The organism is Vagococcus acidifermentans (assembly GCF_003987655.1).
GTDB lineage: Bacteria > Bacillota > Bacilli > Lactobacillales > Vagococcaceae > Vagococcus_B > Vagococcus_B acidifermentans.
This window is the reverse complement of sequence record NZ_NGKC01000001.1, coordinates 55,965-113,635: the sequence shown is the minus strand read 5'-3', so window position 1 is coordinate 113,635 and position 57,671 is coordinate 55,965. Positions and strand designations below refer to the sequence as shown.

The following is a 57,671-nucleotide window of genomic DNA, read 5'->3' as shown; positions in this document are numbered from 1 at the left end:
CATATCCCAGATAACGTTATTATGTAACAGCCAATTAAGCGTTTCGAGCGACAAGGGGCAGGCACCCTAATACATTTCAGCAAAGGAGGTACTTCATTGAAACAAGAAATGCAGCAGCTTGAACAGCTGGCAAAAAAAGCCGACGACAACCAGCTTGAACTCAAGGAAAAAGAAAAACAGCTGATTCGTGATGCGAAACAGCAAGCCCACAAAGCTGTGCAGAAGATGAACCAGACAGTTGATTCAGAAGAGAAAATCTGGCAAGCACAAATGGAAGAAGAAATCAACGCCTACCGGACTTCCATGGCGGAACAAGTTGAAAAAGAAATCGCATTTTATCAGCGCTACTACGATGAAAATAAAGATTTTGCACGCAAACAATTGATAAAGGAGATATTTGGTTATGGCAATCGTAAAAATGAGTGAATTCCAGCTCATCCTGCTAAATGAACACGTTGAGCCGTTACTTGAAAAAATGCAGTTTTACGGAAATATTTCCTTTAAAGATATTTCCGGTGAAGCCACCACTTTTTTTCAAAAAGAAAAAAGCGACTATAATTTTGAAAGAAACCGGTTCATGCGTGAACATTTAAAAGATATTTTAGCTTCAATTAAACTCATTGAGAAGAAGCAGAAAAAAAGACGGAAACAGCCGCTGCTTTCCATTTCATTCAGCGAGCTGGTCAGACGCTGCCAGCACATCGACATTGAACTGCTGCTGGACACGTATGACAAATACTATGATGTTTCCAAAGGCATGATAGAGGGATATGACAGCTATCGTCCCTGGACAGAAAATGTCCGCATGCGCAGTGCCGATATTGTCGCTTTAAGCAAAGAAAAAGCGATTATCGGAACCATCGAATCAGCAGATGGCAAAAAATTTGCCGCTGAACTGCAAAAAGTTGGCGACACGTTCTTCATGACAAAACCTTCGTCGGCCCAGACGCACATTGTCGTCATTCTTCCGGGCACTCGCAAACGCACTCAAATCGACATCATTCTTGACAAATACCATTTTCAACGACGCAGCAGCAAGTCGCTGCAAATCAGTGACGATATCAAAGAGCTGCACGACCAATTGAACCAGCTGATTGAAAAACGGAAAAACATCGAAGAAACACTGGGCAACATTGGCAATTACCGTGAAGAACTGCAGTTGTACTATGAATATTTGAACAACGAGATGCTTCGCTATGAAACAAGTGAAAAATTTTTGAAATCGGCGGACACAACCCGTATCGACGGCTGGATTTTCACATCAGAAACAGAAAAATTCATCCAACTGCTGGAAGACATCACTGACAATCACTTTGTCGTGGACATCACCGAAACACCCAGCGACTCTGAAGATGTGCCGATCAAACTAAAAAACAACCGGTTGGTCCAGGCATTTGAAGGCATCACCAATATGTATTCTCTGCCAAAATACAATGAAGTGGACCCGACCCCGCTGTTTACCCCTTTCTACGCCATCTTTTTCGGCATGATGCTGGGGGATGTCGGCTACGGCCTGCTGATGGGACTTGTCACCTTCCTTGTGTTGAAATTCGGCACATTTAAAGAAGGCACAGCCAATTTCATCCGCTTTTTAATGTACCTGAGTGTCCCGACGACGCTGATCGGCTGGGCGTACGGTTCCTTTTTCGGCGGAGTCGTGCCCATCAAAGGTATTCTGGACATCAACAAAGATTTTATGACGGTGCTGGTGTTTTCCATCTGCTTCGGTCTGTTCCACCTGTTTTTCGGACTGGCCGTCAAAGGCTATCTCTTTTTCAAATGGAAGCATCCCTGGTACATTTTATTTGATGTCATTTTCTGGTACATGGCCTTGGGCGGTGCGATTATTCTCGTGTCGCAAATGTTTACACCGCTTTTGGCACCTTACACGCAAGTCGGCTGGATTATCCTGATTGTCGGCATGGTCGGCATCGTCCTGACAAATGGGCGCGACGCCAAAACGCCGTTCGGCAAACTCGCCAGCGGCCTGTACAGCCTGTACGGCATCACCGGCTATATCGGGGACGTCCTGTCTTATTCGCGTCTCATGGCGCTCGGTCTCGCCGGCGCCTCCATCGGCTTTGCGTTTAACTTAATCGTCGAAATGCTCAGCGGATTCGGCATTATCGGCATGCTGGCAGGCGCAATCGTCTTTGTCGGCGGACACGCATTCAACATGGGCATCAGCGGACTTAGTTCTTACGTCCATTCTGCCCGTCTGACCTATGTCGAGTTTTTCGACAAGTTTTACACCGGCGGCGGAAAAAGATTCCATGAATTTAGAAGTCCAAACACATACATCAATATTACTCGGGAGGAAGACTAATGAATTTTTCACAGTTTTTAATTGAATACGGCGGCATCGTCATGGCCGTTTTAGGAATGGCTCTGGTTATCATCATACCGGGTGTCGGCAGTGCCAAGGGCGTCGGCATGGTGGGAGATGCCGCGTCGGGGCTAATGGCGGAGGAGCCGGAAAAATTCGGTAAAACGCTGATCATCCAGCTCCTGCCCGCGTCCCAAGGGCTTTACGGTTTCGTTATTGCCATCATGAGTTTGGCCCGGCTCTCTGCCACAATGACCCTGCAGGAAGGCCTGTTCATCTTAGTTGCCTGTCTGCCGATGGCCATCGTCGGCTACCCAAGTGCTCTGGCACAAGGTCGGATTTCAGTCAACGGGATTGCGCTGTTAGCCCGTGATGAAGAGCAGATGACCAAAACCATCATTTACACCATCATGGTGGAGACGTATGCCCTGCTGGCATTCGTCAGTTCCCTGATTATTCTCAATACGGTGAGTTTCTAATGCGCTACGGAAGCTTTGAAACACTCACTGCTGTTTTAGAAGAAAGAGAAACGGAAAAAAACACCGCCTTTCTTGTTTCTGCTCAACAGAAGGCGGACGAAGCCTACCAGACGATCGTGAAAGAAGGAGCTGCCCGTCTGGAACAGCGCAAGGCCCGTTTCCGTAAGCAGCTGAACGCCCGTAAAAAACAGGAAATGATTCGTATCTCCATGTCCGAACAACTGCGGGTCAATGCGTTCAAACAATCGCTCATCGATCAGGAACTGGAAAAATGTGTCCAATACTTTCATGATTTGCCAGACGATACCTTTTTTGACTGGATGGACCACTTCATCAGCCACTATGAGGAGCAGCCGGTCATCTATATCGGACCAGCGCGTTTTGAAAGTGCCAAAAGCCGCTACGGACATGCCTTTCAAGTCAAGCTCAAGGAAGACTTGGAAATCGGTTTTTTACTGGCTTATGACAACTTTGATGTCAATCAGGACATGAAACAGGTCATGCACTATAAAAAGCAGGAAATGACTAACCGGATGATGGGCTACCTGTTCGAGGATGACGCATGATGAAAAAGCAAAAACAAACAGACAATTTTCTGATGGCTAATATCCAAGTCGTCTACATGCAAAAGCGCCTCCTGAAAAAAGAGGACTTTGACGAGCTGATCTACATGAATGACTGGTACGACATCCGCCAATTTCTCAGCCGGTTCGGCTACCGTCTGGCGGAAGAGGTGACTGTCGGAGCTGTGGATAATTTGTATCAAAGTCAGCTGGAAAAACTGGAAAAAGACATGTACCAGCTGAATTTCCCGGATGACTATTTAAAGGTGCTGTTCGTGAAGCGGGATACCTTCCAGCAAATCAAGGATACTGCTTATCAGAACCTTGATGAAAAAGTGTTGGAAGAGTACGGCAAATACGCCAACAGCAGTTTGCATCCTTTGATCGCCGAGTATGCAAAATACCGCATTGATGAATATTTTTTAAACGGCTATTTCCGCAACAGCACACACACGATTTCATTGAAACGGTTGGCGCGCGGGAACTTCTCCAGCGATGAGCTGACGGAGCTGGAAAAACTGCCGGTAAAAAACGGCATCGAATGGCTGCAGCACACAGCTTACCGCGATGTGTTCGCCAGCCCCTTTGAAACCATCACCTTTGAAAAAAGGTTCGATGACTGGCTGATCAAACACTATCATCAGTACCGGTATCAGACCATCGGGCTCGAAGGTATCTTTACCTATATTTTGGAAAAAATATTTGAGCTGTTCAACTTGCGCCTTGTCTTGAAGAGCAAGATTTACAGACTGTCAACTGAAGAAATGAGAGAAAGGATGCGAGTCGTCTATGGCTAAAGTCGTTTATCTCAGTTATGAAAAAAGCGAAGGACTGATGAACAGTCTGGGACTGGAAGTCGTCACGCTGACACCGCAGACTGATTTTCAGGGGATTATCCGCCAGCTGCGGCAGGCAGATGTTGCTGTCATCTTTACAAGCGAAGAAGTGTTCAGCGACCATCAGGAAATAATCGAAACGTATAATAAAGAATTCGAGGTCACCATCAGCATTCTGCCGAACCGGCTGAATCACCATCATTTGGCGCAGAAACGCTTGAAACAGATGACCGAAGAAGTGTTGGGTGTCAATATTAGTTAGGAGGATGCTACTTGCAACATGGAAAAATAATCAAAGTATCCGGACCGTTAGTTGTTGCCAAGGGAATTGAAAATGCCCGGCTGTTTGATACCGTGCTGGTTTCCGACTTGGAACTTTTGGGGGAAATCATTGAAGTCACTGATGATGAAGCTGCCATCCAAGTTTACGAGGAAACCTCGGGTATCAAGCTGGGAGAAAAAGTCGTCTCACAATACCGGCCGTTAAGTATTGAACTGGGACCGGGCATTTTATCCAGCATGCTGGACGGCATTGGCCGCGACTTGCAGGAATTTGCGCTGCAGGAAGGATACTATCTGACACGGGGAGCAAAAATCACGACTCTGTCAACGACCCAGTCATGGTATTTTCACCCCATTGCCAAAATCGGGCAGCACGTAGTTGCCGGCGATTACCTCGGCTATGTCATGGAAAATAAATTCAAACATTACATAATGGTTCCGGAAGGGATAACAGGCACTGTCAACTGGATTGCAGATGGCGACTACACCATTACGGAAAAAATTGCCACTGTTTTGGACGACACAGAACAAGAACAACCGGTCACGATGCGCCAGTATTGGCCCATCCGCAAACAGCGGCCCTATAAACGGAAAGGACTGCCTGAAGCGCCGCTTGTCACCGGTCAGCGGGTCATCGATACTTTCTTCCCGGTGGCCAAAGGCGGAACAGCTTGTATCCCGGGGCCTTTCGGTTCAGGAAAGACCGTCGTACAACATCAGCTGGCCAAATGGTCCAACTCCGACGTCGTTGTTTACATCGGCTGCGGCGAACGCGGGAACGAGATGACCGATGTCCTTTACGAATTTCCGGAGCTTATCGACCCGAAAACAAAAGAACCGCTGATGAATAAAACAGTGCTGATTGCCAACACGTCCAACATGCCGGTGGCTGCGCGCGAAGCATCGATTTATACCGGGATGTCCATCGCGGAATATTTCAGAGATATGGGCTATGATGTCTCCTTAATGGCCGACTCCACCTCGCGCTGGGCCGAAGCACTGCGCGAGATGAGCGGACGGCTGGAGGAGATGCCCGGAGACGAGGGCTACCCCGCCTATCTCGCATCACGTTTGGCGCAAGTTTACGAGCGGGCCGGCATCGTTTACTGTCAGGGCTCTGACACAAGAGAAGGCTCGGTCACGATGATCGGCGCTGTGTCACCGGCAGGAGGCGACCTGTCGGAGCCGGTCACACAAGCGACCTTGCGCGTAGCCAAAGTCTTTTGGGCGCTGGACTCGAGTTTGGCGTACAGCCGCCACTTCCCTGCCATCAACTGGCTTGAGAGCTACTCGCTCTATCAAGAAAAAATCGACAACTACATGCGCAAGCACATCAACCGGAACTTTGCCAAATACCGCAAGCGGGCTATGGCCTTATTGAAGGAAGAACAGCAGCTTCAGGAAATCGTGCAGCTGATCGGAAAAGACGGACTCTCCGACTTTGAAATACTCAAACTGGAAATCGCCCGGATGCTGAGAGAAGATTTTCTTCAGCAAAATGCTTTTGTCGAGGAAGACACGTTCACGTCTCACACCAAACAGTTGCTGATGCTTTCCTGTATCATGGAATTTTTTGCCGAAGCACGGGATGCGCTGATGCACGACCATGTCTACATCGCCGATATTCTTAATGCGGAAAGCATTCAGCGCATCGCACAGATGAAGTTTGTGGATGAAAATGAGCTGGATACCATCCGCCGGATTATCGCTGACAATAAAGAAGAATTAGAACAAATTGCAGAAAGCCTGAAGGAGGACCAGATTATTGAAGGAATTTAAAAATATTCAAAAAATTGCCGGTCCCTTGTTGATTGTTGAAGGCGTCTCCGATATTGCGTATGACGAAGAAGTGGAAATTTACCAGAACGACCAGGATATCAGGGTCGGGAAAGTGCTGGAAATCGAAGGCGACCACGCTGTCATCCAGCTGTACGACTCCAACATCGGACTGAATCCCGACGAAGCCAAGCTGCGTTTCAAAGGCCGCCCCGTCAGCTTGAATGTCTCAAGAGAAATGATGGGCCGCATCTTTGACGGGCAAGGCCGGCTGATTGACAACGGTCCGGAGCTGTTGACTTATGAAAAACGGGACATCAACGGCAGTGTCATGAATCCCGTCCTGCGCCAGTATCCAAATCAGTTCATTCAAACAGGCATCAGCGCCATTGACGGCCTGAACACACTGGTTGTCGGCCAAAAACTGCCGATTTTTTCCGGCTCAGGCCTGCCGCATAATGAACTTGCCGCACAAATCGCACGACAAGCAAAAGTGCTGGACGACACAATCGACTTCGCTGTCGTCTTCTGCGCCATGGGTATTTCCTTTGAAGAGTCCCGCTTTTTCATTGATGAGTTCACCCGCACCGGCGCTATCGAACGCTCCGTGCTGTTCATGAATTTGGCGGACGACCCGGCGATTGAACGACTGTCTGCCCCGCGAATGGCGCTATCGGCAGCCGAATATCTGGCATTTGATTTGGACATGCACGTGCTCGTCATCATGACCGACATGAGCAATTACTGCGAAGCGCTGCGTGAAGTTTCGGCTTCCCGGAAAGAAGTCCCGTCGCGGCGCGGCTACCCCGGTTACATGTATACTGACTTGGCCAGCTTGTACGAGCGCGCCGGCAGACTGCAAAACAAAGTCGGGTCAATTACCATGATGCCGATTCTTTCCATGCCGGAAGATGACAAGACGCACCCGATTCCCGATTTGACCGGCTACATCACGGAAGGACAAATCATTTTGTCGCGGGATTTAAACAAAATCGAATACCGCCCGCCGATAAACGTTCTGCCCAGCTTGTCGCGGCTGAAAGACAAAGGCATCGGGAAAGACAAAACACGCGAGGACCATGCCGATACCATGAACCAGCTGTTTGCTTTCTACGCCAAAGGAAAAGAAACTATCGAACTCGCCAGCATCCTTGGAGACAGCGCCTTAACAGAGCTGGACCACAAGTATGCGGCTTTTGCCAGGGCATTTGAAAAAGAATACGTCAATCAAGGCTTCTATGAAAACCGCTCCATCGAAGAAACATTGGACTTAGGCTGGAAACTCTTGAAAATTTTGCCTAAAAACCAGCTGAAACGTATCCGCAGCAAATATCTGGAACAGTACTACTAAGGGGGAATGCGACTATGGCACGATTAAACGTGAATCCCACAAGAGCGGAATTGCGTGAATTGACTCAACGGCTGCATATCGCCACCCGCGGACACACTCTGTTAAAGGAAAAACAAGATTCTCTTGTCCAAAGTTTCCGCAAAATGACAGAGGATGCCAATGTGCAAAGACGGATTGTCGATGAACAGCTGGGGGCACTGTTCAAAAATTATCAGTATGCCAGCATCGAGACCGACGACCAGATTTTGCAGTACAGCCTGAACACAGCCCAAACGAAAATCGACGTCGAAACGACATTGCATCATGTCCTTGGCATTCGTGTGCCGAGCTACCGGCTGATGGCATCATCCGTCAACCAGCAGGACATCGCAAAAAATTCCAGTGCTTACTACACGCCGATCGTCATCAAGGAACTGGATATCAACCAAGCAGAGCTGGCTCGTGACCTCATCAAACTGGCTGAACTGGAAAAGAAATGTTTCCTGATAGGCGAAGAAATCATCGCTACCAGACGGCGCGTCAACTCACTTGAGTACCGGACGATTCCTGACTTGACCGAGACTATCGCTTATATCAAGATGAAAATCGAAGACGCCGAACGCAGTCAGATTGCCAAACTGCTGAAGTTATAGCAATTTGGCATAAAAAATCACCTCATTGGAATGATTTCATGAGGTGATTTTTTTTGATATGATGTCTTGTTGGGCCGGACATTTTTATTTACTTGCCGCCCAACATCCTGCTATGATAATGACACATTCTTAACAAACAGGAGGATTTATCATGGCTATACACTTGGACGTGTGTATCACCGATACAGACACCCGCATTCAATTAGCCGATTCACAAGGCACCATCATGATTACCGACTCGCAAACCGGCAAAAACAATGCCACTCGCCAAGCGATTTGCTTTTTACTGAAAAAGCAACAGCTTGTCGCTATCGGGCCGCCAGACGACACCCTGACATTCGATCAAATCATCACACTATGTCCGCCAGAAACCATTGACCGCGACAAACTGGCACAGTTATTCCAAATGGATGCTAACAATAAGACTGAGCCTCTTACTGATATTGAAGTAAACGTGGCTGCTTACCACCAACAAGTCAAACGCATCTTAGAAACTTTCGGCTACCCGCTTTTTCAAAAAAAAGCGCGGTCCGGAAAAGTCCAGCACCGCTGGCGGAAGGACATCAGCCAACTGCCCTTTTATGTGGACTACCAGGAAAGCAAAGCAACTATCATTTGGGAAAAACGTACGGTCATGCGCATCAAGGCCGGCGCCACACTCAAAGCCGAACCAGCCTTAAACAAAGACGGCTCGCTGGGGCTGTCAGCACGCATGGGCGAACAGCTGCGGACCGAGCACAAACACAAAATCAGCGGCTTGACCACTACAGAAGATATTTTGCTGAAAAGCGTGAATGAAGTCGGCCTATTTTTATACTACGCCGGCACAAACAGCTGGCTCGTGCTGAAAGACACAGACGGCAAAACAATTGATGAATGGACACGAGTCGACTCATAAAAAAGCATGGCAGTGAACTGGCTACCTTTCACTGCCATGCTTTTTTTCAGATTATTGCCGCTGCTTGTCCATCTCCCGAAACTGCCACAGAGATTTACCCATAGCCATGATGATGGAATACGTGGGCAGCACCACAATCATACCTAATAAACCGAATAAGTTTCCGCCGATCAACAGCAAGAAAATAACCAGTATTGGATGAATATGAAGCGTGCTCTTCATGACTTGCGGCGACACAAGATAGGATTCGCCTAATTGCACAATCGTGATACAGATAATCAGCCAAACAGCTGTGCGGGGATTGCTCCCCAATGCAACGAACAGTGCCGGTACAGCACCGATGAACGGCCCGAAGTAAGGCACAATATCCAGCAGACCGCAAACCGCCCCCAGCAGCAGTGCATTCGGCAAACCCAGCGCTAAAAAGATGAAGTAACTGGAAACTGCTACATACAAACATACCAGCAGCTTGCCGCTGATGTAGGCTGCGGATGTCTCATGAAAATCCCGGCAAAGATTGCCGACTAACGGTTGAAAGCGTTCCGGACTCTTGCGTTTTAAAAAAAGCGGAAACTGATGCCCTTCTTTAAACATATAAAAGACAAGCACCGGAATAGTGAACAACACGATGACCGACTTAGAAGCAATCCGCACCAGACTTGATAAACCGACCGTTGCCCCGGTAATCAGCTGGACAAAGGCCGTCACGATTTTATTAGTGTCAATCGTTTTAACAAAAGGTGCCACCCATTGCTCAAACACTGAATGGTCCAGCCAATCTTCGGCAGCACGCATCATCTGCGGCGCCTGGCTGACAAATTTAGCCGTTTCTGTAATTAATTGCGGGACTATTTGACTGACAATGAGATAGCAGACCAGCAGAATCAAAGAGAATGTGATGTACAAAGAGACCCTCTTTTTTCCGGTCCGCTTCAGCAGCAGCTGATACACGGGCAAAAACAAGTAATAGATAAAAATCGAAATCAACACTGGCACAAACGTCGTCGCCACAACCGCTTCAAGCGGCCTGAACACAAACGTTATTTGGGAATACGTCAAAATACATAAGCCGACCAACCATACCAACACAACCGCCCCGAACAATCTGGATGTTTTTAAATAATTCATGAGTCGCTCCTTGCGTTCGGATTTTTACACCATATCATACCACAGCCGGCCGTCAAATGACTGGCGAATCAAAAATTTTACAATTCCTCACGTTTTTTATGACAGTCATTACGAAAAAAACGGCCAGTAAAAACCGCATAAACGATTCTTACTGACCGGTCTTTGTCAGGCTGATTTATTGCCCTTATTCCGTTTATACGCATGAATGATTTTCAATGCCCGCTTACGCGTTTTGATGTTCGGGCTTTTCATACGTCGATACGCGCTTGAAAGGTCCTGCTTTTCCATAACATCCTCTTTTCTTTTTTTATCTAACCTCGCTGTTATGTGTCTACTTCACACGGTCTTTACCAGCTGGCTTTTTTCACTCCGGGAATCAACCCTTTCAATGCCAGCTCCCTGAAGCGGATGCGTGACATACCAAACTTACGCATGTAACCGCGTGGACGTCCGTCTATCTTGTCCCGCCGTTTCAGGCGGTTGGGATGGGCGTCTACCGGTAATTTGGCCAGTGCCTGATAATCCTTTGCCTCTTTTAATTCTTTGCGCAGCACTGCATATTGAGCAATCAGCTGCTGCTGTCTGGCCGCCTTTGCAATTTTTGACTTTTTAGCCAATATGATCCCCCTCTTATAATCAATAAACTTTTTGTAAATCGTAACTATTACGATTTAATAAATATATCAGCCGTTCAAACATTTGTCAATATCTTATTCATTTGCGGCAGTATATGTTTAAAGTTGCTTACCAACAGAAAATTAAGGATAATAGAGAAAGAAGAAAGAGACGGATAAAGAGGGAATTCTATGAAAAAAAATGTGACGATTTTAGATGTAGCAAAACAGGCGGGCGTTTCCAAAACAACGGTATCAAGATACTTGAACGGACACTTCGGCAACATGTCAAGCGAAACCAAAGAGCGCATCAGACAGGTGATTGCCGAGCTGAATTACCGGCCGAATAAGCAGGCACAGGCATTGAAATCAAAGAGAAGCTACCTCATCGGTGTAGTCGTCTCTGATATTTCAAATATGTATTCATCATTGTTATTGAAAGGCATCGGCGAAGTGTTGGGGGAAGCCGGCTACCAGATGATTATTATGGATGCTGCCAGTTCTCTGGAACAAGAACATGATCTGTTAAATAAATTAACTGACCAAAGTGTTGAAGGCATTATCTTACAGGCATCATCCCGCGATGCCAGTCATTATAGCCATTTAAAACAGGCAAACATGCCGCTGATTCTTGTAGACAGGGATGTTGAACCGTCCCTTTTCCCGCTGGTGACCAGCGACAACATTCCATCCACTCAAAAAATAATCGAGGTCATCCTTCAAAAAAACTATGAACAAGTCGTAGTAGTCAGTGAACCGCTCAAAGATATCGTGACAAGAGAATTGCGTTATGCGGCAGCTGAGGAACTGGTAGTCGCAGCCGGCCGTAAAATCAAGTTAATCGAGAAAACACCTGAAATGGACTTGACTGAACCTGTTGTCCGGCTGGCGGCTTCTCCTTTAAAAACGGCGCTATTCGCCTCCAACGGCCGCATGTTGATGGAATTGCTGACCATACTAGTGAATGAGAAAATTCGTATTCCAGAAGACATCGGCATCACCGGTTTTGATGACTGGAATTTATCCGCCTTGGTCGGACCGGGCATCACAAGTATCGAACAACAATCCAAACAAATTGGCGAAGAAGCTGCAAAAATGATGCTGGATTACATACAGTACGGCTCCTGTCCGGTAGAAACCAAAATCATTCCGACCAACATCCAATTACGGCACTCATTGTGATGTTTTATTTCCCATATCTTGAATAGTACGACAAATGCACTCAGGTCAATCAATTCGACCTGAGTGTTTTTTAGCGATTACTTTTGATTCGTGTTTTCTCAATAGAAAGCGCTTGACATTTTTTGGAAACCGGTTTACTATTTGTTTATGGAAACCGGTTTACTAATTAGGAGGTAACGAACATGTCAACGCAATTGGTATTAAATCTCTTAGTATTCGACGAGAAAAAACAGCAAGGTGTGCTGCAACATGACTTGATTCAACACGGGATAAATCTAGGTTTTCGTGCATTCGAAGTTCGCAGAGAATATTTTGAAGACATCAAAAAGGAAATCCCCGCCATCAGACAGCTGGCAGATGAGTTTGAGTTGACACTGTTTTACAGTGTGCCGGATGAGGTATTTGTCAATGGCCAGATTAATTGGAAACTGGAAGCGTATTTAATCGAAGCAAGGCAAATGGGAGCCACACAAATCAAATGGAATATTGGTGATTTTGCCAACTTCACAGGCGACTTGGATGACTTGCGGGACTTAACGCAGCAAGGCATAGCCGTCACTGTGGAAAATGACCAGACTCAAGTTTCCGGACGTGTTGCTGCCATTGACACATTTATGTCATCAATCACACAACACGGACTTACCGTCGGATATGTGTATGACCTCGGTAATTGGCGCTTTGTCGGCGAAAACGAGCTGCAAGCTGCAGAAGCTTTGGCAAAGTACGTCACTTATATTCATGTCAAAGACGTCAAAGAAATTGCAGGAAAACCGGCTGCAACAGGACTTGGAACTGGCGATATTGACTGGCGGCAGGCGCTTGATTTACTACCTCAAGATGTCCCCGTCGCAATTGAATACCCAACACTGTCGGATGAAGAGATACTTGCCGCCAAACAGCTTTTAGAAGAGGAGAAATAAGATCATGGCAGAAAAACAAACTAAAATCGACCCGGAAACATTTGCCTATCATTTTATGGATACAATCGCGCACTCAGCAGCCAGTGCTGACGAAGACATGGAAAAAGCTGCTAAAGAATCACTGGCAGCCTACTTGACAGCTTATTATATCGCGCAACGTTTCAATCATCTGGAAAATGCGTTTTTTGAAGAAACACACCATCATAGTGTGTCGACATATCAGAAAATCTTAAGTGAACTGAATCAATATTAGAAGGGGGTGTCCGTTATGGCAAACATATTGACTGGCATATTACTGATTGTCACATTCATGCTTTTTATCGGCTATGCGATGAGAGGCGGCAACTTGACCGTCGGCTTTTTCGTGATGGCCGTACTCTGGACAATCATCGGCAGAGTGCCATTTAATCAGGCAATTACAGAAATTTTTACGGAACCCGTTCTAAATTACGGGAAAACCGCTGCCTATATTATTTTCGGGTCATGGTTCGGAAGAGTGCTCGTCGATACGGGCATTGCCGGCAGCATCAGCCGGAAAACTGAAAAAGTCGGAAAGAAGCGGCCGGTGTTGGCAACTGTATTGATTGCATTGGTCATCGCCTTGATTTTCACGAGTTCTTATGGGGTCGGCTCAGCCATTGCGGTCGGTGTCATCCTGTTTCCAATCATGTTTTCGATCGGTGTCCCTAAACATATTGCCGTTACGGTCTTCACGATGGCCATCGGCGCAGCGATGTATGTCAATAACGTTTTGTTCGTGCAATTCCAAGTCTTTTTCCCGGAAGTCAAATGGGGCAGCCATTATCAGCGGTTCGGTTTTGTAGCGATGGGGGTACAGATGCTGATTGTCATCCTCTTTATCCTCTTTCATGCCAAAAAAATCAGAACCGGCACACCGGTGATTATCGAAAGTGACGAAAGTACCGTCGCAAAAGATGTGCCAAGCGTGACATACGTACTGCCGGTGTTGCCGGTACTGCTCAGTATTTTTGCCAAATGGGACGCGGTGCCTGCTCTCCTGCTTTCAATCATATTAGCCTTTTTGGCAACAGGCAACATGAAGCGCTACACTAAATTCGTCACCATGATGAATGAAACCGCTAAACACGCGATTAGCGACATTGCAGGATTGCTCATCATGCTGTTCGTTTTGACCATGTTTCAAGCAGCTGCCATCCATGCCATGTCCAGCTTTACATCAGTGTTCCAGAGCATTTTGCCGAGCAACAAACTGATACTGGTCATCATCATCGCAATTGCCGCACCGCTGTCTTATTTCAGAGGACCATTGATGCTTTACGGAGCTGGTGCAGCGACTGCCGCAATTTTGATTGGGACAGGCATGTTTGATCAGTACTTCTTATACGGACTGCTGGTTGTCCCTTCGATGATGGGCGTGTCAGCCTGTATCACACAGTCATGGAATTTATGGGCCGTGCAGTATGCCGAATTAGACACTAAAACATTTCTACTGACCGGCTTGCCTTGGGCGTGGGCAGCCACGGTCATCAACCTTTTCGCCGCTTATATCTTATTATAAAACTTATTGGAGGAAGACATCATGAGTGAATTTTTAACAATTGGTGAACCAATCGCACTGTTTGGTTCAGAAGAAGTCGACAAAAGTTTGAAGGATGCAAAGTTCTTTCAGAAATTCCTGGCGGGTGCGGAAGTCAATGTGGCAGTCGGGGTGTCTAGATACGGGCACAGCACACAGTATATTACAGCTTTGGGGAAAGATCCGTTTGGCGAATTTATTATCGACCAATTGAATGAGAACAACATCGGTACCGACTATATCACTCAGACGAGTGACTACTGGACTGCTTTCCAGTTGAAAGAACGAGTCAGCGAGGGCGATCCGAATATTTATTATTTTAGAAAAGGTTCAGCAGCGGCACACTTTGACCCGGCGATTTTAGACAAGGTCGACTTTTCTGAAGTCAAATTCGCCCATTTGTCCGGCATCTTCCCGGCGATTTCAAAACAGGCTCTGACAAGTTTCCGCTACTTTATCCGTTTGCTGGAAAAACATGATATCCGCACGACATTCGACCCTAATCTCAGACCGCAACTGTGGGAAAGCCGCGAAGTGATGGTCGAAACGATTAACGAACTGGCTTCACACGCCGAGATTGTCCTGCCGGGAATAAATGAGGGAGAAATTCTAATGGGCAGCCGCAATCCGGAGGCTATCGCTGATTTTTATTTGGCCAACGGGGATAAGACACAGGTCGTTATTGTCAAGTTGGGCGCAGACGGGGCATTTGTCAAGGAACGAAGCGGCGAGAGCTATACGGTCAGAGGGTTCACTGTTGATAAGGTCGTTGACACGGTCGGTGCCGGAGACGGCTTTGCAGCCGGGCTGATCAGCGCGTTAATGGAAGGCAAAACACTGAAAGAAGCAGTCATCCGCGCCAATGCCACAGGTGCGCTGGCCGTCCAGTCGCCTGGCGACAATGACGGGTACCCGACACCGGAACAGCTGGCTGTTTTCTTAAAGGAGCATCAGAAATAATGACCAAACTTCAAATAGCAATTGACCGTGTGCCTTTGGCAGAAGCGGTTGCCTTAGCAGAAACATTCAACGGCGTCGCCGATATCGTGGAGATGGGAACTTCTTTGGTCAAAGATTATGGCAACTTGGCTATCAAGGAGCTTCGTCAAGTATTGACACAAAGCGAGCTTTTGGTCGACATCAAAACAATGGATGAAGGTGCGTATGAATTTAATCAGGGCTATCGTTATGGCGGTGACATCCTAACTGTTATGGGTGCCGCTTCGCTGGACACGATTGCCGCATGCTACAAAGTCAGTCAGGCACAACATAAACAAATGATGATTGACTTGCTGGAGGTATCTGATGAAAAAATTAGTCAATTGAAACAGTTTAAAGATGCTATTTTTTGTCTGCATCACTCTGTCGACCGTAAAGACAAGTGGGATGCCGCTGACAGTGTGTTAAAATTCAACGCGGATTTCCCCGGCATAACCTCTCTGGCGATTGCCGGCGGACTTGATTTGGCACAGACACGCAAATTAGCAGAAAAACAGCTGGTTGATATTGTCATTGTCGGCTCTCATATTACTAAAGCTGAGAACCCACTGATATCTGCCACACGCTTTAAGGAGGCGGTCAGCTAATGGAAACCATCACATTAATCATGAAAGAAATCAATGACGTCATGTCTTTAGTCAAAGAAGAGGAATTGGACAAGGCGCTGCCGTATTTTAAACAGGACAAGCGCATTTTCATATCGGGTGCTGGGCGCAGCGGTTTTCAGGCAAAAGGATTTGCAATGCGCCTGATGCATATCGGCTATACGGACTTTGTCATGGGCGAAACTATCACACCGTCCATTCAAAAAGGCGACACATGGGTGGCCATCTCAGGTTCTGGCACCACCAGAAACATTGTAGCAGACACCAAAGCTGCCAAAACACTCGGGCTGGACATCGTCGCCCTGACAAGCGATGCCGCATCCCCGTTAGCCCAGCTGGCTGACCATGTCATCATTGTGCCGGGGGCGACCAAGACCGGGGCAGGCATCAAGTCTGTCCAGCTGCTGTCTTCATTGTTTGACCAAACTGTCCACATCACGCTGGATGCACTGGCGTTGAAATTGGCACAGCGGGATAAAACGTCGAATGAAGAGGCGTTGGCTAGTCATGTGAATGTGGAGTAGGTGGCGCTGGCGATTGATTTACATCAAGTTTATGTGAACAGCCCCTCTTTTATCTGATTGTTTTGGATAAAAAGAGGGGCGTTTGCATACATGATGGTGTTGTTGTACTGTCTTATTTTCTTTTGTACAATGGCCGGTCGGGAGGGAATCCGTGTTTTTACAATTTTACCACTTCACTTGCATATCTGATCTATTTACAAAATCGAAAGTAATTGGCCTGATTAAACCCGTCACCTTTAAATAGGAATCTTCCGTCAATTATTGGTTCTCAGCTTTTAAATAAATCAGTCGACTGTTAAAATCGCCTTTCATGTCCCTTTGCCAGTACTCGGTTTCTCTGCCAATATAGTTCTCACCAAATAGTAACCCTATAGACATCAACTCATCGCCACAATGTACTCCTTGTCCTGATACAGTATACTGATAATTTTCATTTAATCCCGCAAGCTTCAAACGATAGTACTTCGGGTTGGGACGGGCAAGAATTTGGTAATAACCGACCAGTGCTTCCTGTTGATTATGAGAAACCACCATCCATGCTACTTCGTTTGATCCGAACGGACTCAACAAGCGATAAAATTTGCCCGAATGAATAAGTTTTTGGTGTTTTTTAAACTGTTGTATCTGTTGGGAGATCGTGCTTTTTTCCTCAACAGTACATTGAGTAATATCCAATTCATACCCAAATGTTCCAAAATATGCGACATCGCCGCGCATCTTCAAGGAAGTTAACCGTGCCACCTGATGGTTGGGGACCGCCGAAACATGAGAGCCAATTGATGACAGGGGGTATACCATTGAAGCGCCATATTGAATATGTAACCTTTCTACCGCGTCTGTATCATCACTCGCCCATGTTTGCGGTGCATAATATAACAATGCCGGATCAAAACGACCGCCGCCTCCTGCACAGGACTCAATTAAAAGATCAGGATATTTTGCTAACAAGCGCTCGTATAAATCATATACGCCTAAAATATAGCGGTGGCAAACTTCACCTTGTCTATCACTTTCCCAAATAGTTGAGAAAGCCTCTGAGATATAACGGTTCATGTCCCACTTTAAGTAATCTATCTGACACGAAGAAAGAATTGCATCCATCTGTTGAAAAATAGTTTCAACAACAATTGAATTACTAAAATCCAACACATATTGGTTGCGCCCGTGTGAAATATTTTTCTCAGGATGGCCCAAAATCCAGTCAGAATGGTGAGCATATAGGAGTGTGTCTTTAGACACCATCTCAGGCTCAAACCAAAGCCCAAAAAGTAAACCCAGCTCGTGAATGCTATTGCTTAAACGATTCAAACCGCTTGGCAACTTCAGTTGATCCACCGTCCAATCGCCTAAAGAACCGTTGTCACTATTGCGTCTGCCAAACCAACCGTCATCTAACACCAGAAGGTCAGCACCGACCAGCTTAGCTTCTTTTGCAATCTCCAAAATTTTATCCTCATTGAAATCAAAATAGGTTGCTTCCCAGTTGTTAATGAGCACTGGACGCGGCTGTTCACACCAACGCGTATTCATTAAGTGCCGGCGATAGAACTCGTGAAAGGATTGGCTCATTCCATTTAACCCATCTTCCGAATAAGTCATTACCGCTTCCGGACTTGTAAATGTTTCGCCTTGGCTCAATTTCCACGAAAATTGAAATGGATTGATGCCTAATGTAATCCGGGCGACATCATAACTATCCAGCTCCACTTGTGCTAAAAAATTACCACTGTAGACTAAACTGAATCCATAAACATTTCCCTGTTTCTCTGTAGTTTCCGGCGTGCAGAGCGCCAGAAACGGATTATGGACATGACTGCTGGCACCTCTAGTACTGGAAACTGACTGAACCCCTCGATAAATTTTCCGTCTGCTGACATGCGTCTCTCTCGCCCAAGCACCATCTAGTGTCAACATTTCAAATTGCTCATTTGGCAAATCGAGAGACATGCTTAAAAAGCGTTTCAACTGAACTGAAATTTGACCAGTATTTTTTATTTTTGCCCACCTTGTAATAACCGGCAGTTTTTTATAGATAGCATATGCTAAATACAACTCGATATCAGAATATCTATCCTTTAAACGAATTTGCAGCAATTCTACATCGTCTGTGTCGCCAAAACTGGCAGGCTGGCCTGTCACTTTCTTTTTACCGCAGCTGATTACATGATCTTGATAATCAAAAGCCGAGATACTGTCTCCATCAGCATATAGCAATTCAACAGCTGGATAACGGAAATCAGTAGTCCCAAATAGCGGGTACTCCTGCTTTATGTGTTCCAAAGAGCTGGTCTGAGTGCCTTCTGTCAGATTATTTGATGGCCTGATTTCTCTTTCAATTAAGTGAAAAAAATCTTTGCGATGTTTGATTGCTTTACCAAAATAAAGTTGTTCCAGACACTGAGTCTGACTGTCTATCCTGAATATATAGCTAATCAAACCATTAGACAAATGAAATTCGCCAGCATCAGTAAATTCTATCATGAAACCACCTCAGAAATAATAACTGTCTCATAAGGTTTCACAACCGTGGCGTCTGTTAATTTTTGACCGGTTAACAAGTTTTCACTGCCCACAAAATCTTTGGGTATGACTTGTTCTTCATTTCCAAAGTTCATGATAAAAATAAACCGCTGATATTCGTTTTCTCTGATAGACACCTCCAGCTCGGTTGGCTCTGACACTGCCGAAGACAAGTTGCATTCTGCAGTAATTTCCTGCAACGTTTTGTAGAGTGTTTTTGGTTCCAGTTGTGCACCGATATACCACGCATTTCCTTTACCAAACCTATTTCTAGTTATTACCGGCATTTCTTTATAAAAATTGCTTGAATAAACAGCCAAGCTTTCTGCTCCTTCAAGATGCATTAAATCGCATAACAGAGCACATGTACCTGTCTGACCATCATTAAATTTCAGACTGTTAGTTTGTTCCGGCGCAAGAGCGTCTATTTCCTCCACCCAGATGCCGGCTAACTGTCTGAGCGGTCCCGGGTAGCCGCCAAGATGTACATTGTCACTCTCATTTACAATACCGCTCATATAGGTAGTGATAAAATTTCCTCCCGCAGAAACATAGTTTTCCAGTTTTTCTTTCAAACCTTCCTTGACTAAATATAATACGGGGGCTACTACCAAATCATATTTTGAAAAGTCGCTGTCAGGTGAAATCATGTCAACCGATATGTTTTTATCATAAAAGAATTGATAATATTGGTGGATTTGGTCCACATATTTCAAGTTTTTGTTTGGACCGATGGTAAACTCCAGTGCCCAATAATTATCCCAGTCAAACACAATCGCAACCTTGCTCTTTTTCTCCATCCCTAAAATCGGCTGAAGTTTGCGTAGTTGAGAGCCCAAAGAGGCAACTTCCTGAAACACACGCGTATGCTCATGACCCGCGTGTTCAATCACTGCACCATGAAACTTTTCGCAGGCACCTACAGAACGCCTTAGTTGGAAAAATTGAATCGTATCAGCTCCATGTGCAATTGTTTGATAGCTTTGGGTGGACATCTGTCCCGGCTTTTTAAGCGAATTATATGGTTGCCAATTCTGTTGTGAAGGCGTCTGCTCCATCAGCATAAACGGTTGCCCGTCTTTTAAGCCCCTCATCAGGTCGTGGCTCATCGCCACAAAGCTCCATGGTGTATTATAACTTGGGTAATTATCCCAAGAAATAATATCCATTTCTTTAGCCCATTTGAAATAATCCAGTCCTTTAAAAGTGCCCATCAAATTTGTTGTACACGGGGTATCGGGGTCATATCGCTTGATAATATCTCTTTCCATTTTATAATTGTCTAAGAGACTATCTGACATGAACCGACAATAATCTAAAGAAATACCTGTAAAAGAAGCTGCCTCCGAATGAATGCCGTCCCCTAAAAGGTTAGGCACAACAATTTCATCGAAACTATACAGTTTGTGTCCCCAAAACTCCATATTCCAAGCTTTATTTACGGCCTCAACAGTCCCGTATTTTTCTTTCACCCAAACACGAAAAGCCTTTTGACAGTTTTCACAGTAACATTCGCCGCCATACTCATTATTGATATGCCAGCACACGATATTGTCATGATCTTGATAACGTTGTGCTAGTTGTTCCACCATGTTTTTAGCATACTTTTGATAAACTAGACTATTTGGACAGGCATTGTGCCGGTGGCTGAATGTGTGTCGGCGTCCTTCAAAGTCCACCCTGCCAACTTCTGGATAGCGCATGAACATCCACGCCGGCAGCGCAGCCGTGGATGTACCGAGCACGATCTGTGAATTTTCTTGTGATAGCCGCTCGATGATTTCATCCAGCTGACTAAAATCATACTCATTCTCTGAAGGTTGATTTTGTGCCCATGAAAAGACATTAATAGTTGTTGAATTAATATTCGCCAGTCGAAACATGCGCATATCTTCTTCCCATATTTCTTTTGGCCACTGATTCGGATTATAATCCCTGCCATACAAAAATTCATTAAACATTTTCTTCATTAATTGTCTTCCTTTCCTTATGTCATCACCTTGATTTTAAATGTAATCGGCATATTCGGATATTTCCTTTTTCGCTTGAAATTAATATGTATGATTAACCCGTTGTCCTCTTGTGAAAAAGTCACAGGTCCTTCTCCTAATAATTCAACCTCTTGCACGTGGCGATGAAATGTCAGGTTGTTTTGATCTGAAGTATTCCCAAGTGCTGTCAGAAGGTAGCTGTTGTGGTCTGTTCCTCCTAGTACAAAGCCGTACACATAACTACCTTTGGTCGTATAACGAATATCCTGAGACGTATAGTTTTTTAAAGTCCCTTCTTGAAACTGCCCTTCTCTTACTTCAGTTGGCCCTTCACCACTAACACGCCAAGGCTTGCTATCATAAATACCTTCACCATTAACTTCAAGCCAATTGCCAATGTCTAATAATATTTCTCTGTCTTTTTCAGGAATCGTGCCGTCTTTTTTAGGTCCTATGTTTAATAACAAATTTCCATTTTTCGCCACAACTTCTATCAAATCACAGATTATCTCATAACTTTCCTTGTAGTCGAGCGTTTCTGTATAGCACCATGAGTTTCTTGCAACGGCTGTATCGGTTTGCCAGTAAAACGGTTTGGCTTCTTTGAATAGTCCTCTTTCTACTTCTGGAATACCGCTGCCAAAAGCTAGTGCATCATGCTTATAGCAAATAGCGACCTCTTTCTCCCACTTGTCTGCCATATTATAATAATAGGCTGCTGCTTTTTTCAAAACTGATGAAAAAGCCTGATGCTGAATCCACCAGTCAAAATAAACTATTTCCGGTTGACAGTGTTTAATCAATTCACATGTCCGCAACAACCAGTCTGTCACAAATTCCTCATCAGGCTCCGGCTGGCTATCCAGCAACTGGTGTTCCGCTTCCGCCATTGCCGGCCAATACAAGCTGGAACGGTCATCCGCTTCCCGTGACACATCGCTTGTAAAATTTCGACCATTGCCAAAAAACCACCAATGTTCTGCTCGATGCGAAGAAACACCAAAATGTAGTCCCATACTAGCAGCAGCTTCTTGCAACTCTTTTAAAACATCTTTTTTTGGTCCCATGTTTTTTGCATTAAATTTTGACAAATCACTGCTGTACATTTGAAATCCGTCATGATGTTCTGCCACAGGAACAATATACTTCGCACCTGCTTTTTTAAACAGGTCCAGCCACTGCTTGCTGTCAAAACTTTCGGCTTTAAACAACGGGATAAAATCTTGAAAACCAAATGTTGCCTGATCGCCATAGGTTTTGCGATGATGCGTATACTCAGGATACCCTTCAATGTACATGTTGCGTGCATACCACTCATTGCGATAGGCAGGCACACTGTATAACCCCCAGTGAATAAAGATGCCAAACTTGCTTTGTGTAAACCATTTAGGCACTTCAAACTGATTTAAAGAATGCCAGTTGTCCTTAAACACTCCATTGGAAATAGTTTCTTCGATTTCGTTCAACGTTATCATCGTATCCATTTCTCCTTATCACTTAATTCAATTGATAGTTGAATGGCTGAGACATAACGACTTCTGCGCAATCGTGAATGTCTCTGGATGAACCGCCGACACAAATTGTATAAATTTTTTCTCGAACAACAAATCGTCCATCCTCAAATCTTGCAAAACTGGCATCAGGCAAGACTATTTCTATCGTTTCCGTTTGTCCGGCAGAAACAAACACTTTGCTGAAACCTTTCAATTCTTTATACGTTTTTCCGTCTGTTTCAGTTTCCACGTATAGCTGCACTGTTTCATATCCATCTGTTTTACCCACATTCGCAACAGCTACCCTTATAATATGCTCCGATGAATCTGCCGCTCTGTCTACAGCTGAAATAGTCTGTTCAAATTGAGTGTAGCTCAAACCATGCCCAAACGGAAACAGCGGTTCAATGTCGAACGCATCTTGATAACGATAACCGACAAATACACCTTCTTTATACGCTACCGTATTACCGCCAGGAAACTCGCCTATGCTATGAGCAGAACAATCCGCCAGGGATTGGTAAAAAGTCACCGGCAGTTTTCCTGAAGGATTCACTTTACCAAATAAAACGTCACCCAGTGCCTGTCCGCCGCGCGAACCTGCATACCAAGACCAGACGACTGCTTTAGCCTTATCAATCCAAGGCATAGTCACTGCTGAGCCGCCAACAAATGTTAAAATCGTTTCTGGATTGACGGCTAATAACGCTTCAATCAATTGATTCTGCCCATCCGGCAGTTCCAAACTTTTTCTATCATTTCCTTCAGTGTCATGATTATGATCCAAGCCGCCAACAAATATCACAATATCTGCTTCTTTTGCCTTCTCTGCTGCTTCAGCTATTAACTGATGATTGATATTCTGACCAACCTCGTTCTGAATCATCGAAAAGCCTTCTTCCGTACTTTTTTCCTGCCAACTGGTATCAAACGGATTGACCTTTTCAGATGCTTCATAACCTTTTACATATTCGACTGTGCAGTTACCGCCCGCCGCCATCGTGATACCTAGTAACGGTGTGATTTCAGATAACGCTTTGATTTCTGCGCTGCCGCCTCCTGTTGAATGAACTCTGTCTGCATTCGCACCCACAACGAGAACTTTTTTTCCTTCAGCATGCGAAATGGGCAGAACAGCATCTTCGTTTTTCAAAAGGACGACTGATTCTTGTGCTATTTTTAAAATCGTATCCTGTGTGTCAATTTGATTATATTTTCCTGTCTTTCTTTTTTGACCAGGCAGCATATTCAGCCGTTCCATCATTCTCAAAATATTTTTTACTTTTTTATCCAATTCCGCCTCAGCAAGCTTTCCTTCTTCTATCGCTTGCTTCAACGGTTCAGCCATAAAATACTCATCAAAATTATTCGTCACGCTCATTTCAATATCGAGGCCGCTGAGCAGTGCTTTTTCTGTATTATGTACGCCACCCCAATCCGAAACGACCAGGCCGTCAAAGCGCCACTGCTTCCTTAAAATATCATTTAACAAATAGTGGCTTTCACAGCAATATTCGCCTCTAAACCGGTTGTATGCACCCATGATGGACATTACACCTGCTTTTTTAACGAGTTGATAAAAAGCCGGCAAATAAATTTCCCATAGAGCCCGATCCTCTATCTCCACTTCTACTTCCAGCCGTTTCGTTTCCTGATTATTTAATGCAAAGTGTTTAACAGAAGCTGCTACATCTTTTTTTTGAATTCCCTTGACTAAAGGCACTGCCATGGCGCCAGTCAAATAAGGGTCTTCACTAATATATTCAAAATTCCTTCCACACAAAGGTGAGCGGACTATATTGATACCCGGAGCTAAGACGACATCTTTCCCTCTCCCTCTAAATTCATCCCCAAGGTGTTCCCCGAAATGTTCTGCCAAAGAAGGATGCCACGTCGCTGCCAAGCAACTATTGCTTGGAAAATAAGTCACATAATCATAGGATAAATCGACAGGCAGCCATTGATCCTGAAGATGATCTTTACGGACTCCCATAGGCCCGTCTGAAAATTTCACAGGAGGAATACCCAGCCGTTCCACACCTTTCGTTTGAAACAATCCATCTCCATGTACCATACCGATTTTTTCTTCTAGAGTTAATTCTTGTAATAACATTTCTATTGTTGACATATTTCCCCTCCATGTTCTGACCGTTATAAAAGAAAAGCGTGACAAACGTTTCTGTCACGCTTTATGTCAAACTGCCATCACTGACTCGTTGTTATCTGATGACTTGTTCCGTGCCTGTAAGTTTGATTAATGTGCCTTCAGCACATGATTCTCCGCTGGACAACTGCTCATTCCGAAATACAATACTCGCTTCGCCCAGTCCGGTAGTCTGCACGCAATAGCCGCCTTCCTCTAACCTTTTAACACTGATTGAACCAACAGTTTTACCTTGCTGGTCGGTTACTTCCGCAGTCGCCTTCTGATCAATCTCAAATGCATGGATAACGACTTGTTTCGCATAATCGTAGGCCGCTCCTTCTGAGTTCGGACCTGTCACAATCAGACTGTTCGGCTTCACTAATAATGGCATAGTCAAATAGTCATAGTCTTCTTTATACCATTTGCCGCCTTCATGAATGTCATTTGTCAAAAAGTTGGTCCATCTGCCTTCAGGAACGTAAAACTCTGCTACTCCTCTATCATTAAAAATCGGAGCAACTAGCAAGTTTTCACCAAACATATATTGCTGATCCAAATGATGACTGTTTCTGTCTTCCGGAAACTCAAGTACCATCGCACGCATCATCGGTATCCCTTGATTCACCGACACTTGCGCCTGTTTCATGATATAAGGCATCAAAGAGAGTTTTAGCTTAGTGAATTTGCGTGTCACATCGACGGCCTCTTCTCCGTAGAGCCACGGTACTTTATACTCCCAGCTGCCGTGATAACGGCTGTGAGAGGAAAGCAGACCAAATTGGGTCCAACGTTTATACAAATCAGGTGTGCACCCTGCTTCAAATCCGCCAATATCATGAGACCAGAAACCGAAACCGCTCATACCAAATGATAGACCAGCCCGCAGCGACTCCGCCATAGACGGATAATCTGATGTACAATCGCCTCCCCAATGAACAGGGAATTTCTGTGAACCGGTCGTAGCAGACCTTGCAAACAAGACTGCTTCCTGTTCCCCACGCTCTTCCTTTAACAAATCGAACACCACTTGATTGTATAAATAAGCATAGTAGTTATGCATACTTTCAGGTGATGACCCGTCATGATACACACAATCAGTTGGGATACGTTCCCCAAAATCTGTTTTAAAACTGTCAACTCCCATATCAAGCAATGCTTTCAATTTCCCTCTATACCAAGCTACTGCATCTGGATTAGTAAAATCAACGATTGCTAAACCAGCTTGCCATTTATCCCATTGCCAAACATCGCCATTTGGGCGTTTTAAAAAGTAGCCATTCGTCATTCCTTCATCGAATAGAGGTGATTTTTGTCCAACATACGGATTAATCCATAGAGATATTTTAAGTCCTTTATCTTTCAAACGTCTCAGCATTTTTTCCGGCTCAGGAAACATCCGTTCATCCCAAGTAAAGTTACACCACTCAAATTCTCTCATCCATAAACAATCAAAATGGAACACATCCAGCGGGATGTCACGTTCAAACATGCCGTCCACAAATGTATTAACCGTTTCTTCATCATAGTCAGTTAAAAATGACGTACTCAACCATAGGCCAAAAGACCAGGCTGGCGGCAGACTTGGTTTGCCAGTCAGTGTCGTATATAAAGTCAGCACCTTTTTCATGTTGTCTCCTGCCATAAAGAAGTACTCCATAGATTCTCCCGGCTGGCTGAACTGGACCTTGGAAACTTTTTCGCTACCAATCTCAAAGCTGACTTTCTCAGGCGTATTGACGAAAATACCATAACCTTTATTACTAATGTAAAACGGAATGTTTTTATAGGTTTGCTCTGTGCCTGTTCCACCGTCTTCATTCCAGATATCAACGGTTTGACCGTTTTTCACAAAAGCTGTAAATCTTTCACCTAACCCATAAATATACTCACCAACACCAATAGACAACTGTTCGGAAACATGGATCTGACCTGTGTCATCTTTTATATATGCTTTACTTCTAGGGCTGCTTTCAGTCAATACTTCGCCGTCCCTTTTATAAATCATGGACAACTGCTCACCCTTAGCTATTTCAACGGAAGATTTTCCGCTTGAAAAAATATACATGTTCTCATTTTCTGTAATTGTTACATGTGGCTGTTGATGATTTATCTCAAAAGCAGCTTTTTTTTGTGCAGAGCCTTCATGATGATACATCTTGACAGAAATCACATCCTCTAAAGGAGATGTAATTTCAATGGTGAACATACCACCATCCAGCGAATGGCCTTTATGCCCTGTAAAATTAAACGGCGCATACAGATACAGACTGTTTTCCGTATAGCGAACATCATAGACATGTACTGCATAATCGACATTAAAACCGTCTTTAATCAACCAACCGCCATTTGAATATTTCATAGTGTTACCCGCCTTTTCTCATTGTTCATTGTCAACTATTTTTTAAACTCACCGCTCCACAGTTTGATACGATCCTGTGTTAATTGAGTCATTTCATTATTCGCCTTTTCAATACCTATTTTTTCTAATTCTTTTTGCATATCTTCCCAGATTTTATCAAAGTCTTGCGGATCTGCTAAAATCGCTTTGGTTACAGTTTGTGTCACATAGTCATCCGCCTTAGTTTGAATAATACTTGCATCGCTTTCTGATGGCAGCACATATTCGTATGCTTTCCCATGATCAGAGGTACCTAGCTCTTCTGGTTTAGGAAATAGATCGACCCACAATTCAGCATCGTATTCTGCCAAAACTTCTTTTTCAGCATCTGTAAAATCATTGATGACCTGTTCTTTTGTATCTCTTGAAATACTTTGACCAGCAGAATCAACTGCTGCTGTTCCCCATTGCGGGAATGGCCAGCCGTATGCGCCGATCCCTGTCTTAGTTTGATAATTTGTATCTGTTTGAGATGCTTTCAAATCCTCCGGCTTCGCTACGCGTTTCCCGTCTTTGATGTCATAGTTAACACCTTCGACACCCCAGTTAACTAGAATCTGTGCTTCTTCAGATGCCATCCAGTTTAAAAATTCAAAAGCCTTATCTTGATTTTCACTAGTGGAAGAAATAGAAACACCTGTCGTTCCTGTAAATCCATAGTCTTTTACACCTTGGGAAAGAAGGTTTTCATTTAACGTAACCGGCAAAGGAGCATATAGACGCCATTCTTTGTCATCAGCTTTTAAGTTTTTAACGGCATCCTGGTAGTTCCAGTCCTGATCGGCAATGCCCAATACTCTTCCAGAAGACAGTTTTGCAATGTATGTATCTGCCTTTTGCGTAAATGACTCCGGATCCAGAAGCCCTTTGGCATTCATACTGTTCAACCATTTAAAGTACTCTTTAAATTCTGGCAACTGGAATTTATAAACTGTCTCACCTGTTTTGTCATCCACTGCCCATTGACCATCATCCTGCAAACCTGAAGCAAATCCGGCAGGGTTCCCGACAGTAATCAGCCAACGCCAATCCGAACCAAGTAAAGACAAACCAATCGTTTCTTGCCCATCAATCTCAGGATATTTTTCTTTATAAGCAGCAATAGCTTTTTCAAAATCATCTAGTGTTCTAATCTCCGGATAACCCAGTTCTTTTAACACATCTAACTGAATTGAGAACGTTCCGCTTGTTTTATAATAGGCATTCTCTACGCCGCCTGTTCCCAGATGATAGATTTGCGGATCATCTAAACTATTCCGCAGCCGGTCGAGTTGATCGCCGTACAGTTTTTTTATGTTGTCCCCTTTTTTTTCAATCATTTCATCTAATGGAATCACTGCATTGGCGTCAATCAGTTTATTTAAATCGCCTTTACCAAAAATGATGTCGGGATAATCGCCACTTGCTATCATTAGCGGAATTGCCTGTTCATCTCCTCCAACAGGATGTGAGATTTCCAGTTTGACACCTGTTTTCTTTGTAATTTCTTTTGCCACTGGATTATCAAATTTATCATCCTTCTGCAAATCTTTGTTAAAAAACGTTAGTGTGGTAACATCTCCTTCCCCATCCTTAGCCTTTTTGTCTGACCCGCACGCACCTAAAATCAGAACTGCACTTGTTAAAAGTAAGGCGCTACATATTGTTTTCTTTTTCATGTGTTTTTCCTCCTATTTTTTATTTAATTTTTTACTGCCCCTAAAGTTAAACCTGAAACAAAATGTTTTTGTAAGAACGGATATACCACAACAATCGGTACTGTGGCAATAATCGTAATTGCCATTTTGATTGATTCTGGTGTCGTTTGAGCTTTGTTCATTAATTCCATACTGCTTGTCGCAGATTGACCACCTGAGGATACTTGTGCCGATGCATTGTCTAAAATTTTCATCAATTCATATTGTAATGTCGTCAAATTATTATTAGTTTTCGCATATAAATATGTATCAAACCAACTGTTCCACTGGCCGACAGCTATAAATAAAGCTATGGTAGCTATGACCGGCTTACAAAGCGGCAAAATTATTTTTATAAAAATAGTCAAATCATTCGCTCCATCAATTTTCGCAGACTCTTCCAAAGCATCTGGCAATCCCTCTATAAAGGAACGAATAACAATGACATTGTATGCACTCAGAAGCATCGGTAATATATATACCGCAAAATTATTAATCAACCCTAATCCGCGAATAACTAAGTAAGTAGGGATTAAGCCACCACTGACATACATTGTCAAGATCAACAAAGTCGTCGCCTGTTTTCTGAACATAAAATCCCTGCGGCTGATCACATATGCATACACGCAACAGCTGAAAACACCCGCTAGTGTACCAATAACCGTTCTTAGCACAGAGTTGCTGAATGCCCTTAAAAGCTGGCTATTGCCTGAAAATATTTCTTTATAGTTTACCAGTGTAAACTTTCTCGGAAAAATAGTCAGCCCGCCTTTAGCTGTATCCGCAGCATCATTCAATGATGTAGCCAGCACGTTTAGAAATGGATACAATGTAATAATGATGACGCCAAGCATAAAGACGGCGATAATAATATCCATTAGTGTAAACTCTCTTTTTTTTCTTACCTTCATAATAACCACCTCCTATATCAGCCGGCCTTCCCCGGTTTTTTTGGCAATCTGATTAAACACAAAAATCAGAACGACACTGACGACAGATTTAAAAATACCAATCGCTGTACCAAAAGAATATCTGAACATTCCAATCCCATAATCCAAAGCATACTTATCAATTACCAGTGCTTTGTCTTGAACAATATTATTGCCCAACAACATTTGTTTTTCAAAACCAATATTTATTAAGTTGCCAATACTCATAATCAAAAGAACCATAATAACAGGTCTAATTGACGGAAGTGTAATGCTCCACATTTGTCTGAGCCTTGATGCGCCATCCACTTTGGCTGCCTCATACATCTCTTGATCAATTGATGCCATTGCGGCAAAATAAATAATGGCATTCCACCCTGTTTCTTTCCAAACATCAGCCGCTGTCACAATCCCCCAAAACTTTCCTGGATCACTCATAAAGTTAATTGGACTATCGATCACATGTAATGACATCAGCAGATTATTAATGACACCTGTTTGGGATAGAGAGGTGGTCACGATATTAGCGACAATTACCCATGAAACAAAGTGCGGCAAGTAAGAAATTGTCTGCGTCAGCTTTTTGAACTTGGTAAATCTCAACTCGTTAAGAAACAGCGCAAATGTGATGGAACTCAAGAATCCAAAAACAAGACCTAAAACACCCATACCGAATGTATTCTTTAAAGCCGTATAAAATTGCGGCTCATTGAATAATTCTTTAAAATATTTTAAGCCCACCCATTCTTGGCCAAAAATCAACCCGTTTCCAGGTTTATAATTTTGAAACGCCATCAGCCATCCCATCAATGGTGCATAGCAAAAAACTAATAACCAAATAATAAAAGGAATAATCATCAAAATAAGAATCTTCTGATTCTTTAATTCCCTCCATGTTATCTTCTTTTTGCCTTTCCTCCTGCTTTCATTTTCAGAAAGTGATTCTGCTGGGTATTCCATTGCATTCCCCTCCAATTATTCTCTCGTGCTCTACTCTAATTTTACAGAAAGCGGATACAGTAAAGCATCCTACTTTTTAGTGCTAAATATCATAAAAAGTAGATACTTTTCACGGTAAGATATATCCGCTCCGTAAGACCTGCCGCTCTGAATAAGAAAAAGAGCAGTGAATCTGCTCTTTTACCTAATTATCAGATAATTTTTGGATTTCATTCAGCATGTCGTCCAGCTGCTGTTTAGACACCGAAAAATATTCTTTACTGCCAAGTTCACACAAGTACGTGTTCTTTTCACCTGTGTCATAAAAGAGTAGCGTACGTGTCTGACTTTCTCCTTCACTGAGAAATGTATACGTCATTTTTAGCGAAAGAACAGCTGCTTTCAGATCGTCTTCAGATGGAGCGATTTCTGACACAGGGGCAAGCACCGCAATATACTGATACGTTTTTCTGAAAGCCTCTTCATCAACTTGTCGGTCATTTAAGAAAAAACTAGATGTTAGAACTGATTGTGTCACGTCGTGTTCTATCAGCAGGTGGTAGTCCTCGCCTTTGGTTCGTTGAATATCAATAGCTGTTACTGCATCTAAAGGCAATATATATAAGAAACGATCTACCAGCTGTAATCCCTCTTTTGCGAAAACAGACACCACATTTTTGGGAACTTCATACAGGCTATTCTGATACTCTACAAAATAACTTTGAACTGCCTCATTGTAAGCAACAATTGAAAACTGTTGATCGTCTCCATCAACATATTCAAAAACAACACTTATGGGCGAGAGCATATCACTGCCTGAAGGGACTGAGTTTATTTTATGACTAGGCAGCAGCACTGCACTTTTCAAAATCCGTTCCATTGTATAATATTCGACAGACCGGGGTGTTTTAAAGTAATCATGCAAGTACCAGCCGCTAATAAAAGGTGTTGTCTCCACATCCGACAGTGTCCCTTTATCTTTTGTAATAAAATATTCTTTAGTTGCTGTTGAAAAATTTACTCTGCGTAGTGCTTCCGTATCTTCAGCCAATAATGCGCCTCCATTAAAGTATATCGGCGAGAAGTCTGACACAACATCAAAATTGCTGAGTTTGTAAGTTCCTTGTCCAGTGATGCCATAGTAGTCATCATGTTCTTTATAAAATGACACAGTATCTTTTGCTGTGATGACTTTAAATAACTCTGTCCCTTTCTCTGGGTTAAATGTCTCAGCCGGTACACCCGCCGTTTTCAACAGCGTCGTGATTTTATCATTGACCTGTTCCTGCTCAATTAATGTGGCTCCGCCATCCTCTAACTCCCAGTTCGCTTGATTCAACTCAAATTCAAGCAACTCTCCTCCTTTATCCAGCGTAAACTGTTCGACTTCTTCAAAAGGAAACAGATACTCTTCTTGAGGTTCGTCAGCTGATGCGGCTTGCTTGTCCTGATTGTCTTTTTGGGTACAGCCCGTCCAAAATACGCATAATAAGCTGCACATCGCCATATATACTGCTTTTTTCACTGTTCTCCTCCTAACTCTTTCATTAACACATAAAAGATTTTTTGACTGGCTTTTACCAATAGCCATGCAAACAAGCCAAAAACAACCAGCAGACTAAGTGATGGCATATACCAAAAACCGATAATTAGACACGTGATACAACTAAAAAGTCGAACACTTTTTGTAAAGTGAAACACCATCGTATACACACCTAATTTCAGGATTTCCTTTACTGACATTTCATATTTGGCGGTTAGTATCATGATGAGGAGATAATAAGTAATAAAAATGAAGGACAACACTGCATATATGCCTAGCATCAGCCAAGATGCTTCAGCAGCAGCATGTAACATATCTATCAGCAAAATCATTGCTCCTGTAAAAAAGATGGTACCAAACAAGAGAGACTGCCGCCAATTATCTTTTACTGCTGAAAAAAAATCATATAAGATATTAGCACTTTTGTCTCTCTCAAAAATCAACATCGTTCCCAAGAGACCTTGGAGACCGACTGATGACGGTATTAACGCAATACAATAAATCATAATATTGCTAATTGAAACCGACATATTAAAAAATAAAATTAAAAAAGGCGCTAAAAATAAAATAAAACAGCAATTGCTTAAAAATACTACTGTAATCAATTGCAAATACCGATAAATCGGCCGTTCAACAATGGTTTTATTTGACATATTACTAATCCTTTTCTATATTTTTCCGGTACATTTTGGGACTCATATGCGTATTAGCTTTGAATTTTTTATGAAAATAATCCAAGCTGGTATAACCAACCTTATCCGCAATTTCATAAATGAGATAATTTGTTTCTTTCAACATACGCTTTGCCTCTTCTATCCTGACCTGATCCAAATACTGTCCATAAGAAACTGACATTTCCTTTTTAAATTTTTTCCCCAAGTAGGAGCTGTTGTAGCCGAAAATCTCCCCTAATTTTTGCAACGTCAGATTGTCAGCAAAATGTTTTTTAGTATACTTTAACATTTGTTGAACCACATCACTGCAATCGTCCTGCTCACTTTGAATCAGCTGAATCAATCTGTCAATAAAAGCAAAAACATGCTCGATTGCCAAACTTAATTTTTTAACCCCCATGATATTTTCAATCACTTCAAATCGCATCATCCCCGGTACTTCCACTACAGAGGTTTGAACTGCCTCCTCCAGTACAGACAAACAAAAATTACACAACTCTATCTTGATTTCATTTTCTTCCAAGTTGGATTGTTGGTAATAATTTTGTAGCGCACGACTCAACTTCTGCAGCGGCTGATGTTCTTTACCAGCAACAGCCTCTCTGATGTCCGAAAAAATACTTTGCGAAGTATAATGACATCCTTCCTTGCTTACTAATAATGCCTCGGACAGTTTTTCCCATGATAAATATTTAACATCATCGCACAAAAAGCGATATCGGTCATTTTTTTTCATCTGGTCATACACTGCCGGCAACTGGTCTTGGTAATCAATCAGTGACGATAACTGAAAAGAAGTCATTTTTATCCGATGCTTTCTCAACAGCTCATCCATTTCTCGCATTTTGCTTTCCCCGTATCTTTGGTCCAAACTGGAGAAAATTACATAATAATCATTGCCGTGTCTGAAGTGAATATCTTCAGTTTCGATAAGTGTTTTAATAACCTCTTCAAAATAATTCCGGCTGCTGCTGTTTTCTTCTTCAGCTATCATTTCCAGTAATTGCAGTTTAGGCTGCAGTTTAACATGGTGAAAGTCTCCCTCTTCTTTTTTATGAACAATCCATTCCTTCATGGCCCGTGACCGCTGTATCTCTTGGTAATCCTGATTTACTTTTTTAAATTCTTTTTTCTTTTTTTTCGTTTCAGTTATTTTTTTTATCGCATCAATCAGCTCTTCCTCTTCAATCGGCTTGAGCAAATAAGAAGCTATCCCCTGATGAATTGCCTCCTTGGCATAGTCAAACTCCGAATACCCGGAAAGCAGAATATAGTCAGAATCATTTGAAATATGTTTTGCCTTTTGTATCATTTCCAAACCTGTTAAATACGGCATTTTAATGTCTGAAATCACAATGTCTGGACGATGCTGTTTAATTTTTTCCAATCCTTCATACGCATCTTGGGCAAAGCCGATTATTTGGCAGTCCAAAGCTTCCCAATCAATCAAATATTTAAGACCTTCTCTAATATTTGGCTCATCATCAACGATTAAGATTTTCATCATTTTCCTCACCCTCAATTTTTGGTAACTTGATCAAAATTCTAGTCCCCACATCTTTGATACTTTTTACTTGAATGCCAAATTCCTTGCCATAATACAAACCGATACGTTGCTGAGAATTCATCAACCCAATGCGTTTGCTTCTTACATCTGCCAGCTGTTTTCTTAATTTCACTAACTTTTCTTCCGTCATCCCCGCACCATCGTCAATAATCTCAATTTCCAGCGTATCAGATTCGCGAATATTAAATTGTAAATGTCCGCTGTTAGGGTCCAATTCGATACCGTGAACAAAAGCATTTTCAACAATCGGCTGGAGAACCATCGGCAAAATCTGGTATTTGCTTGTGTCCACCCCATCCACATAGATATCGTATGTAATCCTATCACCAAATCGTAATTGTTGGATTTTCAAATACAGCTCTACAAATTCCAGTTCTTTGTCCAGACTGGTCAGTGTATTTTCCTTTTGATAAGCCTGCCTCATCAGTTTGCTGAACAGTTTGATGATGTCAGCGACTTCTTTATCTTGGTTTTTCAACGCTTTCATACGAATCATTTCTAGTGTGTTGTATAAAAAATGGGGGTTCAGTTGAGATGACAGTCTTTTTAATTCCGACTCTTTTTGCAGCAATTGCAATTCATGCCATTTTTTTTCATGAGCTATATTTTCATCCATCAGCTTTTTAAGACTGACTATTGTCCGCTTCAATTCCTCGTAGACATCTTTAATCTCATCGCTGCCGCTAATCGTTTCCTGGATGGAAAAATCCCCGTGTGACACACTGAACATCGCAGACTTCAGTTGTTGAATACGCCAATTGAATGACTGCAAAAATGCTGATAAGAGTGCAAATGATGCGACGACTACACAAATCACAATCATTAAACCTTTCAGCAAAACCTGCTTAACGTCATTTTTTATCGTCAAGCTGTCGCTAAGCGTCACCAGCGAAAAGTCAGTTGTCCACGTATCATTAACTTCCACGTTGTTCTTCATGATAAAATACGTCTTGCCCCCAAAGGTCTCCTCAAACAGTAATTCAGAATCCGAGTTGGACGCTTTAGCGAAGATTTTTTTTTCGGATGATTCTGGAAATGTCTGTATATGCTTTCCTACATATACAGGCTGATCATCAAGAAAAACGATGGATGACGTCAAATCATTACTTAAAAAATTGTTAATGACATCTGTATCAGGGATAATAAGAAGTGTGCCTACCCAGCGCTCCTTTACAAAATGGCCTCTTACTAAAGACAATTGCTCAGCGTGTGTTACCGGGTCCTCAAGAACTTGCCAAAAATAAGCTTGTTGGTTACTTTTTGATTGCTGAAACCAGTCACTGTGTTCTATTTCTTTGTTTAGATTGATGATATTCGAGTTTGTTACAATGCTTGGATTATCCACAATGTAACGAATAGTCCCAATAGACTTATCTTGCATAATATATTCTTCAAATAATTTGAATTGTTGATAAGCCATATACACATCATAAACACTGGCGTAGTTTTTAGCTGTAAATGTTGTCAATTCATGATTGCTCACAATACTTTCCGATTTATTCACCATGTCAATTAGTGTTTCTGACAACGAATTTCGAACATCTATTGCCTGAATTTCAATATCCTTTTGCTTGTTTTCCATTAAAATGGCGTTCATATTTATGAACAAAAAAATGCCTGCAAACAGCAGTGGTATGATCGTGACCACAATAAAAATTACCAGCAATTGTTTTTTGACTGAGTTCTTCACTTTCTCCCCTCTTCTCTAACTAACCATAAATGAAAACAGATCCTGTCACTTCTATCTTTAAATCTTTAGGTATTTGTTGCTTCGGAATTACAACTATCGCCTCATCATTATGTTTTAAAAGCGGCACTTTTTGTTGAAATTCTCCGATAGAAACACTGCAAAATGTATCAGCAAATGTTTTATAGCGAATGCGTAGGCTTATATCTTCATAACAGAATGCATCGAAAAATATAATCCAGCTATTTTTTTCCATTAGCATACCATCCTGTCCATTTTCCTGTTCATATATCCCTTGATAATATTCATCGTGTTTCAAAAGAGACATTTCTTCGCTAATTTCTCTGCTTATCCTATTCTTTCCTGATAAACGTATCTTTTTCCATAATAAGCCATCTTGCGAATTCTTTCCAATGCTTAGTTTGACAGTGGTTGCTGGCAGTCGATAATCTTGATAAACAACATCCCAATAGGTCAACAAATCGGTGTGAATCGGTATCACTATTTCTTTTTCCGAATACGGCTGGAGTTCTTCTTTGACAAACCCTACTAATTTTTTCTTTGGAAGTTCTAATTTGCTATTTTTTTCAAAACTAGCATAGCATTGGACTGTTTCTTTTATGCTCTTCCCTGTAGGATTGCTTATGTTTACACGAACATGATATTCTTCATGTTCTTCCCAAACATCACTGTCCACTATCATATCTGTGTATATAGCATCACCATATGACAAACCATAACCGAAAGGATACAACACATTTTCTGATAAATAATGATATGTTCGTGGATATTTTCTTATGTCATACTGCCTGATATCTGGAAGCAGCGTACTGTCATTGACCCATGTTTGAGACAATCTACCTGAAGGATTAATCTTTCCGTACAAGATATCTTGCAGTGTATCACCTAATGCTTGAGAACCATGATTAGCATATACAATTGCAGCAGCTTTCAATACCACATCAGGCATTTCATAAGGATAACTTGAAACCAGAACAATAATAACTTCATGTTGATGAGCGACTAAGTTAGTTAATAATTCCAACTGCCGTTTAGGAAACTGCATTGATGTGCGATCTTCACATTCCCTTCCGTTAAGCATCGGATGATTACCCATCATCATCACAACCCGGCTACCCTTGTCAATTCCCCGTACCTTTGCCAACTCCAAATCTTCTTGCCATTTGACAGTTACCAAATCGTCCGCACCTTTTTTACCGCACCACAGCAAACAATTATTACTGATAACCAATTCTCTGCCTTGCCAATCAGTCAACTGATTTCGAGTGATATTAAACCGTTCTTTAATGAACCAATCGTATACTTCCCGCTTGTTTAATGTCAGTTGACCGTCATCGTTAGAGATGAGGTAGCATTTTGTTTCAGGGTCTCTCAATAAATAGGCCTGTTGTCCCCAATCTTCTGCCAGCCATTTTGTCGCTTCTTCTTCTTTAGCTGTTGTCGTCACTTTCCCGTCTCTTACTACAATATGCTGGATGCCGTTTGTTAAAATCAACTGCTGATGCCCTTCAATATATTCCGATAAGTTACCGCTTTCTTTTAAACGTGAAACTAATGTATGTTGCTTGGATGGGATACCTCCATACCAGTCTCTCAACTGTGCATTGCCTAACATTCCAACAACCGTAATTTGCTGTTTGCCTAACGGTAATACATCCTCATTTTTCAGTAATACAACGCTTTCATCTGTAACCTTTTTAACAACAGTGTGGTGCGCGTCGCTTCCCAATAATTCAAAAGGATAATGATCGTATACTGTCTCCTCAACAAAATGCCCTAATCTTGATCTAACCGTTAAAATATTCGTCACCGCTGAGTCTAAATCGTTCTCTGTTATCAGCCCCTTCTCAAGAGCTGTTTTCACTGCTGCTTCTACTAAATTTTTGTCGTCAACAAAGCAGTCTATTCCTTGTTTCAAACTATCAGAAACTGCCGAAGCGTAATCTTTATGATAACCGTATTCTTCAATGTTCAATGACAAGGCTCCCCCGTCGCTGACCACAAAGCCATCCATACCCCACTTTTTTTTGACAATTTTCTTAACATCCGGATTTTGCATACCGGCATAACCATTGATGCCATTATAAGCGGTCATCATTGACTGTGCTTTTGCTTCCCTGAAAGCCGGTTCGAACGCTTTTAAAAAATATTCGAATTTACTGCGTTCATCAATGCTATTGGAACTATTCTCCCTCAAGTATTCATTGTTGTTGCCGTAAAAGTGCTTTGGAGCAGCAGCAACCTGAACAAACTGCTCGTCTTGTCCCTGTAAGCCGGTAATAAATCCGCTGCTCAGTGTACCTGCCAAATAAGGATCCTCACCATAACTTTCCTCATTTCTCCCCCATCTTGGATCCCTTGCCATATCTATAGTAGGAGCCCATGGCGTTAACCAACTTTTTTTCCCAGACAGATTGTAAAGAATTCTAGATTCAACACCAATAATTTGGCCAACTTCCATTAATAATGTTGTATTCCATGTTTGCGACAAACCTATCGGCAATGGAAAACTAGATGTCTTGATGTTGTTTCGATCAACAACTCCATGTGCCGCTTCACCACCAATATGATATTCTGGAATCCCTAACCTTTCGATAGCACTTTGATGAGTAGACATTAGCGTGATTTTTTCTTCTAACGTCAATTGTTCTGTCAATTTACTCGCAATCTTTCGATGGTCCATTTAAATCCCTCCTATTTTCAATACTAGCAAAAAATAGAAGGGCAACTAATAGATTTATTGGTGTAAAATATCATAAAAATTAGACATCTACGATTATGATATGGTTTGCTGATAAAAAATACATTTCAAGGGCAGTTTAAAATTATAGGTTATAATTATCGCATGAAACATCAATATAGACTGTAAAATTTTACTTGACGTTACATTTGACAGATATCCAATATTCATCCGACCAAACTCGCTTACATCTTGCAACGATTCCTTTAAAAAAAGGATTATCTATATTTCAATTATAGATAATCCTTTTTAGTATGACATTCTTTTACTTAAAAATTTGACTGATTCAATGAAGCGGAAACAAATGCCTGTGTAATAAACTCGACATAATGTCCGTAAAGCCGCTCTTGGTAGCTTGCAACCTGCTCAACTTTCATCGCTTCCGCAATTTCTTGCAACCCTTGATCAACCAAGGAATCCAACTTCACTAAGCTCTCAGAGACACTGACTTCAGATAGATTATTTCGATACGTTGAGGCATCCATACACATAAAATGCACGCGTTCCCCGTAGCGCATTTTAACTTTATCTGCCATCTGCAAGCCTTCCGGGTCCATGTCACTGGCGTAGAAGAAGCGTGTCGTATCAGGAAAAAGTTCCAATAGTCGCCACATGGCTAGACGGAATTGTCCTTGGTGGCAGATTGCCGGCAAGTCTGGAAACTTTGTCAATAACGCCGAATATAAAGAAGAATTCTCAAAAATAAACACAGCTTCTCCTGTGTTCGGTGAAATTTCCACAATATCCAATAAAGCTTTGATGGGTACATTCCAAATCACTTGGTAATCACAGGCGCCTTGCCACATAGGATGGATTTTATGACGTGCCGTTTTTCCTAATAAATTGCCGATGGTCACAAAGTTCATCAGATCATCTACCACCAAATTCTGTTGATTGTAGACTCGGCTGCGGTACTCAGTGTGAGATTCGCCTGTTTCTCTCGTCAATTGCCCGGCGTCATTTAGAAGCGTATAGAAAAGCTTGCCCATCCGAGTGCCTCGGTCTAATCCGTGGGGATTGCCCAGTTCTTGTTCCGCATAAACTGGAAGATACATCACATTCGGCGGTAAATGTCCAACTAATTGTGCTAAGATTGCCAACTCTTCCTCTGTGACTTGTTGGCGGTAAAAGTCCAGTTGGCGTTGTGCGGTAATGAAAGCCAGTGACGAGTAACGTGAGCATAATTCAAAAAAACAATTTTTTCTCTCTTGCTCCAGACTTTCAACTTCTGCTTTTGTCTGCAATGGTTTACCTGTCACCATTTCAACTGCTTGTGTAAAAGCGATTGAACCGAATCTGCTGTTTTCAAATGCTCTTTGCCACTCTTTTAATTGAAATTTTGTTTTTCCATTCAAGTCAGAAAAAGAACAGCCTAAAAAATCTGCAATCTCTGCTTGTTCGATTTCAGTAAATTTCATCAAAGAGATCGTACCGGTAAATTTACCATAGCGATAATATTTTAAAGCGGCTTCGTCCATGACTTTACGGTAGCTGATTTTTGCTTGGAAAAAATCATCAAGTTCTCGTTCCATCTTCATCACCTAACGTTTCCTTTTTCTTGCCATTCCAATGGCTACGGATAATTCCGACAGTCGTACTGTTGGCTTTTCGAATCAGCTGATAAATATTAAGAGAAGATACTGTGTCGTAATCTCCCCAAAGCGCTTGTGAATTCAGCAAATAATCAAAGCCTAAATCTTCCAATGTACCGAAAAGGTCTGCAATATTCAGTTCATCTACTCCGGCAAAAGCTTCGTCCAGGCAGACCATGCGCGGGGCATCTGCTTTGGCATCTTCAAATCGCGCATACATCGCCGTAAATAGCGGCAAGTACATGGCGACCGCTTTTTCACCGCCGCTGAGCTTATAAAATCGCGGATTGGTCAGTTCTCTTTTTGGCTCGTCGTCCTTTTGGTACTGCAGTAAAAATTTAAACCAGTGACGATAATCCAAGACTTCCTTCATGACCTCATGGAGCGTATGCAAATCACCTTCTGTACTTTTTTCCTGCAATACTTTGGCGTAATTGATTTTTTCGCGGAAGTGGCTGATCATCCGTTCCAAGTCTTCCGTTGTCAGCATGCTCGCAGGCTGCCGCAAAATCCGGACGAGATCGGCAGTGTTCATTTCCCGGTCATTCTCAGCCGTTTTCGGAACCCAACGGATAGCGAGCCGCAAGCGGTTCTCAGCCTTGGTATTTTGCAGGATGCTGTTCATCTTTTTGACCCACTGTTCTGTTTTGGAAATTAGCCCTTTGATGTTGTTGCCGATAGAATTGAGCAAAATTTCTTCAAATAATGTTTGGTCTTCTTGATCGATGAAGGTTTGCTGTTCCTCAATCGTCGCATGCACCTGCTCGTAAATAGCTATCACGGAGGTTCGACGGTTTTGCTCGTCCAGTAAATACAAGATTTCGTTGCGGCTGTCCGCCTGCAACAACTGAATGTCACTGATCAGCGCCATACTCCATTCGCGATTTTCCAAATCAGGAAAGTGGATATTTTCGCTCTCTACTAACTCCGGACTGTACTGCCCTAGAGAAAACATTTTTTCCCTTTGGATTCGTTTCAAGTTGGCGGCGGCTCTTTTCAGAGACTCATCACTTTGGTAGTATTGCGCCGTTTCTGTCAATGGCGGCCACTCAGTTTGATAGCGACGTATTTCTCTGTGGGTAACCTCCAGCCAACAACCATACAAAATTTGATAAAATTCGCTGCTTTCCTGATTTTGCGCGACCTCTTTTTTCAAATCGTCAGTCCGTGACGTGGTCTCAGGGATTTTTTCTTCATGTAACACTGTCAGCTCCTGCTTTTTTTGCTGGTGCTGGGTCATGGACGTTTGTATTTCATTGCGGATTTCTTCGACTCCTTCTATGGCCAGCTGTTCTTCTATTGCTTGAATGCGGCGGTTGAAGTTTGCCAGCTCCTGTTTAACTTGCTGCTGCTCCGCTGCCAACTGTAACTGGCGTTCATGACTGTCTGCCAAGAACGTTTGCTGCTGGCTGATTTGTCCGGGCAGACTCTCTCCTCTGGCAAATGCGTCATACAAATCTTCAAGAGCGGCTTGATAATCTTGCAGTTGTTTGCGAAGCTGTTCCAACTCTGCAATTTCTTCACTTACAGCCAGATTGTGATCTGTTTGAAATTGACGAATCTTGATATACAACTCTTTATGCTGCTTACTGATTCGCTGTAATTCCTGATTCTGATTCATGCTGCTTTGCTGATTATCTGATAGTTGCCGCCGCTGTTCGCTAATAAGCTGGTGGATATCCTGAAGCTCCTTGCTGTCGGGGATATGTTCGAAGCATTCCTTAGTAGCAATGATCCTTTCCTGGATTTCTAAGATTAAGTCAGTACTTATTTGGATTTCTCTTTCTTTATCTGCAATCAGAGCTTCGATCGCAGTTACTTTTTCTTGCAAAAAGCGTTTTTGACTTTCTTTGCCGATAAACTGGCTTTTTTGGCTGTCACCAGCTTTCCCGCGATAAATGCCCAAATCATAGGAGCCGTTGAGGTCAATCACAGTAACCGCCTGAGCATCCTTCTCTAGCGCAATCGATTGCAATAGATCCAGCACATAGCCTTCTGAGATGTTTGTCTCCCCAACAGCCGGCTGCAAATAATCTGCTAACGTGGGGATCAGCCATTGCGGATTAGGTATCAGCTGCTGTTCATTTTCCAACTCTAATAGTTCTTCGCAGACGATGGCATCCAAAATACCGCTATTAAACAGCGCAGCTTCAAGTTGAGCACGCTCTGCTGGCGGGACGTCTGCAACAAAGTCGATGACCTCGTAAAAAGAAACAAAATTCTTCCCTGCGCTATTTAACCGCTCACGATCCGCAAGCTGCTCAGCGCGCCGCTCCGGCTCCGGCAATTTTTTTTGACGCCAATTAGCCAGTTCTTCTTGAAGTTGCTGTAACTGCTTTTCAAGCCTTCGTTTCGAGGATTTTTCTTCCTTCATCAAAGCAGTTTGTTCCACCTGATAATTATTATACGCAGTAAAAAGCGGTTCTTTCACTTGCTCGTAAGAAGGGACTGTCTCAAACAATTCATTCAAACGCTGCAGCATCGCCTTCCAGTCTGACTCTGGAAATGAAAAAGGCAGCGATTTTTGCCACTCGCCCAAAGCAACCCCCGTTTTCGTCAACTCTGTATCGAACATTTCGTGATAATGTTTCAAATCATACTCAATCCGTTCCCGCTCTTTTGCGAGTGTATTGAGCGTTGTAACGATTGCCTCTTTTTGCTTGTTGACGTGATCTAACCGATGGGCTTCGTTGACCATTTCATTGAACGCCTCGCGATATTGCCGCAATTCGCTTTTCCAATAGTGAACATTCATATCATAACCCAAGCGTTTAAAATCATCAGCCAATGTGTCATGCTCAGTAAATCCCGTATGTTCTACATGCTCATCCAGCTCCGCCAAAAATTCTTCCTGCTGTTGATTCAACCGCTCCAACGTTAGCTCCAAACGGTCTAACTGCTGCTGATAATTCGCCTGACTGGTCCGAGCATTTTTTGCTTGCTTCTCCAGTTCTGCAAACCGCATCCGCTGCTTTTGGACTTCATTTTGGAGCCTGTTCAGCTCAGCTTCCAGCCTAAAAATGTCATGATGCTGTAAGGCATTGATTTTTTCTTGCAAAATTTCAATTTCACTGTTTAAAACAGTCCGCTTTTCCTTGTATGCGGCAAGCAGCTGTTGCGCTTTTATTAACTGATCACTTGTTTCTTGCAGGTTGCGTTTGAATTCTTCTGCTTTTTTTCTAATACTCAGGGTACGTTTGGCGTATTTCCCTTGGACCTGCTTATGGTACGTCTCAAACGCATCAGCCAGTTCCTTCAATTCTGCTAAATCACTTTGTGCCTGCTGCAACTGGTTTTTAGCAGTTTCAATGTTTTCCAAACTATCCGATACTTCATGCAGATCCTCATCTTTCAACTGCGGCAGAGCGTCCTCCAAAATTCGATAAATTTCTGTCGGGGCAAAGTCTTTCGACAACTTGGGCTTGCGTATATCAAGCTGAAGCTGGATCATTTGGTTAAATGTTTCCATGCTGTCGAAGGCAAACAAATATTTATTAATCCATTCTGCATATTCCCCTTGTTTTTTCGTCAGACGACCGCTAGTTGCCAAGCGTCCAGATAATTCCCGTTCCGAATATGGTCTGCGTTCATTCCCGCCCAGATCATGCCATAATGGAAAGTCGCTGCCCACACGGCTATTATCCGTCAAAATAAAATACCATCTGTCTAGTGACTTCCCGCGTCGCGCACGAATTCCCAAGCCGCTGGTGAAGTAGACATCACTGTTTCCAAACTTGTATTCCAAAACCAAGTACCCTGTTCGGTCATCATATTGTGCGATATCCTTTTCCCCCAGCAAGTATTCCTCAATTTTTCGGGAAGACGAGCCAAAGGGGTCTAATCGGGAAGGCGTTGTCTTGCCGTCCAGCAAAAGCGGCAGCAAGCTGGCGGTAGTAATAGATTTTCCGGAGCCATTCGCCCCGCGCAAAAGCAGTTTCCCTTTTGAAAACTCAAAATATGCTTCGTCAAAATACCAATAGTTCACAATGCAGGCCCGGTGTAGATGCCAACGTTCATTCTCCATTTGTTTTCTCCCGTTTCTTAAAGTCTTCATTGTATTCGCCAGAAAAGCGGGCCAATTGCGGGAGCAACCAAACTTCGTCCTCCACCACGCGCAAAAGCTCCCACTGAGTGCCATATGCCAGCAGTTCTGCTGCTAATACCTGTACCGGTTTCGTTTCTCGATATTCCTTTGACCAGCCATGGTGATAGTTTTCATACAGCAGGATAATCAACGCCGACCACTCTTCGTGGGATAATCGAATCATGCCAGCTGTTTCAGGTACATACGCTTCTTGACGCACCAATGTACCTAACTGCAATAGAATGTCGTCTAAGGCTTTTGTACCAGGAAAAACAAACGGTTGATTGCCATTATCAGCGGTCAATTGAAAGAAATCTTTATAAACTTCATAAGTCAAATCTGTATAAGTGGTAATAAAATCAGCAATGGCTTTGCGTTGATTCCGAAAATAGTATAGTAACTGTTCGTCAATATCAGCACGCAGAACACTGGGTTCTAAAAATAAACGACGATACGCGAGATAACGCTGGGCATTTTCCTGCTGAAAAATCTGTTGATCAATAGCTGCCAACTCCTCCACCGCAGCAAAACTCGCAATGTCTTCAGGATACGGCCGCATAAACGTCCGCTCATACCCAGTGGCATAATACAGGACTTCAGCTGATTCGTCTTGCCCGAACAATTCAGTCGTCCCGTCACGCTCTTCTATCAAATGAAAGGAGGCTGCTTTCTTCAATACCCTGATCAACGATTTGCGGTGAGTGAAATTTTGCCAGTTGATGGCATCCTTCACAGGATATAAACGAAGAAGGTCTTCACAAATATGACTTAAGAGAAAATACGGTGCGCGGCTGCGTTCTTCTAAAAATGCCAGTAAACAACAAAAAAGAGCGTAGTCTTCTGGCAATTGAAATTCCTGGAAACCCATCCAAGATTTCGCTTCAACCGGAATCTTTTCCATTTTGATGTAGTCCGGTGTGAAGCGTATAGCAAAGCCAAACCGCTCTTTTACCAACTGATAAACTTCTTTTTCAACACTTTTTAATAAGGCGTACTCATCCGGCTGCTGATCTCGAATAATCCAGTAATTGTTAAACAGCAGCTTCAGCGCTGTTTTAAGCCTGTCATTGTTTTTCATTGGTTTCTCCTTGAGCTAATAAACTGAACTTAAAGTTTTCTATTTCCAATACGCCATCATCAGATTCCAGCACAGCTGTTTCCTTTAAACGCTCTAATTTCAAGCGGTGGCCGAACTCATTCGTGAAGACTCCTTCATTACTAAGGATTCCTTGGGCAAACCATTTTAAAAAAATCCGCCGAATTTCTTTCGGAATAAGTGCATGTTTCCCAGGTTGAATTTGCCCGTCAATAATAAACGTGTCTAAAAGTGCTAAGAGTTTTCTCTGTTGAGATTCATATTCTCTCATCAACTTATCTTTCTCCGCCCGCTTCAAAGTGAATGAGGCATTTTTAGTAGATTCGCGATATTCCCGAATCCTCCCCTTCAAGTAATAGACGCTGGGTTCTTGTTGCCAGATATCGCCGTAAATATCGCTGGTAGCGACCTCTCCTGTCCAATAGTGCCGCGGATGTTCCACACCAAAAACCGTCGCAGATAACTGATGCGCCTTGCCTATATCTTCACAATGGTGAAACCATTTCGCCATATGGAGATAATCTTTTTTGCGACTGGATCGCCGGCTGCGCTCCTCGCCAATGTCACGAATCGCCCGAGTGATTTTCCGGATCATTTCATCTGTTCGCTGATTCAATAACGTATACTCGGCAAGATGTTGGGGATGATCAATAAACCAATCGTGAATACTTTGAAAAATCTCTTGTGCTTCTTTCAACTTTTGTTCCGGGTTCAAGATATCCGTCTCAAATCGCGGGATAAAATCCGGTACACTACTCAACCGCACTATTCGCTGTTGAATACTTTCCTTCTCCTCTAACAACTGGCGGATTTTCGCAGCCATTTGGTGAGAACCTAAAATAAAATCCCGTAAATAGCGAATGAACTTTTCTTTAAATTCTAACAACTTCAACTTTTGTGTTCCAAACTCCGCATCATCCGAACTCAAGTATGCCATATAATCCGCTGTTGTTTCCCTGACAACCTTGAACCTGAGCACAACCTCTTCCCAAGCATCCAACAACTGCTGATTATCCAGCTCCGACTCAATGAAATCCGCCAAAATACGATAAAACTTCTCAAACAAACGAACATCCAACGATCCCTTAAACGTATCGCCCTGCCGCTCCAACGTCAGCATCATCCGTTCAATCTCCACACTGATCGGCAGAATCTGATACCGAGAATTGCGGCGATTGAACTCTTCAATGGTCCGCGGATTTTTCACCTCATAGCTTTCGCTAATATTTTTCCAGGCAACTAATTGTTTCAAATCTTGCGTCAGACGTTCGATCGTATAGTCTTTCACATGCTGTGTTTCCATAAAAGTCAAAATATCTTCTGGATATATGAAATCCCGCATACGTTCATGCTGGACAAAAAAATACCGCATTATCATCCGGTAACGTATATGATTAGAGTCGGCATTCAAGTACGCAATTTCAGTGATTTTTTTATAGTCAGATGGGTTTTCAAAAAATTGAGGCATTCGACGCCTCCTCCTCAAATTTATTTGATTTTAGTATAACATGAAGTGCTATCAGTAATAATGAAAAACCTAAGAAAATAATTGTGATTTCTCAGTATTTTTATACTGCCTTAAACAACATGCAACGTTTCATTTTTTTCTGAGAAATATTCTAAAAATATATAGACAGTTACACTAAGTTCAATTAGTAACAGAGTACGGAAAAGTCATACCCCCATCAAAAAAAGACACTCTCCAAAATTTGGAAAGTGTCTTGAGTTTTTGATATAAGAAAGATTAACGTTTTGAGAATTGTGAAGCTTTACGAGCTTTTTTAAGACCTGGTTTTTTACGTTCGACCATACGAGCGTCACGAGTCAATAGACCAGCGCGTTTCAATGGGGTACGGAAGTCCGGGTCAACTTCAAGCAATGCACGGGCAATACCATGACGCGTTGCGCCGGCTTGTCCTGCATATCCGCCACCGTGAACGTTAACCAGCACATCGTATGTGCCTTTTGTTTCAGTGACATTTAATGGTTGTAAGATAACCTCACGCAAATCAGCGTGCGGAATATATTCTTCAACGTCTTTGTTGTTGATAGTGATTTTGCCAGTACCTGGTACCAGACGTACACGGGATACTGATTTTTTACGACGGCCTGTGCCGAAATATTGTACTTTAGCCAATGAAATTCCCTCCTTAAATTAGGTTTGTAATGTCTAGTACTTCTGGTTGCTGTGCTTGATGCGGATGCTCTGCTTCAGCGTAAACATGCAATTTCGCACCTTGTTTACGTCCCAAAGTATTCTTTGGCAGCATGCCTTTAACAGATGTCTCTACCAGACGGCGAGCATTCTTTTCACGCAATTCACCAGCAGATACAGATGTCAGACCACCTGGGTATTGGCTATGACGGTAATAGAATTTGTCGCTTGCTTTGTTTCCAGTTAATTTTACTTTGTCAGCATTGATAACAATAACATAATCTCCAGTGTCCACATGTGGGGTGAAGATTGGTTTATTTTTTCCGCGTAGAATAGATGCCACAACAGCAGATAGACGTCCTAAAGACACATCTGTTGCATCCACTACGTACCATTTACGATCGATTTCGCCATTTTTGGCCATGTATGTTGTACGCACGTTTGTTTCCTCCAATTTTGTTCTGATGTTTGACAAGTCACAATAAGTTTCCGGGGCTCATCGTGGGGCAAACAATACCATTTATCATAATATCGCTTATTCCTTGATATGTCAATGAAAAACCGCCATCTTATGCAAAAAAAATTAATATTTTACCTCCGACAAAAACAATCCCTCAGGTGCTGCTGTCGGACCAGTCATCTTTTTGTCGCAAGTCGCCAGTGCAAGCTCAATCGCCTGTTCCGGCAGCCGGCCATTACCGATTTTCAGCAAAGTGCCTACAAGCATCCGCACCATTTTGTAAAGAAAACCATTCCCGCGAAAAGTAAATTTAAGTCCAGTCTCGCCGATTCGCTCAATCCGCGCATCATAAACTGTCCTCGTCTTGTCGGTGACTTTGGTGCCTGTCGCACAAAACACTGAAAAATCATGCGTACCTTCGATTGCCTTGGCTGCACGCTGCATTCTCGGAATATCTAGCGGGTAAATATAATGAGTCGCGTACAAACGTTTGAACGGATCACGCGACTTGCTCAAATCAACATAATACTCGTAGATTTTCTCCTTTACCAAATAGCGTGCGTGAAAATCGTCAGATACCCGTTCAAGCTTTCGCACGCTGATATCCGCAGGTGTCTGCGTGTCAAGGGCAAAGCGGAAGCGCTCCTCATCCATGACATGAGGGTAATCAAAATGAATGACCTGCCCCTTCGCATGCACCCCCGCATCTGTCCGGCCGGACGGGTGAATAGTCACGTGCTGCTGATTGTTCAGTCTGCTTAACGTTTGCTCGATTTCGGCCTGTATCGTATGCGCATTTTGCTGTATCTGAAATCCGGCATAATGAGTCCCGTCATACGCAATGACCGCTTTATATCTTGGCATAGTTCCTCTCCTTTTAAAAACCAGTATCCAAATCGGATACTGGTTGCATTTTACACTCTTACAAAAAATAATCCTGCTGTCAGTAAAGCAAAGACGACCAGCACCAGTGTGTCGACCAGCTGCCATTGGAGAATGCGGTACTTAGTCCGCCCGTCGCCACCCTGATAGCCCCGTGCCTCCATCGCAGTCGCCAAGTCCTCCGCCCGGTTGAAACTGCTGACAAACAACGGAATCAACAGAGGCACAATCGCCCGCATCTTCTGCATCAGGTTGCCTTCGCTGAAATCTACGCCGCGCGCCCGCTGAGCGTTCATGATTTTTTCTGTTTCGTCCATCAAAGTCGGCACAAAACGCAGCGCAATCGACAGCATCAATGAAACCTCATGGGCTGGAAAACGAAACACCTTGAGCGGCTTCAGCAAATACTCAATGGCATCGGCCAGTGACAGCGGCGGTGTCGTCAGCGTCAATAGCGTAGACATCATAATAATCATCACGAAACGGAAAAAGATAAACACACCGTTTTGCAGACCGTACTTGGTTATCGCGATAAATCCCCAGCTGAAATACTCCTCCCCGCCTCTGGTGAACAAAACCTGCAGCATCACCGTAAACAAAATCAGCCAGATAAGCGGCCTGACACCCCGCAAGAAGAACTTTATATCAATGCGGGACATAAGTATCGCAAAAAACGTAAACGCAAGCATCAACCCAAATGACGCAAAATTATTACAAAGGAAAATAATGGCAATAAAATAAAAACTGGCAACCAGCTTGGTCCGCGGATCAAGTCTGTGAACGACAGAATCTCCCGGGATAAACCTGCCGAGAATCAGTTTGTCCATCATAACACATCACCCGACTTCCCGTTTTCTGTCATCAGCCAGACCAGTTCATCAGCTAATTCATCCGCGGTCAGCGGCAATTTCCTTAAAGATAGCCCCTTTTCCTTTAACCGCAGCGCGAACCGTGTCGCCGTAGGGACTCCTAACTGCTTGCTTTCCAGCCATTCAAAATCGGAAAAAACTTCCCGCGGCGTACCGTTTTTCTGAATCCTGCCCTTTTCCAACACAATCATCTGATCGGCAAACTCCGCAACATCATCCATTAAATGCGTCACTAGGACAACGGTCAGCTGATGTTCCTCATGCAGATGATAAAACATCTCCATCATCTCTTTCCGGCCTTCAGGGTCCAGTCCGGCAGTCGGTTCGTCCAAGACAATGACTTCCGGCTCCATTGCCAACACACCGGCAATGGCCACCCGCCGCATCTGTCCGCCGGATAAATCAAACGGCGAGCGCTCCATATAACTCTCGTCCAGTCCGACCATCGTCAGCGTGTCCTTTGCTAGCTGCAATGCCTCTTCCTCGGAAACTCCGAAATTTTTCGGACCAAACGCGATATCCCTTGCCACTGTTTCTTCAAACAATTGGGCTTCCGGAAATTGGAACACAATCCCGACTTTTTTCCGTATCGGTTTTAAATTTTTATTACTTGTCTCCGGTAAAATGACACGGTCTCCCAGTGTTACCTTCCCGCTCGTCGGCTTCAGCAGTGCATTCAAATGCTGCAGCAGTGTGGACTTGCCGCTGCCGGTATGCCCGACTAGCGCTGTATAGCTGCCCGCTTTTATATCCAAGTCAATATCATAAAGCACACGCTGTTCAAAAGGCGTATTCGGCTGATAGGTAAAATTTACTTTTTCAAACTGGATGTCCATAGCCAATCAACCAATCCTTCCTCTGTCAAGTATCCCTCAGGTACTGTGACGCCTTTTTTCGCCAATGCACTCTTTAATTTCTCAGGAAACGGCACGTCCAGCCCCCACTCAATCAGCTTATCCCCCTCAGAGAAGATCGCTTCCGGTGTGCCTTCCTTAATAATCGTCCCTTGCTTCATGACCAGTACACGGCTGGCGTTTGCCGCCTCGTCAATATCGTGTGTAATAGAAATGACCGTCAAATTTTCTTCTTCTTTTATTTTTTCAATTGTCTCAATGACCTCGCGCCGCCCTTGAGGGTCAAGCATGGACGTCGCCTCATCTAGGATGATCACGTCAGGACGCAGCGCAATGACGCCGGCAATAGCTACACGCTGTTTCTGGCCGCCTGACAGCCGGGCAGGCTCTTTAGTTGAGAATTCACTCATTCTAACCTGTTCAAGCGCCTGCGATACCCGCTGCAACATATCCTCACGGGGAATTCCCTGATTTTCCAGCCCGAATGCCACATCATCCTCAACTGTCGACCCGACAAACTGATTATCCGGATTTTGAAACACCATGCCGATTGTGCGGCGGACATCCCAAATCGTTTCTTCCTTGAGAGGCTTACCTTTAATAGTAATCGTTCCCTCATCCGGTAAAATCAGCCCATTAATCGTTTTTGCCAAAGTCGATTTGCCGGAACCATTGTGGCCGATTAACGCCACCCACTCATTCGGAAAAACTTTCAGAGACACATCATCAAGCGCCTTGCGATCATCTTGCCCTTGATATTTATATGCAATTTGATTGATTTCTATTAAAGGTTCTGTCACTGACTCCAACACCCTCATGTATTTATTTTGGATAAACATGCTTTTTTCTAATTTTCGATGAAATCACAAAAAAACATTTTATAAAAGTCAACATACCACTATCTTACTATAACTCAAAGCAAATTTGTATATAAAAAAGCACTTTATGATGAGTGCCTACTCTCTAACAGTACGTTAGAGAGTAGTGCTGAGCTAGACTCGGAGGACTACCCCCAACATCGTAACACTCTGATAAATCATCTATAAAGTGATGTTATAGTATTTAATTAAACAAGCTCCAGAATAACCATCGGTGCAGCATCCCCACGTCTTTGTCCTTTTTTAAGGATACGTGTATAGCCGCCTTGGCGATCTGCGTAGCGAGGTGCGATATCATCAAATAATTTTTGCAAAGCTGTTTGTTCAATGATGTTTTCGCCAGACTCATCCAGTCTTGCTTCCAAATATTCGTTTCTAACGAATGCGGCAGCTTGACGGCGTGCATGAAGATCTCCGCGTTTGCCTAAAGTAATCATTTTTTCAGCAGTTGAACGAACTTCCTTCGCACGTGCTTCTGTCGTTACGATACGCTCGTTTATGATTAAATCTGTTGTTAAATCACGTAACATCGCTTTTCTTTGGCTGCTTGTGCGCCCTAATTTACGATAACTCACGTCGTGTTCCCTCCTTTAATTCACTAATCATCTTGGCGTAAACTAAGTTCCAAATCTGCCAGTTTCGCCTTGACTTCCTCTAATGATTTACGTCCCAAGTTGCGGACTTTAATCATTTCGGCTTCGGATTTATTCGTTAGTTCCTGTAACGTGTTGATACCAGCACGTTTCAAACAGTTGTATGAACGGACCGAAAGATCCAATTCTTCGATAGTTGTTTCCAACATCTTTTCTTTTTGTGTTTCTTCTTTTTCAATCATGATCTCAGCATTTTTCGCTTCATCAGTCAGATTGACAAAAATATCTAAATGCTCAGTCAAGATTTTTGCCGCCAAACTAATGGCTTCCTGTGGAGCAATCGAACCGTCAGTCCAGACGTCCAAAGTCAGCTTATCAAAATCATCACGACGTCCAACACGGGTATTTTCAACCTGATAGTTCACACGACTGACTGGTGTGTAGATAGAATCAACCGGTAATACGCCAATCGGCATATCCTCAGACTTGTTTTCTTCTGCCTGTACATATCCCCGTCCGGGTTTGACAGTCAAGCTGGCGCGGAATGTCGCACCTTCTGCGATGCTGCAGATAAACATATCTTTATTCATGATTTCCACATCACTGTCGGTGATAATATCTCCCGCTGTAACTGTGGCCGGACCTGTCATGTCAATCTCTAACGTTCTTTCTTCTTCAGTATAGAGTTTTAAGGCCAGACCTTTCATGTTCAGTATGATTTGCGTGACATCTTCTCTAACGCCTTTAATCGTGGAGAATTCATGTAATACACCATCTATTTGCAGATTGGTAATAGCAGCTCCGGGAAGAGAAGACAACAAAATACGACGTAAAGAATTACCTAGGGTTGTACCATAGCCTCTTTCAAGCGGTTCGATGACGAACTTGCCATAATCTCTATCTTCATCAATCTTCGTGATTCTTGGTTTTTCAAATTCAATCATTCTTCTCTATACCCCTTTCAAAACGAAAAGTGTCTGTTGTTCAATGTCGCCGAAGTTCTTAATCAAATATATGAACTCTCCCATTAAACACGACGGCGTTTCGGAGGGCGACAACCATTATGAGGTACTGGTGTAACGTCACGAATTGCTGTTACTTCCAGTCCAGTTGCCTGTAAAGAACGGATTGCCGCTTCACGTCCTGAACCTGGTCCCTTAACAGTTACATCAACAGTTTTCAAACCATGCTCCATTGCTGCCTTTGCAGCTGTTTCTGCTGCCATTTGCGCTGCGAATGGCGTAGATTTTTTACTTCCTTTAAAACCTAACGCACCTGCAGATGACCAGGCAATTGCATTACCATGTACATCCGTCAGCATGACGATAGTATTATTGAAAGTAGAGTGAATATGTGCAACACCTGCTTCAATATTCTTTTTCACACGACGTTTTCTCGTCACTTTTTTTGCTACCATGAAGTTCTTACCTCCCTCATTCAGTTAATTATTTTTTCTTGCCAGCGATAGCACGTGCTGGTCCTTTTCTTGTCCGTGCATTATTTTTTGTGTTTTGACCGCGAACCGGCAACCCACGACGATGACGGATACCACGATAAGAACCGATTTCCATCAATCGTTTGATGTTTAAGTTGACCTCACGACGCAAGTCACCTTCAACTTTTAATTTATCCACTACCGCACGGATTTTGTCTGTTTGATCATTTGTTAAGTCGCGTACACGAATATCTTCTGATACACCTGCTTCTGCTAAAATCTTTTGAGCAGTTTTCTTTCCAATACCAAAAATATAAGTAAGCGAAATAACAACACGCTTATCACGAGGGATATCTACTCCTGCAATACGAGCCATTATTCGTTACACCTCCTTTAACCTTGACGTTGTTTATGTTTTGGATTTTCACAGATAACCATAACTCGACCTTTACGGCGAATTACTTTACATTTTTCACAAATGGGTTTTACTGATGGTCTTACTTTCATGATTATACCTCCTTGATTTTACGGAGTACAATTATTTAAAGCGATACGTAATACGGCCTCGTGTTAAGTCATACGGTGATAGCTCAACAGTTACTTTGTCTCCCGGAAGGATACGAATGTAGTGCATCCGAATTTTCCCGGAAACATGAGCCAGTATGACGTGGCCGTTTTCCAATTCTACTTTAAACATTGCATTCGGCAAAGTTTCGATGACTGTACCTTCAATTTCGATTACATCTTCTTTCGCCACAACTAGTACCTCCTTATTCCTTGTTCTGTGCCACTGGACCTACAAGCAATCATTTGACTGACATCTATTTCTCTTCAACTCACGCATTATATCATAAACAGCCCGCAATTAAAAGTCTCACGAATCCCATTCTATCAACAATCATGAACTGGAGAAAAGTGCCACTCGCAAGAATAATAGATAACTATCTGGCTTTTAGCTTTCGCTTGAAAGAAGTACTTTGATGTCTTCGAAAACTAAAGCAATGTCACGATTGCCGTCGATTGTATGTAATAAACCAAGAGTGTCATAATATGCAAGAATAGGTTTTGTATTCTCAATATTGACAGCTAAACGATTCTTGACCGTTTCAGGCTTGTCATCTTCACGTTGATAAAACTCATGACCCCCACAACGGTCACATGTGCCTTCCACCTTTGGCGGATTGTTTACTTTATGATAAGTAGCGCCACATGTCTTACAAATGAATCTGCCGGCTAACCGCTCGACCAGTACATCGGGTTCAACAGCGATGTTCAGTACATAGTCAATGTTTTTGCCTAATTCCTTTAAAATACTGTCCAGTTCTTCTGCCTGCGCCAGCGTCCGCGGGAAACCGTCTAACAGGAAACCTGCTTCCGTGTCCGCTTCGGCCAGCCGTTCTTTCACGATACCATTAGTTACTTCATCAGGAACCAGTTCGCCTTTGTCCATAAAGCCTTTAGCTTCTAGTCCCAATGCTGTTTCATTTTTAATTGCATCACGGAACATATCTCCGGTAGAGATATGTGGAATTCCATATGTATCAATAATTTTTTCTGCCTGTGTCCCTTTACCGGCACCGGGCAGTCCCATTAGGATGAGATTCATATGATTTCCTCCTTAAGTTCGAGAACCGTGCTGAGGTAAAACCCTCAACACAACCTCTTACTCTCTAATAAAACCAATATATTGACGTTTCAACAGCAATCCTTCCAACTGTTTGTTCGTTTCAAGGGCAACGCTGATAACAATCAACAAGCTCGTACCGCCAAGACCGATTGCCTTAGGCAAGTCCCAAACGTTTTGAGCAATAATCGGCAAGATAGCAACAAGTGCAAGAAAAACAGAACCGACTGTACTTAAACGAATCAACAGTTTCGATATGTACTCTTCCGTTCCTTTTCCTGGCCGCACGCTTGGAATATAGCTCCCTTGCTTCTGCAAATTCTCTGCCACTTTTTCAGGATTGACCTGAACAAACGCATAAAAGAATGTAAATGCAACAATCAGAGCTGTATACACAAGACCTCCGGTAATCGTGGAGTAATCCAGTACCTGTGACAGTACCTGAAACCATCCTTTAGTTGACTGTGTACCCGAAAATGCCTGTAAAATAGCATTCGGAGTCGCAAGGAACGAACCCGCAAAAATGACCGGAATAACACCAGCAGCATTCACCTTCAATGGCAAATAACTGCTCTGAGGAGCCCCGGCAACTCGTTTTGTATACTGTATCGGAATTTTACGTTCTGCTTGCTGCACGAACGTTGCGCCAATAACAACCACACAGATAGCAATAATCAGTATGGCGATGAAAATAATCGATTTCCACAAATCGCTGGAATCAATCCGGACAAAATAGTCCAAATATATTTCCTTGATTCCGCCTGGCAACTTGGCAATGATACCGGCAAAGATAATCATCGATACACCGTTGCCAATGCCTTTTTCAGTGATTTGTTCACCCATCCAAGTCACGATCATCGTTCCGGCAGTTAAAATCAGCCCAATTGTCAAATAGCTCGTCAAACTTTGATTTTTCAAAAATGACGCACTGCTGTATGCACTGATACCGGCAGTGATGGTAATCGACTGCACAAACCCGAGCACGAGAGTGATATAGCGCGTCGCCTGATTCAGCTTTCTGCGCCCGACCTCTCCCTGTTTCGACCATTCAACAAACTTTGGAACGATATCCATTTGAAGCAGCTGCACAATGATAGATGACGTGATGTAAGGCGAAACACCCATTGCAAACAATGAGAAGTTTTCCATCGCATTACCACTTACCGTATTCAGCATTGCGAATATCGTCAGTTCGTTCATCTCAATCAGAGCTTTTGCATCGACACCCGGAACAGTTATATGAGCTCCAATTCTAAACGCCAATAGAATGAACAGTGTAAAGAATATCTTTGAACGGATATTCTTTATCTTGAAAGCATCCCTTAACAGTTTAAACATTAGATCACCTCGACTGTTCCCCCAGCAGCTTCGATAGCTTCCTGAGCAGATTTGGAGAATTTCGCAGCTTTAACAGTCAATTTCTTAGTAATTTCCCCGTTAGCTAATACTTTAATTCCCGCTTTTTCATCTTTCACAATTCCTGCTTCAATCAATACTGTCGGAGTCACTTCAGTTCCTTCTTCAAAACGGTTCAATACATCTAAATTAATAACAGCGTATTCGCTGCGGTTCACGTTCGTGAAACCACGTTTTGGCAAACGACGGAACAATGGTGTTTGACCACCTTCAAATCCCAGTCTGACGCCACCACCTGAACGTGATTTTTGGCCTTTCTGTCCGCGGCCCGCTGTCTTTCCGTTACCAGAAGATGTTCCGCGACCCACACGGTTGCGTACGTGTCTTGATCCTTCTGCTGGTTGTAATTCATGAAGTTTCATAATTCGGCACCTCCTTAAAGTAGTTTCATCATACCTGTTTCGTTAGATTTCTTCAACGTCCACTAAATGTGAGACAGTGTTGATCATGCCTTTGATTGCGTCGTTTGACGGTTTAACCACACTGGAGTGCAGCTTTTTCAAGCCAAGAGCTTTCACTGTGTCACGCTGGTTTTGGGGACGTCCAATGACGCTACGCTTCAATGTAATCTTTAGTTCGCTCATTTTTAGTCCTCCTATCCGTTTAGTTCATCAACAGAGATGCCGCGTAAAGCCGCAACTTCTTCTGCACGTTTTAATCTGCTTAATCCTTCAACCGTTGCACGGATAACGTTGATCGGTGTGTTGGAACCTAATGACTTACTTGTAATATCAGC

At 43.1% G+C, this 57,671-nt stretch carries 54 protein-coding genes (1 of these 54 only partly in view); 17 read left to right on the top strand and 37 right to left on the bottom strand.

Features of this window, described 5'->3' with window-relative positions; genetic code table 11:
- Positions 1-96: 96 nt before the first annotated feature.
- The 10 genes from CBF27_RS00600 to CBF27_RS00555 all read left to right on the top strand — a co-directional run bounded on the left by CBF27_RS00600 (position 97) and on the right by CBF27_RS00555 (position 9,143).
- Positions 97-426, top strand: a complete 330-nt coding sequence (locus CBF27_RS00600; protein ID WP_126811315.1) for a hypothetical protein — start codon at positions 97-99, stop codon at positions 424-426.
- Positions 404-2,326 carry a V-type ATP synthase subunit I gene (locus CBF27_RS00595; RefSeq protein ID WP_126811313.1) on the top strand — a complete coding sequence of 641 codons (1,923 nt, stop codon included), beginning with the start codon at positions 404-406 and terminating at the stop codon, positions 2,324-2,326. The genes CBF27_RS00600 and CBF27_RS00595 overlap by 23 nt, the downstream gene beginning before the upstream one ends.
- Positions 2,326-2,805, top strand: a complete 480-nt coding sequence (locus CBF27_RS00590; protein ID WP_126811310.1) for a V-type ATP synthase subunit K — start codon at positions 2,326-2,328, stop codon at positions 2,803-2,805. The genes CBF27_RS00595 and CBF27_RS00590 overlap by 1 nt, the downstream gene beginning before the upstream one ends.
- Complete coding sequence (locus CBF27_RS00585; protein ID WP_126811307.1) at positions 2,805-3,371, top strand: hypothetical protein; 567 nt, start codon at positions 2,805-2,807, stop codon at positions 3,369-3,371. Before CBF27_RS00590 ends, CBF27_RS00585 begins: the two co-directional genes overlap by 1 nt.
- Complete coding sequence (locus tag CBF27_RS00580; protein WP_170174954.1) at positions 3,371-4,165, top strand: V-type ATPase subunit; 795 nt, start codon at positions 3,371-3,373, stop codon at positions 4,163-4,165. The genes CBF27_RS00585 and CBF27_RS00580 overlap by 1 nt, the downstream gene beginning before the upstream one ends.
- On the top strand, positions 4,158-4,466 hold the full coding sequence (locus CBF27_RS00575) for a V-type ATP synthase subunit F (protein WP_126811303.1): 309 nt from the start codon (positions 4,158-4,160) through the stop codon (positions 4,464-4,466). The genes CBF27_RS00580 and CBF27_RS00575 overlap by 8 nt, the downstream gene beginning before the upstream one ends.
- An 11-nt stretch (positions 4,467-4,477) precedes the next feature.
- The gene (locus tag CBF27_RS00570; RefSeq protein WP_126811301.1) at positions 4,478-6,265 is read left to right on the top strand and encodes a V-type ATP synthase subunit A; all 1,788 of its coding nucleotides are present in this window, start codon (positions 4,478-4,480) and stop codon (positions 6,263-6,265) included.
- Positions 6,252-7,613 (top strand): V-type ATP synthase subunit B, encoded by a 1,362-nt coding sequence (locus CBF27_RS00565; RefSeq protein ID WP_126811299.1) that lies wholly within the window; start codon positions 6,252-6,254, stop codon positions 7,611-7,613. Before CBF27_RS00570 ends, CBF27_RS00565 begins: the two co-directional genes overlap by 14 nt.
- 14 nt (positions 7,614-7,627) lie before the next feature.
- On the top strand, positions 7,628-8,245 hold the full coding sequence (locus CBF27_RS00560) for a V-type ATP synthase subunit D (RefSeq protein WP_126811297.1): 618 nt from the start codon (positions 7,628-7,630) through the stop codon (positions 8,243-8,245).
- Between the two features lie 151 nt (positions 8,246-8,396).
- On the top strand, positions 8,397-9,143 hold the full coding sequence (locus CBF27_RS00555) for a hypothetical protein (protein WP_126811295.1): 747 nt from the start codon (positions 8,397-8,399) through the stop codon (positions 9,141-9,143).
- A gap of 51 nt (positions 9,144-9,194) precedes the next feature.
- On the opposite strand, the gene CBF27_RS00550 is transcribed toward CBF27_RS00555, so the two are convergent.
- The 3 genes from CBF27_RS00550 to rpsN form a co-directional block, all read right to left on the bottom strand.
- Entirely contained in the window at positions 9,195-10,271 is a 1,077-nt protein-coding gene (locus tag CBF27_RS00550) for an AI-2E family transporter (RefSeq protein ID WP_126811293.1), read from the bottom strand.
- A 165-nt stretch (positions 10,272-10,436) separates the two neighbouring features.
- Positions 10,437-10,559 carry a putative metal homeostasis protein gene (locus CBF27_RS00545; protein WP_126811291.1) on the bottom strand — a complete coding sequence of 41 codons (123 nt, stop codon included), beginning with the start codon at positions 10,557-10,559 and terminating at the stop codon, positions 10,437-10,439.
- A 59-nt stretch (positions 10,560-10,618) separates the two neighbouring features.
- Entirely contained in the window at positions 10,619-10,888 is a 270-nt protein-coding gene (gene rpsN, locus CBF27_RS00540; protein ID WP_126811289.1) for a 30S ribosomal protein S14, read from the bottom strand.
- 189 nt (positions 10,889-11,077) lie between these two features.
- Between rpsN and CBF27_RS00535 the strand changes: the two genes are divergently transcribed.
- From CBF27_RS00535 to hxlB, 7 genes are all read left to right on the top strand, one after another.
- The gene (locus tag CBF27_RS00535; protein WP_126811287.1) at positions 11,078-12,067 is read left to right on the top strand and encodes a LacI family DNA-binding transcriptional regulator; all 990 of its coding nucleotides are present in this window, start codon (positions 11,078-11,080) and stop codon (positions 12,065-12,067) included.
- A gap of 182 nt (positions 12,068-12,249) precedes the next feature.
- Positions 12,250-12,987: a sugar phosphate isomerase/epimerase family protein gene (locus CBF27_RS00530; protein WP_126811284.1), complete on the top strand. Its 738-nt coding sequence runs from the start codon at positions 12,250-12,252 to the stop codon at positions 12,985-12,987.
- A 4-nt stretch (positions 12,988-12,991) separates the two neighbouring features.
- Positions 12,992-13,240: a hypothetical protein gene (locus tag CBF27_RS00525; protein ID WP_126811281.1), complete on the top strand. Its 249-nt coding sequence runs from the start codon at positions 12,992-12,994 to the stop codon at positions 13,238-13,240.
- 15 nt (positions 13,241-13,255) lie between these two features.
- Positions 13,256-14,527, top strand: a complete 1,272-nt coding sequence (locus tag CBF27_RS00520) for a gluconate:proton symporter (protein ID WP_126811278.1) — start codon at positions 13,256-13,258, stop codon at positions 14,525-14,527.
- A 21-nt stretch (positions 14,528-14,548) separates the two neighbouring features.
- Positions 14,549-15,505 (top strand): sugar kinase, encoded by a 957-nt coding sequence (locus CBF27_RS00515; RefSeq protein ID WP_126811275.1) that lies wholly within the window; start codon positions 14,549-14,551, stop codon positions 15,503-15,505.
- Positions 15,505-16,131, top strand: a complete 627-nt coding sequence (locus tag CBF27_RS00510) for an orotidine 5'-phosphate decarboxylase / HUMPS family protein (protein ID WP_126811272.1) — start codon at positions 15,505-15,507, stop codon at positions 16,129-16,131. Before CBF27_RS00515 ends, CBF27_RS00510 begins: the two co-directional genes overlap by 1 nt.
- Positions 16,131-16,673 carry a 6-phospho-3-hexuloisomerase gene (gene hxlB / locus CBF27_RS00505; protein WP_126811269.1) on the top strand — a complete coding sequence of 181 codons (543 nt, stop codon included), beginning with the start codon at positions 16,131-16,133 and terminating at the stop codon, positions 16,671-16,673. Before CBF27_RS00510 ends, hxlB begins: the two co-directional genes overlap by 1 nt.
- Positions 16,674-16,931: 258 nt before the next feature.
- Here hxlB and CBF27_RS00500 read toward each other — a convergent pair whose 3' ends face one another.
- From CBF27_RS00500 to rpsE, 34 genes are all read right to left on the bottom strand, one after another.
- Positions 16,932-19,154: an alpha-galactosidase gene (locus tag CBF27_RS00500; RefSeq protein WP_126811265.1), complete on the bottom strand. Its 2,223-nt coding sequence runs from the start codon at positions 19,152-19,154 to the stop codon at positions 16,932-16,934.
- A complete protein-coding gene (locus tag CBF27_RS00495) occupies positions 19,151-21,163 on the bottom strand; it encodes a beta-galactosidase (RefSeq protein WP_126811262.1) in 2,013 nt (670 codons plus the stop codon). The genes CBF27_RS00500 and CBF27_RS00495 overlap by 4 nt, the downstream gene beginning before the upstream one ends.
- A gap of 17 nt (positions 21,164-21,180) precedes the next feature.
- Positions 21,181-22,659 (bottom strand): alpha-L-fucosidase, encoded by a 1,479-nt coding sequence (locus CBF27_RS00490; protein ID WP_211334575.1) that lies wholly within the window; start codon positions 22,657-22,659, stop codon positions 21,181-21,183.
- A 22-nt stretch (positions 22,660-22,681) separates the two neighbouring features.
- Positions 22,682-24,805, bottom strand: a complete 2,124-nt coding sequence (locus CBF27_RS00485; RefSeq protein ID WP_126811257.1) for a beta-glucosidase family protein — start codon at positions 24,803-24,805, stop codon at positions 22,682-22,684.
- A 91-nt stretch (positions 24,806-24,896) separates the two neighbouring features.
- Positions 24,897-27,182: an alpha-xylosidase gene (yicI, locus tag CBF27_RS00480; RefSeq protein ID WP_126811253.1), complete on the bottom strand. Its 2,286-nt coding sequence runs from the start codon at positions 27,180-27,182 to the stop codon at positions 24,897-24,899.
- A gap of 35 nt (positions 27,183-27,217) precedes the next feature.
- Positions 27,218-28,879 (bottom strand): ABC transporter substrate-binding protein, encoded by a 1,662-nt coding sequence (locus CBF27_RS00475; RefSeq protein WP_126811250.1) that lies wholly within the window; start codon positions 28,877-28,879, stop codon positions 27,218-27,220.
- Positions 28,880-28,902: 23 nt separating this feature from the next.
- Positions 28,903-29,808: a carbohydrate ABC transporter permease gene (locus CBF27_RS00470; protein ID WP_126811247.1), complete on the bottom strand. Its 906-nt coding sequence runs from the start codon at positions 29,806-29,808 to the stop codon at positions 28,903-28,905.
- A gap of 12 nt (positions 29,809-29,820) precedes the next feature.
- Positions 29,821-30,786: an ABC transporter permease gene (locus CBF27_RS00465; protein ID WP_126811244.1), complete on the bottom strand. Its 966-nt coding sequence runs from the start codon at positions 30,784-30,786 to the stop codon at positions 29,821-29,823.
- Between the two features lie 184 nt (positions 30,787-30,970).
- Positions 30,971-32,290: a hypothetical protein gene (locus CBF27_RS00460; protein ID WP_126811241.1), complete on the bottom strand. Its 1,320-nt coding sequence runs from the start codon at positions 32,288-32,290 to the stop codon at positions 30,971-30,973.
- Positions 32,287-32,961, bottom strand: a complete 675-nt coding sequence (locus tag CBF27_RS00455) for a YesL family protein (RefSeq protein ID WP_126811239.1) — start codon at positions 32,959-32,961, stop codon at positions 32,287-32,289. Before CBF27_RS00455 ends, CBF27_RS00460 begins: the two co-directional genes overlap by 4 nt.
- 4 nt (positions 32,962-32,965) lie before the next feature.
- On the bottom strand, positions 32,966-34,489 hold the full coding sequence (locus CBF27_RS00450; protein WP_126811237.1) for a response regulator transcription factor: 1,524 nt from the start codon (positions 34,487-34,489) through the stop codon (positions 32,966-32,968).
- On the bottom strand, positions 34,467-36,239 hold the full coding sequence (locus CBF27_RS00445) for a sensor histidine kinase (RefSeq protein ID WP_126811235.1): 1,773 nt from the start codon (positions 36,237-36,239) through the stop codon (positions 34,467-34,469). The genes CBF27_RS00450 and CBF27_RS00445 overlap by 23 nt, the downstream gene beginning before the upstream one ends.
- Positions 36,240-36,258: 19 nt before the next feature.
- The gene (locus CBF27_RS00440) at positions 36,259-38,940 is read right to left on the bottom strand and encodes a glycoside hydrolase family 3 protein (RefSeq protein ID WP_126811232.1); all 2,682 of its coding nucleotides are present in this window, start codon (positions 38,938-38,940) and stop codon (positions 36,259-36,261) included.
- A 326-nt stretch (positions 38,941-39,266) separates the two neighbouring features.
- Positions 39,267-40,529 (bottom strand): TIGR02679 domain-containing protein, encoded by a 1,263-nt coding sequence (locus CBF27_RS00435; protein ID WP_170174952.1) that lies wholly within the window; start codon positions 40,527-40,529, stop codon positions 39,267-39,269.
- Entirely contained in the window at positions 40,513-44,613 is a 4,101-nt protein-coding gene (locus CBF27_RS00430; protein ID WP_170174951.1) for a TIGR02680 family protein, read from the bottom strand. Before CBF27_RS00430 ends, CBF27_RS00435 begins: the two co-directional genes overlap by 17 nt.
- On the bottom strand, positions 44,603-45,751 hold the full coding sequence (locus tag CBF27_RS00425; RefSeq protein WP_126811224.1) for a TIGR02678 family protein: 1,149 nt from the start codon (positions 45,749-45,751) through the stop codon (positions 44,603-44,605). The genes CBF27_RS00430 and CBF27_RS00425 overlap by 11 nt, the downstream gene beginning before the upstream one ends.
- The gene (locus tag CBF27_RS00420) at positions 45,738-47,237 is read right to left on the bottom strand and encodes a TIGR02677 family protein (RefSeq protein WP_126811221.1); all 1,500 of its coding nucleotides are present in this window, start codon (positions 47,235-47,237) and stop codon (positions 45,738-45,740) included. The genes CBF27_RS00425 and CBF27_RS00420 overlap by 14 nt, the downstream gene beginning before the upstream one ends.
- A 276-nt stretch (positions 47,238-47,513) precedes the next feature.
- Positions 47,514-47,906: a 30S ribosomal protein S9 gene (rpsI, locus tag CBF27_RS00415; RefSeq protein ID WP_126811218.1), complete on the bottom strand. Its 393-nt coding sequence runs from the start codon at positions 47,904-47,906 to the stop codon at positions 47,514-47,516.
- 13 nt (positions 47,907-47,919) lie between these two features.
- Complete coding sequence (gene rplM / locus CBF27_RS00410; RefSeq protein ID WP_342774782.1) at positions 47,920-48,348, bottom strand: 50S ribosomal protein L13; 429 nt, start codon at positions 48,346-48,348, stop codon at positions 47,920-47,922.
- Between the two features lie 159 nt (positions 48,349-48,507).
- Positions 48,508-49,248 (bottom strand): tRNA pseudouridine(38-40) synthase TruA, encoded by a 741-nt coding sequence (truA, locus tag CBF27_RS00405; RefSeq protein ID WP_126811213.1) that lies wholly within the window; start codon positions 49,246-49,248, stop codon positions 48,508-48,510.
- Between the two features lie 50 nt (positions 49,249-49,298).
- Positions 49,299-50,096 (bottom strand): energy-coupling factor transporter transmembrane component T family protein, encoded by a 798-nt coding sequence (locus tag CBF27_RS00400; protein ID WP_126811210.1) that lies wholly within the window; start codon positions 50,094-50,096, stop codon positions 49,299-49,301.
- Complete coding sequence (locus CBF27_RS00395) at positions 50,093-50,971, bottom strand: energy-coupling factor ABC transporter ATP-binding protein (RefSeq protein WP_126811920.1); 879 nt, start codon at positions 50,969-50,971, stop codon at positions 50,093-50,095. Before CBF27_RS00395 ends, CBF27_RS00400 begins: the two co-directional genes overlap by 4 nt.
- A complete protein-coding gene (locus CBF27_RS00390; protein WP_126811918.1) occupies positions 50,947-51,807 on the bottom strand; it encodes an energy-coupling factor ABC transporter ATP-binding protein in 861 nt (286 codons plus the stop codon). Before CBF27_RS00390 ends, CBF27_RS00395 begins: the two co-directional genes overlap by 25 nt.
- A 248-nt stretch (positions 51,808-52,055) precedes the next feature.
- On the bottom strand, positions 52,056-52,442 hold the full coding sequence (gene rplQ, locus CBF27_RS00385) for a 50S ribosomal protein L17 (RefSeq protein ID WP_126811207.1): 387 nt from the start codon (positions 52,440-52,442) through the stop codon (positions 52,056-52,058).
- Between the two features lie 23 nt (positions 52,443-52,465).
- Positions 52,466-53,404, bottom strand: a complete 939-nt coding sequence (locus CBF27_RS00380) for a DNA-directed RNA polymerase subunit alpha (RefSeq protein WP_126811205.1) — start codon at positions 53,402-53,404, stop codon at positions 52,466-52,468.
- An 83-nt stretch (positions 53,405-53,487) separates the two neighbouring features.
- Positions 53,488-53,877, bottom strand: a complete 390-nt coding sequence (gene rpsK, locus CBF27_RS00375; RefSeq protein WP_126811202.1) for a 30S ribosomal protein S11 — start codon at positions 53,875-53,877, stop codon at positions 53,488-53,490.
- 28 nt (positions 53,878-53,905) lie between these two features.
- Positions 53,906-54,271: a 30S ribosomal protein S13 gene (gene rpsM / locus CBF27_RS00370; protein WP_126811200.1), complete on the bottom strand. Its 366-nt coding sequence runs from the start codon at positions 54,269-54,271 to the stop codon at positions 53,906-53,908.
- 17 nt (positions 54,272-54,288) lie between these two features.
- Positions 54,289-54,402 (bottom strand): 50S ribosomal protein L36, encoded by a 114-nt coding sequence (rpmJ, locus tag CBF27_RS00365; RefSeq protein WP_009488082.1) that lies wholly within the window; start codon positions 54,400-54,402, stop codon positions 54,289-54,291.
- 31 nt (positions 54,403-54,433) lie between these two features.
- Positions 54,434-54,652, bottom strand: a complete 219-nt coding sequence (gene infA / locus CBF27_RS00360) for a translation initiation factor IF-1 (protein WP_126811197.1) — start codon at positions 54,650-54,652, stop codon at positions 54,434-54,436.
- 195 nt (positions 54,653-54,847) lie between these two features.
- A complete protein-coding gene (locus CBF27_RS00355) occupies positions 54,848-55,501 on the bottom strand; it encodes an adenylate kinase (protein ID WP_126811194.1) in 654 nt (217 codons plus the stop codon).
- Between the two features lie 57 nt (positions 55,502-55,558).
- A complete protein-coding gene (secY, locus tag CBF27_RS00350; protein ID WP_126811191.1) occupies positions 55,559-56,857 on the bottom strand; it encodes a preprotein translocase subunit SecY in 1,299 nt (432 codons plus the stop codon).
- Positions 56,857-57,297: a 50S ribosomal protein L15 gene (rplO, locus tag CBF27_RS00345; protein ID WP_126811187.1), complete on the bottom strand. Its 441-nt coding sequence runs from the start codon at positions 57,295-57,297 to the stop codon at positions 56,857-56,859. The genes secY and rplO overlap by 1 nt, the downstream gene beginning before the upstream one ends.
- Positions 57,298-57,339: 42 nt before the next feature.
- Positions 57,340-57,519: a 50S ribosomal protein L30 gene (rpmD, locus tag CBF27_RS00340; protein WP_126811184.1), complete on the bottom strand. Its 180-nt coding sequence runs from the start codon at positions 57,517-57,519 to the stop codon at positions 57,340-57,342.
- An 11-nt stretch (positions 57,520-57,530) separates the two neighbouring features.
- Positions 57,531-57,671 carry the end of a 30S ribosomal protein S5 gene (gene rpsE, locus CBF27_RS00335; protein ID WP_126811181.1) on the bottom strand. The gene runs 360 nt beyond the window's last position, so the window shows 141 of its 501 coding nt (coding positions 361-501); its start codon lies beyond the right edge, outside the window; the stop codon is at positions 57,531-57,533.

Bases quoted from the DNA above. Each gene is read 5' to 3' on its own strand.
- CBF27_RS00595 (WP_126811313.1), top strand. From the start codon at position 404: ATGGCAATCGTAAAAATGAGTGAATTCCAGCTCATCCTGCTAAATGAA.
- CBF27_RS00590 (WP_126811310.1), top strand. From the start codon at position 2,326: ATGAATTTTTCACAGTTTTTAATTGAATACGGCGGCATCGTCATGGCC.
- CBF27_RS00585 (WP_126811307.1), top strand. From the start codon at position 2,805: ATGCGCTACGGAAGCTTTGAAACACTCACTGCTGTTTTAGAAGAAAGA.
- CBF27_RS00580 (WP_170174954.1), top strand. From the start codon at position 3,371: ATGAAAAAGCAAAAACAAACAGACAATTTTCTGATGGCTAATATCCAA.
- CBF27_RS00575 (WP_126811303.1), top strand. From the start codon at position 4,158: ATGGCTAAAGTCGTTTATCTCAGTTATGAAAAAAGCGAAGGACTGATG.
- CBF27_RS00560 (WP_126811297.1), top strand. From the start codon at position 7,628: ATGGCACGATTAAACGTGAATCCCACAAGAGCGGAATTGCGTGAATTG.
- CBF27_RS00555 (WP_126811295.1), top strand. From the start codon at position 8,397: ATGGCTATACACTTGGACGTGTGTATCACCGATACAGACACCCGCATT.
- CBF27_RS00550 (WP_126811293.1), bottom strand. From the start codon at position 10,271: ATGAATTATTTAAAAACATCCAGATTGTTCGGGGCGGTTGTGTTGGTA.
- CBF27_RS00545 (WP_126811291.1), bottom strand. From the start codon at position 10,559: ATGGAAAAGCAGGACCTTTCAAGCGCGTATCGACGTATGAAAAGCCCG.
- CBF27_RS00535 (WP_126811287.1), top strand. From the start codon at position 11,078: ATGAAAAAAAATGTGACGATTTTAGATGTAGCAAAACAGGCGGGCGTT.
- CBF27_RS00530 (WP_126811284.1), top strand. From the start codon at position 12,250: ATGTCAACGCAATTGGTATTAAATCTCTTAGTATTCGACGAGAAAAAA.
- CBF27_RS00525 (WP_126811281.1), top strand. From the start codon at position 12,992: ATGGCAGAAAAACAAACTAAAATCGACCCGGAAACATTTGCCTATCAT.
- CBF27_RS00520 (WP_126811278.1), top strand. From the start codon at position 13,256: ATGGCAAACATATTGACTGGCATATTACTGATTGTCACATTCATGCTT.
- CBF27_RS00515 (WP_126811275.1), top strand. From the start codon at position 14,549: ATGAGTGAATTTTTAACAATTGGTGAACCAATCGCACTGTTTGGTTCA.
- CBF27_RS00510 (WP_126811272.1), top strand. From the start codon at position 15,505: ATGACCAAACTTCAAATAGCAATTGACCGTGTGCCTTTGGCAGAAGCG.
- hxlB (WP_126811269.1), top strand. From the start codon at position 16,131: ATGGAAACCATCACATTAATCATGAAAGAAATCAATGACGTCATGTCT.
- CBF27_RS00500 (WP_126811265.1), bottom strand. From the start codon at position 19,154: ATGATAGAATTTACTGATGCTGGCGAATTTCATTTGTCTAATGGTTTG.
- CBF27_RS00495 (WP_126811262.1), bottom strand. From the start codon at position 21,163: ATGAAGAAAATGTTTAATGAATTTTTGTATGGCAGGGATTATAATCCG.
- CBF27_RS00490 (WP_211334575.1), bottom strand. From the start codon at position 22,659: ATGATAACGTTGAACGAAATCGAAGAAACTATTTCCAATGGAGTGTTT.
- CBF27_RS00485 (WP_126811257.1), bottom strand. From the start codon at position 24,805: ATGTCAACAATAGAAATGTTATTACAAGAATTAACTCTAGAAGAAAAA.
- yicI (WP_126811253.1), bottom strand. From the start codon at position 27,182: ATGAAATATTCAAATGGCGGTTGGTTGATTAAAGACGGTTTTAATGTC.
- CBF27_RS00475 (WP_126811250.1), bottom strand. From the start codon at position 28,879: ATGAAAAAGAAAACAATATGTAGCGCCTTACTTTTAACAAGTGCAGTT.
- CBF27_RS00470 (WP_126811247.1), bottom strand. From the start codon at position 29,808: ATGAAGGTAAGAAAAAAAAGAGAGTTTACACTAATGGATATTATTATC.
- CBF27_RS00465 (WP_126811244.1), bottom strand. From the start codon at position 30,786: ATGGAATACCCAGCAGAATCACTTTCTGAAAATGAAAGCAGGAGGAAA.
- CBF27_RS00455 (WP_126811239.1), bottom strand. From the start codon at position 32,961: ATGTCAAATAAAACCATTGTTGAACGGCCGATTTATCGGTATTTGCAA.
- CBF27_RS00450 (WP_126811237.1), bottom strand. From the start codon at position 34,489: ATGATGAAAATCTTAATCGTTGATGATGAGCCAAATATTAGAGAAGGT.
- CBF27_RS00440 (WP_126811232.1), bottom strand. From the start codon at position 38,940: ATGGACCATCGAAAGATTGCGAGTAAATTGACAGAACAATTGACGTTA.
- CBF27_RS00435 (WP_170174952.1), bottom strand. From the start codon at position 40,529: ATGGAACGAGAACTTGATGATTTTTTCCAAGCAAAAATCAGCTACCGT.
- CBF27_RS00430 (WP_170174951.1), bottom strand. From the start codon at position 44,613: ATGGAGAATGAACGTTGGCATCTACACCGGGCCTGCATTGTGAACTAT.
- CBF27_RS00425 (WP_126811224.1), bottom strand. From the start codon at position 45,751: ATGAAAAACAATGACAGGCTTAAAACAGCGCTGAAGCTGCTGTTTAAC.
- CBF27_RS00420 (WP_126811221.1), bottom strand. From the start codon at position 47,237: ATGCCTCAATTTTTTGAAAACCCATCTGACTATAAAAAAATCACTGAA.
- rplM (WP_342774782.1), bottom strand. From the start codon at position 48,348: ATGGCCAAAAATGGCGAAATCGATCGTAAATGGTACGTAGTGGATGCA.
- truA (WP_126811213.1), bottom strand. From the start codon at position 49,248: ATGCCAAGATATAAAGCGGTCATTGCGTATGACGGGACTCATTATGCC.
- CBF27_RS00400 (WP_126811210.1), bottom strand. From the start codon at position 50,096: ATGATGGACAAACTGATTCTCGGCAGGTTTATCCCGGGAGATTCTGTC.
- CBF27_RS00395 (WP_126811920.1), bottom strand. From the start codon at position 50,971: ATGGACATCCAGTTTGAAAAAGTAAATTTTACCTATCAGCCGAATACG.
- CBF27_RS00390 (WP_126811918.1), bottom strand. From the start codon at position 51,807: ATGAGGGTGTTGGAGTCAGTGACAGAACCTTTAATAGAAATCAATCAA.
- CBF27_RS00380 (WP_126811205.1), bottom strand. From the start codon at position 53,404: ATGATTGAATTTGAAAAACCAAGAATCACGAAGATTGATGAAGATAGA.
- rpsK (WP_126811202.1), bottom strand. From the start codon at position 53,877: ATGGTAGCAAAAAAAGTGACGAGAAAACGTCGTGTGAAAAAGAATATT.
- rpsM (WP_126811200.1), bottom strand. From the start codon at position 54,271: ATGGCTCGTATTGCAGGAGTAGATATCCCTCGTGATAAGCGTGTTGTT.
- rpmJ (WP_009488082.1), bottom strand. From the start codon at position 54,402: ATGAAAGTAAGACCATCAGTAAAACCCATTTGTGAAAAATGTAAAGTA.
- CBF27_RS00355 (WP_126811194.1), bottom strand. From the start codon at position 55,501: ATGAATCTCATCCTAATGGGACTGCCCGGTGCCGGTAAAGGGACACAG.
- secY (WP_126811191.1), bottom strand. From the start codon at position 56,857: ATGTTTAAACTGTTAAGGGATGCTTTCAAGATAAAGAATATCCGTTCA.
- rplO (WP_126811187.1), bottom strand. From the start codon at position 57,297: ATGAAACTTCATGAATTACAACCAGCAGAAGGATCAAGACACGTACGC.
- rpmD (WP_126811184.1), bottom strand. From the start codon at position 57,519: ATGAGCGAACTAAAGATTACATTGAAGCGTAGCGTCATTGGACGTCCC.